61 protein-coding genes (1 of these 61 running past the window's edge) are annotated in these 57,671 nt (G+C 37.3%); 17 read left to right on the forward strand and 44 right to left on the reverse strand.

What is annotated here, in order from left to right; all coding sequences use genetic code 11:
• A protein-coding gene (locus AC2G3J_RS10625) for a hypothetical protein (protein ID WP_336951407.1) crosses the window boundary here: on the reverse strand, window positions 1-440 show its 5' portion. Its footprint begins 61 nt before the window's first position; the window shows 440 of its 501 coding nt (coding positions 1-440); the start codon lies at window positions 438-440; its stop codon lies beyond the left edge, outside the window.
• 48 nt (window positions 441-488) lie between these two features.
• Window positions 489-1,034 carry a hypothetical protein gene (locus AC2G3J_RS10630; protein WP_483771074.1) on the reverse strand — a complete coding sequence of 182 codons (546 nt, stop codon included), beginning with the start codon at window positions 1,032-1,034 and terminating at the stop codon, window positions 489-491.
• Between the two features lie 245 nt (window positions 1,035-1,279).
• On the opposite strand from AC2G3J_RS10630, the gene AC2G3J_RS10635 reads away from it, so the two are divergent.
• Complete coding sequence (locus AC2G3J_RS10635) at window positions 1,280-1,930, forward strand: potassium channel family protein (protein WP_004720766.1); 651 nt, start codon at window positions 1,280-1,282, stop codon at window positions 1,928-1,930.
• An 8-nt stretch (window positions 1,931-1,938) separates the two neighbouring features.
• The gene (locus AC2G3J_RS10640) at window positions 1,939-3,291 is read left to right on the forward strand and encodes a TrkH family potassium uptake protein (RefSeq protein ID WP_336951408.1); all 1,353 of its coding nucleotides are present in this window, start codon (window positions 1,939-1,941) and stop codon (window positions 3,289-3,291) included.
• Between the two features lie 203 nt (window positions 3,292-3,494).
• Here AC2G3J_RS10640 and zapE read toward each other — a convergent pair whose 3' ends face one another.
• Window positions 3,495-4,643 carry a cell division protein ZapE gene (zapE, locus tag AC2G3J_RS10645; protein WP_004720770.1) on the reverse strand — a complete coding sequence of 383 codons (1,149 nt, stop codon included), beginning with the start codon at window positions 4,641-4,643 and terminating at the stop codon, window positions 3,495-3,497.
• Between the two features lie 108 nt (window positions 4,644-4,751).
• Window positions 4,752-5,762, reverse strand: coding sequence for an AraC family transcriptional regulator (locus AC2G3J_RS10650; RefSeq protein ID WP_336951409.1), 1,011 nt, complete (start codon window positions 5,760-5,762; stop codon window positions 4,752-4,754).
• Between the two features lie 154 nt (window positions 5,763-5,916).
• Between AC2G3J_RS10650 and AC2G3J_RS10655 the strand changes: the two genes are divergently transcribed.
• Window positions 5,917-7,440 carry a flavin-containing monooxygenase gene (locus tag AC2G3J_RS10655; protein ID WP_336951410.1) on the forward strand — a complete coding sequence of 508 codons (1,524 nt, stop codon included), beginning with the start codon at window positions 5,917-5,919 and terminating at the stop codon, window positions 7,438-7,440.
• Window positions 7,441-7,527: 87 nt separating this feature from the next.
• On the forward strand, window positions 7,528-8,436 hold the full coding sequence (locus tag AC2G3J_RS10660) for a LysO family transporter (RefSeq protein WP_419327467.1): 909 nt from the start codon (window positions 7,528-7,530) through the stop codon (window positions 8,434-8,436).
• A gap of 203 nt (window positions 8,437-8,639) precedes the next feature.
• On the opposite strand, the gene pyrF is transcribed toward AC2G3J_RS10660, so the two are convergent.
• On the reverse strand, window positions 8,640-9,335 hold the full coding sequence (gene pyrF, locus AC2G3J_RS10665; RefSeq protein ID WP_419327466.1) for an orotidine-5'-phosphate decarboxylase: 696 nt from the start codon (window positions 9,333-9,335) through the stop codon (window positions 8,640-8,642).
• A 103-nt stretch (window positions 9,336-9,438) separates the two neighbouring features.
• The gene (locus AC2G3J_RS10670; RefSeq protein WP_483769955.1) at window positions 9,439-9,987 is read right to left on the reverse strand and encodes a helix-turn-helix domain-containing protein; all 549 of its coding nucleotides are present in this window, start codon (window positions 9,985-9,987) and stop codon (window positions 9,439-9,441) included.
• Window positions 9,988-10,103: 116 nt separating this feature from the next.
• On the opposite strand from AC2G3J_RS10670, the gene AC2G3J_RS10675 reads away from it, so the two are divergent.
• From AC2G3J_RS10675 to AC2G3J_RS10700, 6 genes are all read left to right on the forward strand, one after another.
• Complete coding sequence (locus AC2G3J_RS10675; RefSeq protein ID WP_419820473.1) at window positions 10,104-10,766, forward strand: AzlC family ABC transporter permease; 663 nt, start codon at window positions 10,104-10,106, stop codon at window positions 10,764-10,766.
• A 1-nt stretch (window position 10,767) separates the two neighbouring features.
• Window positions 10,768-11,103 (forward strand): branched-chain amino acid transport AzlD family protein, encoded by a 336-nt coding sequence (locus AC2G3J_RS10680; protein ID WP_336951416.1) that lies wholly within the window; start codon window positions 10,768-10,770, stop codon window positions 11,101-11,103.
• A 1,075-nt stretch (window positions 11,104-12,178) separates the two neighbouring features.
• Window positions 12,179-12,715: a fimbrial protein gene (locus AC2G3J_RS10685; RefSeq protein WP_004821263.1), complete on the forward strand. Its 537-nt coding sequence runs from the start codon at window positions 12,179-12,181 to the stop codon at window positions 12,713-12,715.
• Window positions 12,716-12,802: 87 nt separating this feature from the next.
• The gene (locus tag AC2G3J_RS10690) at window positions 12,803-13,507 is read left to right on the forward strand and encodes a fimbrial biogenesis chaperone (protein ID WP_419327461.1); all 705 of its coding nucleotides are present in this window, start codon (window positions 12,803-12,805) and stop codon (window positions 13,505-13,507) included.
• 24 nt (window positions 13,508-13,531) lie between these two features.
• The gene (locus tag AC2G3J_RS10695) at window positions 13,532-16,036 is read left to right on the forward strand and encodes a fimbria/pilus outer membrane usher protein (protein WP_483769956.1); all 2,505 of its coding nucleotides are present in this window, start codon (window positions 13,532-13,534) and stop codon (window positions 16,034-16,036) included.
• Between the two features lie 15 nt (window positions 16,037-16,051).
• Complete coding sequence (locus tag AC2G3J_RS10700) at window positions 16,052-17,119, forward strand: fimbrial protein (protein ID WP_336951419.1); 1,068 nt, start codon at window positions 16,052-16,054, stop codon at window positions 17,117-17,119.
• A gap of 141 nt (window positions 17,120-17,260) precedes the next feature.
• Here the strand turns inward: AC2G3J_RS10700 and AC2G3J_RS10705 are convergent, their stop codons facing one another.
• The 27 genes from AC2G3J_RS10705 to AC2G3J_RS10835 all read right to left on the reverse strand — a co-directional run bounded on the left by AC2G3J_RS10705 (window position 17,261) and on the right by AC2G3J_RS10835 (window position 38,671).
• Window positions 17,261-17,626, reverse strand: a complete 366-nt coding sequence (locus tag AC2G3J_RS10705) for a lipopolysaccharide assembly protein LapA domain-containing protein (protein ID WP_336951420.1) — start codon at window positions 17,624-17,626, stop codon at window positions 17,261-17,263.
• Between the two features lie 24 nt (window positions 17,627-17,650).
• Window positions 17,651-17,953: an integration host factor subunit beta gene (locus tag AC2G3J_RS10710; RefSeq protein WP_004720793.1), complete on the reverse strand. Its 303-nt coding sequence runs from the start codon at window positions 17,951-17,953 to the stop codon at window positions 17,651-17,653.
• Window positions 17,954-18,112: 159 nt separating this feature from the next.
• Window positions 18,113-19,795: a 30S ribosomal protein S1 gene (rpsA, locus tag AC2G3J_RS10715; protein ID WP_336951421.1), complete on the reverse strand. Its 1,683-nt coding sequence runs from the start codon at window positions 19,793-19,795 to the stop codon at window positions 18,113-18,115.
• A gap of 119 nt (window positions 19,796-19,914) precedes the next feature.
• The gene (gene cmk / locus AC2G3J_RS10720; protein WP_483769957.1) at window positions 19,915-20,604 is read right to left on the reverse strand and encodes a (d)CMP kinase; all 690 of its coding nucleotides are present in this window, start codon (window positions 20,602-20,604) and stop codon (window positions 19,915-19,917) included.
• Window positions 20,605-20,615: 11 nt separating this feature from the next.
• Window positions 20,616-21,050: an SRPBCC family protein gene (locus tag AC2G3J_RS10725; protein WP_483769958.1), complete on the reverse strand. Its 435-nt coding sequence runs from the start codon at window positions 21,048-21,050 to the stop codon at window positions 20,616-20,618.
• Between the two features lie 85 nt (window positions 21,051-21,135).
• The gene (tadA, locus tag AC2G3J_RS10730; RefSeq protein WP_336951424.1) at window positions 21,136-21,660 is read right to left on the reverse strand and encodes a tRNA adenosine(34) deaminase TadA; all 525 of its coding nucleotides are present in this window, start codon (window positions 21,658-21,660) and stop codon (window positions 21,136-21,138) included.
• A 6-nt stretch (window positions 21,661-21,666) separates the two neighbouring features.
• Complete coding sequence (locus AC2G3J_RS10735; protein ID WP_483769959.1) at window positions 21,667-22,788, reverse strand: enoyl-CoA hydratase/isomerase family protein; 1,122 nt, start codon at window positions 22,786-22,788, stop codon at window positions 21,667-21,669.
• Complete coding sequence (ung, locus tag AC2G3J_RS10740; RefSeq protein ID WP_419327453.1) at window positions 22,785-23,498, reverse strand: uracil-DNA glycosylase; 714 nt, start codon at window positions 23,496-23,498, stop codon at window positions 22,785-22,787. Before ung ends, AC2G3J_RS10735 begins: the two co-directional genes overlap by 4 nt.
• 73 nt (window positions 23,499-23,571) lie before the next feature.
• Window positions 23,572-24,168 (reverse strand): 6-pyruvoyl trahydropterin synthase family protein, encoded by a 597-nt coding sequence (locus AC2G3J_RS10745; RefSeq protein ID WP_336951426.1) that lies wholly within the window; start codon window positions 24,166-24,168, stop codon window positions 23,572-23,574.
• 221 nt (window positions 24,169-24,389) lie between these two features.
• The gene (gene gspK / locus AC2G3J_RS10750) at window positions 24,390-25,346 is read right to left on the reverse strand and encodes a type II secretion system minor pseudopilin GspK (RefSeq protein WP_336951427.1); all 957 of its coding nucleotides are present in this window, start codon (window positions 25,344-25,346) and stop codon (window positions 24,390-24,392) included.
• Window positions 25,347-25,394: 48 nt separating this feature from the next.
• Entirely contained in the window at window positions 25,395-26,051 is a 657-nt protein-coding gene (gspJ, locus tag AC2G3J_RS10755) for a type II secretion system minor pseudopilin GspJ (protein WP_336951429.1), read from the reverse strand.
• On the reverse strand, window positions 26,051-26,434 hold the full coding sequence (gspI, locus tag AC2G3J_RS10760) for a type II secretion system minor pseudopilin GspI (protein WP_336951430.1): 384 nt from the start codon (window positions 26,432-26,434) through the stop codon (window positions 26,051-26,053). The genes gspJ and gspI overlap by 1 nt, the downstream gene beginning before the upstream one ends.
• Window positions 26,421-26,987 (reverse strand): prepilin-type N-terminal cleavage/methylation domain-containing protein, encoded by a 567-nt coding sequence (locus AC2G3J_RS10765; RefSeq protein WP_336951431.1) that lies wholly within the window; start codon window positions 26,985-26,987, stop codon window positions 26,421-26,423. The genes gspI and AC2G3J_RS10765 overlap by 14 nt, the downstream gene beginning before the upstream one ends.
• A gap of 5 nt (window positions 26,988-26,992) precedes the next feature.
• Entirely contained in the window at window positions 26,993-27,607 is a 615-nt protein-coding gene (locus AC2G3J_RS10770; protein WP_004821232.1) for a TetR/AcrR family transcriptional regulator, read from the reverse strand.
• Between the two features lie 89 nt (window positions 27,608-27,696).
• On the reverse strand, window positions 27,697-28,470 hold the full coding sequence (locus AC2G3J_RS10775; RefSeq protein WP_336951432.1) for a TatD family hydrolase: 774 nt from the start codon (window positions 28,468-28,470) through the stop codon (window positions 27,697-27,699).
• 27 nt (window positions 28,471-28,497) lie between these two features.
• On the reverse strand, window positions 28,498-28,839 hold the full coding sequence (locus AC2G3J_RS10780; RefSeq protein WP_336951434.1) for a PilZ domain-containing protein: 342 nt from the start codon (window positions 28,837-28,839) through the stop codon (window positions 28,498-28,500).
• Between the two features lie 26 nt (window positions 28,840-28,865).
• Window positions 28,866-29,846 (reverse strand): DNA polymerase III delta subunit-related protein, encoded by a 981-nt coding sequence (locus AC2G3J_RS10785; RefSeq protein WP_336951435.1) that lies wholly within the window; start codon window positions 29,844-29,846, stop codon window positions 28,866-28,868.
• Between the two features lie 52 nt (window positions 29,847-29,898).
• On the reverse strand, window positions 29,899-30,660 hold the full coding sequence (gene kdsB / locus AC2G3J_RS10790; protein WP_336951436.1) for a 3-deoxy-manno-octulosonate cytidylyltransferase: 762 nt from the start codon (window positions 30,658-30,660) through the stop codon (window positions 29,899-29,901).
• A gap of 4 nt (window positions 30,661-30,664) precedes the next feature.
• The gene (lpxK, locus tag AC2G3J_RS10795; RefSeq protein WP_419359222.1) at window positions 30,665-31,681 is read right to left on the reverse strand and encodes a tetraacyldisaccharide 4'-kinase; all 1,017 of its coding nucleotides are present in this window, start codon (window positions 31,679-31,681) and stop codon (window positions 30,665-30,667) included.
• Window positions 31,682-31,687: 6 nt separating this feature from the next.
• Window positions 31,688-33,418 (reverse strand): lipid A export permease/ATP-binding protein MsbA, encoded by a 1,731-nt coding sequence (msbA, locus tag AC2G3J_RS10800; protein ID WP_336951439.1) that lies wholly within the window; start codon window positions 33,416-33,418, stop codon window positions 31,688-31,690.
• A gap of 3 nt (window positions 33,419-33,421) precedes the next feature.
• Entirely contained in the window at window positions 33,422-33,844 is a 423-nt protein-coding gene (locus tag AC2G3J_RS10805) for an ExbD/TolR family protein (protein WP_336951440.1), read from the reverse strand.
• 20 nt (window positions 33,845-33,864) lie between these two features.
• Window positions 33,865-34,497, reverse strand: a complete 633-nt coding sequence (locus AC2G3J_RS10810) for a MotA/TolQ/ExbB proton channel family protein (protein ID WP_483769960.1) — start codon at window positions 34,495-34,497, stop codon at window positions 33,865-33,867.
• A 35-nt stretch (window positions 34,498-34,532) separates the two neighbouring features.
• A complete protein-coding gene (locus AC2G3J_RS10815) occupies window positions 34,533-35,423 on the reverse strand; it encodes a ParB/RepB/Spo0J family partition protein (RefSeq protein WP_004720851.1) in 891 nt (296 codons plus the stop codon).
• Window positions 35,420-36,202, reverse strand: coding sequence for a ParA family protein (locus AC2G3J_RS10820; protein ID WP_004720853.1), 783 nt, complete (start codon window positions 36,200-36,202; stop codon window positions 35,420-35,422). Before AC2G3J_RS10820 ends, AC2G3J_RS10815 begins: the two co-directional genes overlap by 4 nt.
• 24 nt (window positions 36,203-36,226) lie before the next feature.
• Window positions 36,227-36,859: a 16S rRNA (guanine(527)-N(7))-methyltransferase RsmG gene (gene rsmG, locus AC2G3J_RS10825; protein WP_483769961.1), complete on the reverse strand. Its 633-nt coding sequence runs from the start codon at window positions 36,857-36,859 to the stop codon at window positions 36,227-36,229.
• Between the two features lie 106 nt (window positions 36,860-36,965).
• Window positions 36,966-37,655 (reverse strand): N-acetylmuramate alpha-1-phosphate uridylyltransferase MurU, encoded by a 690-nt coding sequence (gene murU, locus AC2G3J_RS10830; RefSeq protein WP_336951443.1) that lies wholly within the window; start codon window positions 37,653-37,655, stop codon window positions 36,966-36,968.
• Window positions 37,652-38,671: an aminoglycoside phosphotransferase family protein gene (locus AC2G3J_RS10835; RefSeq protein WP_483769962.1), complete on the reverse strand. Its 1,020-nt coding sequence runs from the start codon at window positions 38,669-38,671 to the stop codon at window positions 37,652-37,654. The genes murU and AC2G3J_RS10835 overlap by 4 nt, the downstream gene beginning before the upstream one ends.
• Before the next feature lie 119 nt (window positions 38,672-38,790).
• On the opposite strand from AC2G3J_RS10835, the gene AC2G3J_RS10840 reads away from it, so the two are divergent.
• The gene (locus tag AC2G3J_RS10840) at window positions 38,791-41,241 is read left to right on the forward strand and encodes an LPS-assembly protein LptD (RefSeq protein ID WP_096734006.1); all 2,451 of its coding nucleotides are present in this window, start codon (window positions 38,791-38,793) and stop codon (window positions 41,239-41,241) included.
• The gene (locus AC2G3J_RS10845) at window positions 41,241-42,557 is read left to right on the forward strand and encodes a peptidylprolyl isomerase (protein ID WP_419359224.1); all 1,317 of its coding nucleotides are present in this window, start codon (window positions 41,241-41,243) and stop codon (window positions 42,555-42,557) included. Before AC2G3J_RS10840 ends, AC2G3J_RS10845 begins: the two co-directional genes overlap by 1 nt.
• A 485-nt stretch (window positions 42,558-43,042) precedes the next feature.
• Here AC2G3J_RS10845 and hfq read toward each other — a convergent pair whose 3' ends face one another.
• From hfq to tsaE, 4 genes are all read right to left on the reverse strand, one after another.
• Window positions 43,043-43,558: an RNA chaperone Hfq gene (gene hfq, locus AC2G3J_RS10850; protein WP_004720864.1), complete on the reverse strand. Its 516-nt coding sequence runs from the start codon at window positions 43,556-43,558 to the stop codon at window positions 43,043-43,045.
• Between the two features lie 90 nt (window positions 43,559-43,648).
• A complete protein-coding gene (gene miaA, locus AC2G3J_RS10855) occupies window positions 43,649-44,593 on the reverse strand; it encodes a tRNA (adenosine(37)-N6)-dimethylallyltransferase MiaA (RefSeq protein WP_336951446.1) in 945 nt (314 codons plus the stop codon).
• Between the two features lie 6 nt (window positions 44,594-44,599).
• On the reverse strand, window positions 44,600-46,609 hold the full coding sequence (mutL, locus tag AC2G3J_RS10860; protein ID WP_483769963.1) for a DNA mismatch repair endonuclease MutL: 2,010 nt from the start codon (window positions 46,607-46,609) through the stop codon (window positions 44,600-44,602).
• A gap of 65 nt (window positions 46,610-46,674) precedes the next feature.
• Window positions 46,675-47,133, reverse strand: coding sequence for a tRNA (adenosine(37)-N6)-threonylcarbamoyltransferase complex ATPase subunit type 1 TsaE (gene tsaE, locus AC2G3J_RS10865; RefSeq protein WP_336951448.1), 459 nt, complete (start codon window positions 47,131-47,133; stop codon window positions 46,675-46,677).
• A gap of 147 nt (window positions 47,134-47,280) precedes the next feature.
• On the opposite strand from tsaE, the gene AC2G3J_RS10870 reads away from it, so the two are divergent.
• The 3 genes from AC2G3J_RS10870 (at window position 47,281) to AC2G3J_RS10880 (ending at window position 49,155) form a co-directional block, all read left to right on the forward strand.
• The gene (locus AC2G3J_RS10870) at window positions 47,281-48,198 is read left to right on the forward strand and encodes a pseudouridine synthase (protein WP_483769964.1); all 918 of its coding nucleotides are present in this window, start codon (window positions 47,281-47,283) and stop codon (window positions 48,196-48,198) included.
• Between the two features lie 107 nt (window positions 48,199-48,305).
• Window positions 48,306-48,617: a type II toxin-antitoxin system RelB/DinJ family antitoxin gene (locus AC2G3J_RS10875; RefSeq protein WP_004720870.1), complete on the forward strand. Its 312-nt coding sequence runs from the start codon at window positions 48,306-48,308 to the stop codon at window positions 48,615-48,617.
• A gap of 94 nt (window positions 48,618-48,711) precedes the next feature.
• The gene (locus AC2G3J_RS10880; protein WP_004821200.1) at window positions 48,712-49,155 is read left to right on the forward strand and encodes a GNAT family N-acetyltransferase; all 444 of its coding nucleotides are present in this window, start codon (window positions 48,712-48,714) and stop codon (window positions 49,153-49,155) included.
• A 133-nt stretch (window positions 49,156-49,288) separates the two neighbouring features.
• Here AC2G3J_RS10880 and AC2G3J_RS10885 read toward each other — a convergent pair whose 3' ends face one another.
• The 3 genes from AC2G3J_RS10885 to AC2G3J_RS10895 all read right to left on the reverse strand — a co-directional run bounded on the left by AC2G3J_RS10885 (window position 49,289) and on the right by AC2G3J_RS10895 (window position 51,254).
• Complete coding sequence (locus AC2G3J_RS10885; RefSeq protein WP_483769965.1) at window positions 49,289-49,513, reverse strand: peptidyl-tRNA hydrolase; 225 nt, start codon at window positions 49,511-49,513, stop codon at window positions 49,289-49,291.
• 2 nt (window positions 49,514-49,515) lie between these two features.
• The gene (locus AC2G3J_RS10890; RefSeq protein ID WP_419327439.1) at window positions 49,516-50,238 is read right to left on the reverse strand and encodes a pseudouridine synthase; all 723 of its coding nucleotides are present in this window, start codon (window positions 50,236-50,238) and stop codon (window positions 49,516-49,518) included.
• Window positions 50,239-50,345: 107 nt separating this feature from the next.
• Window positions 50,346-51,254, reverse strand: a complete 909-nt coding sequence (locus tag AC2G3J_RS10895) for an NAD(P)/FAD-dependent oxidoreductase (RefSeq protein ID WP_483769966.1) — start codon at window positions 51,252-51,254, stop codon at window positions 50,346-50,348.
• Between the two features lie 102 nt (window positions 51,255-51,356).
• Between AC2G3J_RS10895 and AC2G3J_RS10900 the strand changes: the two genes are divergently transcribed.
• Both AC2G3J_RS10900 and AC2G3J_RS10905 read left to right on the forward strand, forming a co-directional pair.
• On the forward strand, window positions 51,357-51,815 hold the full coding sequence (locus tag AC2G3J_RS10900; protein ID WP_336951455.1) for an RrF2 family transcriptional regulator: 459 nt from the start codon (window positions 51,357-51,359) through the stop codon (window positions 51,813-51,815).
• 108 nt (window positions 51,816-51,923) lie between these two features.
• On the forward strand, window positions 51,924-52,382 hold the full coding sequence (locus AC2G3J_RS10905; protein ID WP_336951457.1) for a DUF441 domain-containing protein: 459 nt from the start codon (window positions 51,924-51,926) through the stop codon (window positions 52,380-52,382).
• A 213-nt stretch (window positions 52,383-52,595) separates the two neighbouring features.
• On the opposite strand, the gene AC2G3J_RS10910 is transcribed toward AC2G3J_RS10905, so the two are convergent.
• From AC2G3J_RS10910 to AC2G3J_RS10925, 4 genes are all read right to left on the reverse strand, one after another.
• A complete protein-coding gene (locus AC2G3J_RS10910; protein ID WP_336951459.1) occupies window positions 52,596-53,609 on the reverse strand; it encodes a diguanylate cyclase domain-containing protein in 1,014 nt (337 codons plus the stop codon).
• 487 nt (window positions 53,610-54,096) lie between these two features.
• Window positions 54,097-55,317: a sodium/glutamate symporter gene (gene gltS, locus AC2G3J_RS10915; protein WP_483769967.1), complete on the reverse strand. Its 1,221-nt coding sequence runs from the start codon at window positions 55,315-55,317 to the stop codon at window positions 54,097-54,099.
• Between the two features lie 308 nt (window positions 55,318-55,625).
• Window positions 55,626-56,078: a hypothetical protein gene (locus AC2G3J_RS10920; RefSeq protein ID WP_419327436.1), complete on the reverse strand. Its 453-nt coding sequence runs from the start codon at window positions 56,076-56,078 to the stop codon at window positions 55,626-55,628.
• A gap of 170 nt (window positions 56,079-56,248) precedes the next feature.
• Window positions 56,249-57,232 carry an ion transporter gene (locus AC2G3J_RS10925; RefSeq protein ID WP_419327435.1) on the reverse strand — a complete coding sequence of 328 codons (984 nt, stop codon included), beginning with the start codon at window positions 57,230-57,232 and terminating at the stop codon, window positions 56,249-56,251.
• Between the last annotated feature and the right edge of the window lie 439 nt (window positions 57,233-57,671).

Here is a 57,671-nt window from a genome sequence, read left to right on the forward strand (position 1 = left end):
ATTTGATTTAACTGTTGCTCATCTTGTGTCGGCACAAGCATCCAATATGGATTCTCTCGATAGACCACCAATAAAGAAAGCTGATGTAGATTGGCAGTCACTTTAATTTTATCAAAAATAATTTCTTCGGTTTGTTCCATCGCATCGATTTGATTATCAAATGAGACGTCATCATCTTCCTCATCGTACTGATCAAATACTTCTGCTATTGCAACTTCGATTTCATTTTGCAATTGCTCAGTATCAATATTGTACTGGTTAAAGTAGAAATCATTTTCAATTCCATTGTCATAATATTCTTTTAATTCAATATAATGCAGGAAATCATGCTGTTGATTTATCCATTCACTAAAACTATAAAATTCAGTATTTTGAGGAATTTTTTGTGCATTTAGCTCGGGAATTAAATGTTGAAGTAATGAATATATTTTCTGTGACATGGATATCTCTCTATTTTATTATCAATAAGTTGAATTAATAGCAAAAAACTAAGTCGATCTTGAACAGTCAAATAATGCATAGTGTTCTATACTGACATCTTCATCATGAAATTGCTTATTAAAACACTTGCAGAACTTTTCAATTTTATATTCATGATTCGGTACAATCAACCAATAATAGTCTTCAGCATAAATCAGCAACAGTTCATGATCATGTTGTCTGGCCTGTTTTAATATTTCTTCAAAAACAACATCATAAACTTGATCTTGAACATTGTAATAGCGTCCAATAACATCTTTGTGTACTTCATAATGATCAAATAAAGGCTTCGCTCTTGCACGAATTTGAGTTTGAATTCCTAAGCTATCTACTGCATATTCATGAAAAACAGCACAACGCTCAATCTCATTTTCATGAAATTGCATACGATCAATTTTCATTAAATATCCACGAAATCGCCCACCAAACTTTTCAGCTTCGATCCAACTGAGAAACTCGACAAAACGTTTACGATATTTCTTTTTGGGAATATCTCTTTGCTCCAATGCTGGGAACCAATGTTGGAGAATTTTAAAAATTTTCTTATCGTCCATTTTTTTATCATCCATTTTTTATTCTTGGATCAAAAGCCCAATCTTGGCTTTGCATTTTTAAATTTCAAAGCAATGATATCGGATCAATTTTAAGTTTTTATGACATAAATCTGGTTTTATTTACATTTATCGCTTTTTATTCTCAGTTTGTAGATTGGCGTTGCAATACTTTAAAGATAAAATATATAAAAATTGAATATGATCATACCAACACAAAATCAGTGTCGGGATAAGGACTTTGTAGAATGGCGCAATTCGCTGTCATCGGTTTAGGCAGTTTTGGTGAAGCAGTTGCACTAGAACTCACCAACTTAAATCACGATGTAATAGGTATTGATACATTAAAGAAAAATGTAGAAAACATTGCCGATAAAATCAGTCATGCAGTTATTGCAGATGCTACCGATGAACATGTGTTAGATGAACTGAATATCAAAAATTGTGATGCCGTGGTGGTTGCCATTGGTGAAGATATTGAAGCCAGTATTCTATGCGTACTGCATTTAAAAAATTTGGGTATCGAAAAAATCTTTGTAAAAGCCAAATCTAAATCACATCATATGATTTTGTCTCATTTAGGCATTACAAAAATCATTCACCCTGAAGAAGATATGGGGATTCGTGTTGCACAATCACTTAGTTATCCAATGGTGAGACGTTATATGGCGTTAAATAATGATCGCTATATCGTCAAAATTGAAATAGGTGCAAATTTACAAGGCGCGCAATTTCAAACGGTCATGGAAAATACCCCCGAACTTACAACCTTGTTATTACAACGCGGTTCACATGTACTGTATGATATTGCACCGGGGACGATTTTACAGGAAAAGGATATTTTAATCCTTGAAGGGCCTGTAGAAATGTTAAGACAATTTTCGATTCGTTTCTTATAGTTATAACTATGCGTTTATCTAAAAAAGAACTAATCAACAAAAAACACAATAGTATTAATCTCAGCCCACCGAGCTTACTTGCTTTAGGTTTTTTAAGCTTCATTATCATCGGAACACTATTCCTTAAACTTCCCTTTGCTAATCAAGGCAATTTGACATGGCTAGAGGCCCTGTTTACTGCAACCTCTGCTGTAACTATCACTGGGCTATCTGTCGTCAATATTGGCGACTCCTTAACCACTTTTGGTCAAGTTGTAGTGATGATACTGATCCAATGCGGCGGCTTAGGTTTTATGACTTTTGCAATCTTAGCTGCTTTGAGTCTTTCCTCAAAAGTTGGTATTCGGCAGCAAGTCATGGCACAGGAAACTATTGGTCAAACCAGTTTGGCCAAAGCGACCTTTACAGTAAAAGGGGTTTTTCTTTACTCATTGTTCTTTGAAGCGATTGGTACAGGGATTCTAACCATGGCTTGGTCACATCACTATGACCTTGAACATGCATTTTTTTATGCGCTTTTTTATAGTATTTCTGCTTTTAATAATGGTGGGTTTTCTTTATTCCCCAATAGCTTAATGAGCTTCTCTGACCAGTATATGGTGACATTTACCATCAGTATGCTGTATATCATCGGTGGAATTGGTTTTGTTGTCTTGATGGATATAAAAAGAGCCAAGCGTTGGAAAAAGCTTTCTACCAATAGTAAGTTAATTCTGTCTACTATTGCTGGCTTAAACCTCTTTGCTTTTATTGTTATTTGGGCAATCGAAGCTTCTAACCCCTTAACACTTGCCCCCATGTCTATTGGTGATCAAGCTTTAAATGCATGGTTCCATGCCACTGTACCTCGTTCATCAGGTTTTAACAGCTTGGAAGTCAGCAGCATGACCAATGCATCAACCTTAATTACCATGGTATTGATGTTTATTGGTGGCGGCTCATTAAGTACTGCGGGTGGAATTAAAGTCGGCACATTCATTATTATGATTTTAAGTGTCATTACCTTTTTAAAGCGTTCAGATGAAATTACTGTTTTTGGACATTCTGTTTCTCATCAAGCCACGTTTAAAGCTCTTGCAGTCATTTCGATTACATCGTTACTGATCTTGATTGGCTTTTTTACCTTACTGATTCTAGAACCTGATAAAAAGTTTTTAGACTTACTATTTGAAGCCGTTTCTGCGGCTTGTACTGTCGGCCTATCTCGAGGGATCACAGAAAATTTGCATGCAGGAAGCCAAATCGCTTTAATTTGTCTAATGTTTGCTGGACGCTTAGGACCACTAACACTTGCGTATTTGATTGCGACACCGAATAAAAGTCGTGTTCGCCATCCAAATACTGAAATTCAGGTGGGTTAATTGTTTTAATCATCAAGTGAATACAACTGAAACTGCTTTGTAGGATCATTTTAATCTTATCACGTATATCTAAAATAGGCTGAGACTCCTTAAATAGATTGCTCAGACAATCCTTGCAAAATGTATACTGATGACAGTATCCCCCATAAAAAAAGCGATCTTATCAATGATAGGATCGCTTTTTTACATCTTTCTAAGGATGATTATTCTACTTCTAACTCACTATTGCCTTTAATCAAACGATGCTCTGACTGCAAATATTCATCTGATTGCATTTCGAGTAAACGAGAACGTGTACGTTCAATTTCAAAAGCCAGCTTCTCTCCATCATAAATTTCAATAATCGAGTCTTGAGAGGTCAGTAATAGCTTTACTCCACGATCATAAAACTCATCTACCAGATAAATAAAACGACGTGTACCTTCTGACAGCAAATCAGTTAAGTGCGGAACATTACTCACCAAAACGGTATTATAAATATTGGCAATTTCAATAAAATCCGATGGGCTACGCGGTTTCATACAGAGTTCTCTAAACTCACACCACAATACATCTTCGGTATGGCCTAAAGTTTCAACAACACGGTTATTAATCGTAATTGGTTCTTCTGACACTGTTTGCGATGTGGTTAATGCATTAAAACGCTTTGCCATCCAGACTTTATTATCATCTGTCAGTGGTGATTTAAACAATTGCGCTTGTTTTAATACCCGTAAACGATAGTCAACACCCGCATCAACATTCAATACCACACAGTGTTTTTTCACCATTTCAATCGTTGGAATAAAACGATCACGATGGATTCCATTTTTATATAAACCATCTGGGGCAATATTTGATGTGGCAATCAAGGTAATGCCACGGGTAAATAATTTTTGAAATAAATCACTGAGAATCATTGCATCCGTTACATTCGACACAAAGAACTCGTCAAAACAAATTACTACAGCTTCTTTATAAATTTGATCTGCAACGATATCTAACGGATTACGCTGCCCAGAAAGCTTGTTTAACTCCTTATGCACAAACTGCATAAAGTGATGAAAATGCATACGGGTTTTACGGCGAAAAGGAATCGAATCGTAAAATTGATCCATGAGCCATGTTTTTCCACGCCCGACACCGCCCCACATATATACACCTCTCGGTGCAGTTTGACGACGGAAACGACGAAAAGCTTTCTTCGATGCTTTATAACGATTGATCAATTCTTGCCATACCCGCTCCAACTCATGTACTGCTTGAGCCTGAGCATCATCTGGTAAAAACTGTCCAGATGACAATGCTTTTGCATAACGCTCAGCGGGTGATACGGGAGTAAATGCTGTTGAAGTTGTATTCTGATCTAACATATCATTTTGTTACTTTTAAAGGCTAAAGGAAGTATATCGAATATTCATTTTTGATAAATAAAACTTTGGGATAATTCTAACTCTATATCTCATATCAGCACTACCTGTTTATTTACCATATTGACGCGGGCTTTGCCCAAACCAACGTTTAAAAGCATGATTAAATGCAGCGGGTTCTGAGTAGCCAAGTAATTCAGCAATCACCTCAATTGAATATTCCTTATATTCAATTAATCGCAATGCTTTGTGCTTAATCAGCTGTTCTCGAATTTGTTTATAGCTGGTATTTAATTGCTGCAACTGATGGCGTAAGGTTCTTTCAGGCACATTCAACGCCTGAGCTACTTCGGCCATCGAGGGAATAATCCCTTGCTGTAATTCCAAATAATCATTTACCCGTTGAATCAATGGCGCAATTTTCTGTTCTTCAGCATTTAATCGCTCAATTTCAGCAATACACTTGGCTTCGTAAACCCGATGTGTGATCGGATCTGCGGAGGGAATCGGCAGTTGCATCACATCTTCATTGATCCAAAAAGCAGCTTTTTCACAATTAAAATGTAAATCCGAACCGTAATAATCATGATATTGCTTTAATACATTTAAATCCTGAGGCTGCTGAAAGGGTAATTCGATTCTCACGCTGGGCGCTGTAAGTCCCATCATTTTATAAATATCATCCAGAAATTTATAAGTGCCAGAGATTTCGCATTGTGCTCTCAACAAACCCATTTCTGTTTCTAAATCTACTGGTTTGTAAGTTAATGCAATTTGATGATCACCTTTCTCAAGTCCTAAGACACCGTATAAATAGGTTAGACCTTGATAATGAACACCATTTTGAATCGCATCACCAACATTACCACAGGTCACCAAGAGCATAAGCAATGGACCATAGCCCGCCAAAGAATAATGCTGACCAATAAACAACCCCGTTTCTGGCTGCACACCCTGCCCAATCACTTTTTGTATATCCCACTCTAAACTGGGGTGAATGATTGAGCTGGGATCGAGTGCATCTGCTTTGATCCCAATGCTAGAAAGTCGTGAATCTACATCGATTCCAGCATTACGCATACCATGAATTAAATACATTAAACCGAGAATCGAGCGTTTCATTAGATCATCATTTGATTTCTACCCAAACTTTGTACTACAAAGATGGTTTTTTGCAAATTGCCGAATATATCAATTTTTGTGTCAGTGCAATCATATTTCAAGCACTGCATTTCCGATATTCTATGCAAAACTGGAAAAGTCAGAGCGAACAAAAATGAGTACAGCCCCTACGACTGAAACAAAAACCCAATCAACGCAAGTTGCAATTATCGGATCGGGATTTGGTGGTTTAGCCATGGCGATCCGCCTATTGCAAGCCAATATTGATGATTTTATTATTTTAGAAAAAGCAGATGATGTGGGCGGTACATGGCGTGAGAACCAGTATCCGGGTGCGGCGTGTGATGTTCAATCACATATGTACTCGCTTTCTTTTGCACCCAAAACGGATTGGTCAAAACGTTATGCCGAAGCACCTGAGATTTTTGACTATATTCAAGATTTAATTCAGCAATTCAATTTAAAGAAATACATCCAATTTAATCAAGAAGTGGTTTCTACACATTATGATGAGCATAATTTCAATTGGCATTTAACACTAAAAAGTGGACAAAAAATTGAGGCTCAATTTGTTATTTTTGCATCAGGGCCATTGCATGTACCACAGATTCCTAAAATTAAAGGGCTTGAAAAATTCAAAGGCGAAGTTTTCCATTCATCACATTGGAAGCATGACTATAATTTAAATCAAAAAAATGTAGCATCCATTGGTACTGGTGGTAGTGCAATTCAATATATTCCTGAAATTGCTGCAAAGGTGCAAAATCTTTATGTATTTCAAAGAACCCCTGCTTGGGTAATTCCTCGTGATGAACGTGCCTATAATGCACTTGATAAAAAACTATTTAGTCGCTTTGAATGGTTTAGGAAATTACACCGTGCACGCTTGTACTGGTCAAATGAATCACGTGTCGTCCCCATTGTAAAACCACAAATCATGAAATATGGTCAGAAACTTGCTGAAGCTTATATAAAATTCCAAGTTAAAGACAAAGAAATCGCCAGAAAACTGACCCCTGACTATATTATGGGCTGTAAGCGTATTCTGATTTCCAACAAATACTTTCCAACATTCAACCGTAAAAATGTTGAATTAATTACCGATGGAATTCAGGAAATTACTGAAAATAGCATCATCACCAAGGATGGCAAAGAACGTCAAATTGATTGTTTAATTTATGGTACTGGTTTTATTACAGACCCACGCATCTATTTAAAATCATTTGATTGCTATGGTGAACACGGCGTTGAATTAAAAACGGCATGGAAAGATGGTGCAGAAAGTTTTTATGGGATCAGCACCAAAGGCTTTCCAAATCTATTTCAATTGCTTGGTCCAAATACCGTACTGGGGCATAACTCTGTAATTTTCATGATTGAATCTCAAGTGAATTATATTTTGCAGTTGATTCAAATGGTTGCAAAAACACAGACTCAAGCAGTGACGGTAAAAGCTGAAGTACAAGATCAATTTAATGAAAATGTACAGAAACAGCTTGAAGGTACGGTATGGCAATCAGGCTGTGTCAGTTGGTACCAACAAGATGGTGGTAAAAACTTTGCATTATGGCCAACCTATACCTGGAAATTTTGGCTCAGCACTCGCAAAGTAAACCCAGCAGATTTCCGCTTATTAGGCCGTGAGCAAAGCGCAAAGCAAAAATCAAAAGCTGCATAAACTTGGTTAATATTCTTCTATAAATTTTCAACCGCTTTTCTGTGCTTCGACTATAATAGATAGGTATCCATTGCCTATCTATTTTTCATGCAATCACTTTGGCTTATTTTCCAACTTTTATTTTGTTTATGCTTAGGGTTTATTTTAGCCCGCAGAATTCCACAATCCATTGAAAAAATAGCTTTTAAAATACTGCCTTATTTTACCTATATTCTTTTAATTGCGATTGCAATGGAGTTTTCTCAAACAATTCATAATATTGCCAGCCCTGAACAGATTCTCACCAGTTCCATCACAATTGCATTCAGCACATCATTGGGTGCATTTTTTTGTTGTTATCTGGTATTTACAGCAATTGGCTACAAACCATCACAAGGTAAAGTTTCTGCTGAATTATTGATGGGTTCATTACTCAACATCAGCTATGCATTTATTGCACTAGCTGTAGGGTATGGCTTAGCAGAGTTGGCCCACCTTTTCCATGTTCCACTACATGTCAGCACATGGAATTTACTTTTAGTTTACATGTTACTGATCGGCTTGGATCTGGCTTACTCGCCACTGGATCGTTCTTGGTTAAACTGGAAAATTATGCTGGTACCGATTGCCTGCGTGATTGGCTCACTATTGGGTGCTGTTGCGGCATTTTTCTTGATTCAAGACATCAGTATGAAAGATTTAATCATGCTATCGCAAGGTTACGGCTTCTATTCTATGACAGGGATTGTGGTGACTGAATTAAAGAATGCCCATCTGGGAAGTATTGCGTTAATGAACGATTTATTTAGGGAGATTTTTGCCATTTTATTTATGTATATGATTGGATGGCGTTATCCACGTTCAGCAATTTCTTCTGCTGGTGCAACCGCAATGGATGTCACCTTACCTATGGTGAAACAAGCTTGCGGCAATGATTATATTCCACATGCAATGGTCAGTGGTTTTGTTCTGTCGGTATTGGCACCAATTGCGGTAAGTGTTTTAGCTGCACTTTAAAATTAAGTGCTGAATGTGGCATCCATCGTACTTTATCTGACGAGATAGCAATACTGATCAATAGAATCACTGGAATAAAAAGTTTTTTAAACTTCTGAAAAAAGACCTAGTAACGCAGATACACTACAGTGTATACACAGCAATTTTTATTATATAAATCAAAAAATCACCCTCTTAATCCAATGACAAAGAGGGGTTTATTTTTATAGAGTCGCTAAAATATCTTGTAAGGTTTTACTTGGATGTTCAGATTGAGTAATTGGACGACCAATCACTAAATGAGTAGAACCATCAAGCATGGCTTGCTTAGGTGTTACAATACGCTTTTGATCATCTGCATTTGCACCAGCTGGACGAATTCCAGGTGTTACTAAAGCAAATTCGGCACCTAAGTCCTGACGTAACATCTTGGCTTCCTGGGCCGAACATACCACGCCATCCAGACCACTTTGTTGAGTCAATTTAGCCAGACGTTTCACTTGTTCAAATGGCTCAATATCTAAACCAATATCACGCAAGTCTTCACGTTCCATTGAAGTAAGAACAGTAACCGCTATCAATTGTGTTTTATAGTTACCTGCTTTTAACCGTTCTACACAAGTTTCCATCATTTTACGCCCACCAGAGGCATGGACATTGACCATCCATACGCCCAAATCAGCCGCAGCACAAACCGCCTGTGCGGTTGTGTTTGGAATATCATGAAATTTTAAATCGAGGAATACTTCAAAGCCCTTATCATGTAGTGCCTTCACAACAAGAGGGCCTTCATGAGTAAATAGTTCTTTACCGACTTTTAAACGACATAGTGATGGGTCAAGCTGATCAGCAATTGCTAGGGCGTCATATTGGCTTTTTGCATCTAAGGCAACAATAATACTCACGAATCTCAGTTCCATCACATAAATTTTCGCTCATTATAAAGCGATTCACGCAATGTACAAAGTCAGAAAATCGACTTCATCACAAATCAATCAACTTTTCTTAAATATTAAGAATGCTTTATCTCTGCTCTGAAATCAAAATTGCACGTGTATCTTGCTCTAGTGCTTCAAAAATATGCGCTTGATCTGCGGGATAAGAAATATAGTCCCCTGCTTGAAGCAACTCAGCACTGTCTAATAAACCGACTTTGGCAGAGCCCTGCATGATAATAATATGTTCAACACTACCAATAGGATGCGGTTTACTGCTACGCGGCTCACCCGGTTGGGTTGTAAGCATATACACGTCTCGTCGTGCATTTGGTGGGCATGTTGCCAACAAAACAGCCTGATAATTTGATATTTCAGAAACAACTGAAGCGCCTTCGCCATAACGAATCACTTGTGTAGCTTGGGCTTGTGCTTCCATAAGTTTGGCAAAAGGAATATTTAAAGCCACACAAAGTGCCCATAAAGTTTCTAGACTCGGATTACCCTGCCCAGATTCAAGTTGCGAAAGCGTGGATTTCGCAATGCCTGCACGTCGAGCAACTTCTCCCAAAGATAATGCAGCACTTTTTCTTTCTTTTTGCAGATTATTTGCAATGATTTCAATTGGTATAGACATTACTCTTCCAAAAAATACGATCGTTCTGTTTGACGAACAACAACAATCAAACTATTATAACAAATGATCGTTCATTTTATCGAACGATCTTATTAACCCAAGCAAGGCTCATACAAATGAAGTATAAAGAAATAAAAAATTTACCCAAGCCCCTGATAAAATCAATCGCGATTCTCTGCATCGCAACCGCACTGATCGGGATTTCATTAGGTACGCTTGCAGTCAATTATCAACTGCCGATCTGGATACCTTTACTACTTTCAATCTGTGTCTTGGCTGGTGCTGCCGAGTTTACTTTCATTGGCATGATTGCTACTGGAAGCAGTCCGATTACAGCTGCGATTGTAGGATTGCTGATTAATTTACGACATCTGCCTTTTGGTTTAGCGATTACCCATTTTATAGAAAAAAATAAATTAAAATATTTTGCTACACATATTATGAATGATGAAAGCGTTTTATTTGGTTTAAGCCAATCTTCAAATGAGCTAAAACTGAGTGCTTATTGGCTGTGCGGAGTCGGAATTTTATTTGCTTGGCCCATAGGCGTTTTAAGCGGTTATGTATTGGGAAGTCATTTAGCTTATGCAAAATTACTGGGTATCGATACGATTTTTCCTGTCGTATTGTTTGCTCTTACCTTTAAAGCACTAAAAAGAAAATCTGCTCGAAAATCGGCAATGACTGGTGCAGTCATCAGCCTCGCTACTTTTCCATTTCTACCCTTAGGGATTCCGATACTTATGTCATTATTTGGCTTGCTTGTAGGAAGAAAATAACATGCATCAACAATTTATTATTTTGATCGGGATCATGCTGCTGGCGATGGGTACTTATCTGATTCGATATGCGGGACTTTCCCTCAGCCAATATTTCACAATCACTCAACATCAAGAGCAACTCTTTAATGATGCCGCAACAACTTTACTGTTTTCTATTGCGATTCTCAGTACTTTTTTTGAAGGTGCGGATTGGGCAGACTTAGGCAAAATCATGGGGGTATTGGTGGGTTTATTTCTGATTTGGAAAAATCACTCCCTTATCACGACGATTGTGATCGCGATGCTGACCACCACAATATTTCGCTTTGCAGAGTTTTTCTGGCTAGCCCAATAAAACTATTAAAGCTTAAAAAAGCGTTTTACAACAATCAAAGCGCTTTTTTAACAGCATAATGCAAATGATTACGCATGCTTAATTATTGATTGAATATACTGTTTTAATCTCTATGCTTATTTTTTATGGATACTTATTCAATCAATCTTAAAGCGCTTAAAATTCGTTTTATATTTGATCATTGTGAAGCACCTCACTTACTCCACCAAATAAAAATTTTCAAAACACTGCCTTTTCTAGATTTTAATCCTTACAACAGATAAATTCTTTTTCATATATTTAAAAACCTATACAAACTTAAAATAATATTAAATTAAAATTATATTTTTCTTATTCATTGCATCCATGTTTACACTAAATTTTTTATTTTTAATTTATCTATCTGCGCTATTTCCAAATATATTCTTTATAACTAAACAAACATTACATCATAACTAAACAATTAATCTCTTTGATAAAAAAAAAGTAATCATATTAAGTGAAGCAAAGTCGCATTAAAAAAACCTTCTGTTTTTAAAAGCAATCTAGGATGAACGCGATTTTATGTTGATTTAAGCATTTAAAAATAGTTTACAGAGAAGCTAAATAAAATACTAAAAAATCATTTAAATTCAAGTTAATAATTTTTTTAATGAAAATGATCTAGTACAATGCAGCGTATTAAAATAAAATCCAAAATTTAATTAATCATGATAATAAGTTATTTTAGAAAATCTTAAAAACTTATTCTCGCTTAATATAAGCAGATCAAAATAATTTGCTATAATATGACGCTATTCACAAAAAGTGACATTTTTTGTCACTTTTTAGTAAACAGAAACAAATTCTTGTTAAAATAAATAAACATATTAATTATAAATATCCTCTTGTATTTAAATAATAAAAAATAAATCCAAAACAAATAACGTTATATTGTATTTGTAACACAAAAATAATGTGATATTTGTCTCTTTTTTTCATTGTTTTTATTTAGGAAAAATTTATAGTAGCCCTTATTGTTTAGCTCCTAAACACTTCCCCTTTATTAGGAAAGTACCAGTAAAGGGCAAATCAACGCAGTATTGAGAGAAATTCTATGAAAAATATTCAATTGGGTTTAGCGATCATTGGCTTAGGTTTAGCATCTTCAACAGTTTTTGCGGCTGCTGATGGTACAGTAACAGTTACAGGAAAAATCGTTGATCAAACCTGTACAGTTGGTGGTACTGCTGGTAACTACACTGTTGTTTTACCGACTGTAGGTAAATCAACTTTAGCGACAGCGGCGACAACAAATGGCGACACTAAATTTACTATTAATTTAACAGCATGCCCTGTAGGTAATGTAGGTGTTTATTATGACAACACCAATGCAAATATTAATACTGCAGGTCGTTTAAACAATACCGTTACCACTGGCGGTGCAACAAACGTAAATATTCAATTATTAAACTCTGCAAAAGCAGTGATTGACCTAACTAAAGATCGTACAGGTCAAAACATTGTGACTTCAAATGTTGCAACTGCAAATGGTTCTGCAAATCTTGATTTTTATGCACGTTACTATGCAACAGGTGCAACAACCGCTGGTGATGTAAGCACAACTGCAACTTACTATGTTGTATATCAATAATTAAACATTTGGGTCTGTAAGTTTTTTAAACAGGTCTGGTTAATTTTTATATCTTAACCAGACTTGCATCTTCCCAAGGGTCTTTCAATGAAAAAACTATTTTTTATTTCTAGCTTGTTAATGCTCAGTACTTTGATTACATCCGCTCATGCTGGTATTGTGATTACAGGTACCCGTGTAATTTACCCAAGTGATAAAGAATTTGTATCTGTGCAATTAACCAATGTAGGTGATCAAATTGCATTAGTACAATCATGGGTGGACAGTAAAGACATTATTGCAGATCCAACCACAACCCAAGCCCCATTTATTGTTACCCCTCCAATAACCACGATTGAAGCTGCTAAAGGTCAATCTTTACGTGTCATTTTCAATCAAAAACAAAAACTTGCTACTGATCGAGAAACATTGTTTTGGCTCAACGTACTTGATATCCCAGCCAAGCCAACAGCTGAAGCAAATTACTTACAATTTGCGATTCGTAACCGCTTAAAACTGTTTTACCGACCAACTGGCATCAAAATGGAACAGCAACAAGCGTTTCAAAAAGTTGAAGTACAGCGTGTAAATAACCAATTACAAATCAATAATCCGACACCTTACTACCTAAATTTTGGTAAATCGAATCTTGTTTTAAAAAATGGTACGCCAGACGAAATTAAAAATCTAAGTTTTATAGAACCATTTTCAAAACAACAAATTGAGGTCGAAAATTTATCAGACGCTAAGTCCGTACAGCTTTATTTAATCAATGACTACGGCAGTTTATCGACAATAGAGAAACAGTTTTAATCTAAATTATTGGGAGAATTGTGCTTGAAACATTTCACACTTAGGTATAGTGTTTTGGCGCTAAGTCTATATCTATGCAATCAAAATGTTATAGCGCAAGCACCACAATTCGATAATAGCTTTTTATACGGCCAAAATTCTAAAACAATTGATCTTGAAAAACTTATTTCAAGCGATAAAGTCGCGCCAAATGATTACATCCTTGATATTTACCTAAATGGTCGTTATATCACTCGCTCTATTGTGCGTATTTCAGATGATCCTGAATCACCTGAAAAGCAACGTTATTGTATTCCACGCAGTACTGTTAAGCAGCTTGATTTCAATCATAAACTTATCGATTTAGATAAAGTGAGCGGAAACTGTATCGATACACGCTTAATGAATCATGTCGTATTCTGGAAACTGAATATAGCAGAACAACGTGTGGATGTTTCAAGCCCTCAATCGATGTTAAATGAGCGACCATTTGGCTATATAGATCCATCACTTTGGGAAACTGGTGGAAATAGTGCTTTTCTCAAATATTACTACAATTACTATAATTCAGATTATGGTCAGGACAACAAACAAGATTCTAGTTTTCTCAATATTAATTCTGGTATCAATATTGATGATTGGCAATTCCGTCATTCTGGTAGCACCAGTATGGGAGATAGCAGTCATTCAGGCCAATATACCAGCTATGAAAATAAACTTATGCGAGTACTGCCTAGTTTAAAAACCCAGCTTACTCTTGGTGATTTCTATACCAATACAAAAACCATCAACAGTAATTCGAGTATTGCCATTCGTGGTGTACAGCTTGCTAGTGATGACAGAATGCTTCCGATTTCATTGCAAAGTTACGCACCCACAATTTCAGGTTATGCAAAAAGTAATGCTTTAATACGCGTTCGCCAAAATCAACAAATTATTATGGAACGCACTGTTCCTGCTGGTGCATTTAATATTGCAGATCTCCAAACACCTGGGACGGGTGGTACATTAAATGTAGATATTATTGAAGCAAATGGTGAAATCCGCAGTTTTGATTTACCTTATAATAATTTTATTCAATCTATCCGCGCACAACAGTATCGTTATCAAATTGCAGCAGGTACTTTTCGTCAAAATAGCAAATCCTATGATGAGAAATTAATCAATGCATCTTTTGATTATGGATTAAATGATTTTATCTCAGTAAGCAGTTCAGCACTGGTCAGTGATCATTATCAATCCTATATTCTAGGAACCGCATTCAATACTAAACTCGGTGGTATTGCTTTAGAAAGTAATTATGTTAAAGCAGATATAAACCAGTCCAACCAAAATTTAGACAGTTCTTTGGTTACGCTACGCTATAATCTTGCACTAAACAGTGCGAAAACAAATATCAGTTTAAACAGTACTATTTATGGAAATGATCAGTATTATTCCTTTGATGAAGCCATGCAGAATCGTTATATTCAAAAAAACAGTGCTGCATTGGTACTTAATGGTCGGCCCAAGTCATCAAACTATATTCAACTGAGCCAGAACCTAGGTCATCAGTTTGGTGCTGTTTCAGCCAGTTTTTCACAGTATGAATTCTGGCATCAAATCAATACACAAAAATTTTATCAAATTAGCTATAGCAATAGTTTTAAAGGCATCAGTTACTATATGGGTATGCAACATACTCAAAATGATCAATACAAATTAGATAAAGACACTCAATACTTTGTGAATGTGAATATACCTCTGTCGTTTAAAAACAAAAATAGTAATTTACGTCTAAGTAGTGAAGTCTATCCAGATAATAATGCACTCAATACCAATCAAGTCGGCATATTTGGAAATTTAGGTGAAAATCAGCAGTTCGGCTATAACTTCAATTATTCAAATAGTAAAGATAAAGATATCTTCAGCAGTTCTTTGAGTTATCGAACTAATCCGGTTTATTTAGCATCAACTTATGCAACCGACTTTGACCAACAACATCAATACTCTTTACAAGCACAAGGCGCTATTGTTACACATCAACACGGCATTACTTTAGCCAATGATTTAAATGATACTTTTGCAATTATTCATGCCAAAGGCTTAGAGGGAACCAGCCTCTCCAATGGAAATAATATTAAAATTGATCGCTGGGGCAATGCGATTATTCCCTATCTAAATCCTTACCAATACAATAGTATCAACTTAAACCCCAATACAATTCCACTCAATACCGATGTTGATGCTACCCAATTACAAGTTGTACCTAAATTAAACGCCAGTATTTTGGTGGATTTTAAAGCATTAAAAAGCACAAAAGCCTTAATTGAACTTAAACACGCAAATGAGGTGCTCATTCCAATGGGTGCTCAAGTGAAAGATGCTTTGGGTAATGCAGTGACTACAGTAGGACAAGGTCAGCAAATTTTTATGCAAAATATAAATCCTGGACGCTATAGCGTTTATTGGAGTAATACTGATTCTTGTCAATTCGATATTTCCAAAGAAATATTTGAGCAAAGTAAAACTCAAATCCCTTTTGCAAGCTTTAACTTAAACTGCAAATAAACACGGAGTAATTTTATGCTGAAATATAAATTGTTATTTATGTTATCTACACTCCCTGCAAGTTTTGCAGTATTTGCAGATTGCAGTGTCGGTAGCAATTTCACCAGCGGTTATAGCATGCCAACGATGAATGCCAGTACCATGAATATCAATAAATATGAAGGAACATCAGTACAGTCCAATGTATATTCCCGCGAAGTTGCTTCAGCAAATTTTGATATTTTCCGTGTCTATACTGGATGTACTGTTGGGGTAAATAGAACCATTTTTGGGAATGTTTTTGCCACCAATGTGACGACCTATGATGCCAATATTTCGCGCTTAAATGCTTACCCAGCTTTAGGGATTAAAGTTGAAATGGGCGATGCACCGACGAGTGGTACATTAAAAACACTAAATACTACTGAATTAGCAATTTATAGTTATAGTGGTGATACGCATGGTGTAAAAATGAGGGTGACATTATATGTTTTACCCAGAACATCAACAATGACCTCATACCCAACCACGATCAATGTTTCGAATCTACGAATAGCAACCATCAGTTTAAAACGCGTTAGTGATAATGTTCTTATTCCTGCAAATACACAAATTCCAGTGTATTTAAATGCAACAGTCAATATCTCTGAATCCACATGCTCACTGAGTCAAAGCAGCTATACCATTGCGCTACCTGATGTTAGTGTACGAAACTTGGGTTTAGTCGGAAATGAAACCGCATTGAGCTCAAGCAATACAGCAACCCTCAGTATAAATTGTGCAAATTTAAATGATGGTGCAGGTCGTGAAATAAAAGCTTATACCACCGATGCATTGAATCAATCCAATGCAACAAATATATTAGAGAATCAAATCGGGGCTGGATATGCTACAGGTGTGGGGATTCGTTTACGTGATAAAAATAATGCGATAATTAGTCTAGACCCAAACCAATCAAGAAGTACCAATAAATGGACCTTTGGTAATTTAAATACATCACAATTGATTCAGCATGTAATTAAAGCCAATTACGTAAGAACAGCAAATACCGTAACACCAGGTTTGGTGAGATCTCAAGCTTATTTAAATATCGTATATGATTAAAAAATAGTGAAATTATATTCTTTTGTTTTATTTGATGATATTAAACAAGGTTTTTGATGTTAAATAATCAACAGACTCAGAAATCAGTAAAAATAAAAAAGCGCTTTCCAGTGGTGGTAAAGCGCTTTTCTAGCATAATGATTAAAGCGGATTGACATTCTTATTTTCTGGTTGAATATCTAATACCGTCTTTTCATGACGAGCACTTGCGGCAGCTTCAGCAGCGGCCAATTGTGCTGTCTGTATTTGTTCTTTTCGAAGATGATCAATATCTTTACGAAGACGCTTAACTTCCCATGCGTTTTGGAATACACGAAATACCTGTACGCCAAGCAACAATCCAAGAACAATCCCGAGCACCAAAGTTAAGAGTAGCAATAACCCTAAACGCATTGCTGGTACTTGAGTAAACAATAAATCTACAGGTAGTTCCGCTGGATTCTGCAAGACTAATGCTAAAGCGTAACCAAAGACTACCAGTAGTAATGCAATTAAGAAATAGCGCATACTCACCTCATTCGAATTTTTTTATTAATTAGCAGATTCGTTTACTGCATCACGGAGTGCTTTACCAGGTTTAAAGTGAGGTACAGCTTTTGCTGCAACTTCCACTGATTTACCTGTTTTTGGATTACGACCCACGCGTGGCTCACGGTGATGTAAAGCAAAACTACCAAACCCACGAATTTCAATACGGTCATCTGAAGATAATGATGCAATCATTTGATCGATCATAATCTTAACTGCTTCTTCGACTAATGGCTCTGCTAAATGCGGATTTTTGAGAGCAATTCTTTCTATTAAGTCAGACTTATTAAGTGCTTCAGTTGTCATTTAAGACCTCATTAATTTTAATGCTAATTGATATACACCAGATAATATCCTTTTTAAATACAAAAAGGTAGCGCAGTAATCATATACTACGCTACCTTTTACACTATTTGAATAAAAAATATTAATTAATTACATTAAATAATACTTCTTAACAATCACTTAGTGGTTCATCTGCGCTTTGATTAAATCACCAATAGTCTTAGGACCATTGTCTTGACCAGTAGGCGCAGTTGTAGTTTTCAAGTTTGCTACAGCTTCTTTTTCTTCAGCTTCGTCTTTAGCTTTAATCGACAAGTTAATAGAACGTGATTTACGATCTACATTGATGATTTTAGCTTCAACTTCTTGACCAACTTCTAAGAATTTAGTTGCATCTTCAACGCGATCGCGGTTGATTTCAGATGCTTTCAAAGAAGCTTCAACTTCGTCAGCTAACTTAATTGTTGCGCCTTTAGCATCAACAGCAGTTACTGTACCTTTAACCAACGCACCGCGTTCGTTAGTCGCTAAGAAGTCATTGAACGGATCGCTGTTCATTTGCTTGATACCAAGACTGATACGGTTGCCTTCAGCATCTACAGACAAGATAACTGCTTCAACTGTATCACCTTTCTTGTAACGACGAATAGCGTCTTCGCCTTGCTCATTCCAAGAAATATCAGACAAGTGAACTAGACCATCGATACCGCCAGGTAAACCGATGAAGATACCGAAGTCAGTAATAGACTTGATCGTACCAGAAACTTTTTCACCTTTGTCGTGTGACTTAGAGAACTCTTCCCATGGGTTCGCACGAGTTTGCTTGATACCCAATGAAATACGACGACGCTCTTCATCAACTTCAAGAACCATAACATCAACTTCATCACCAATCTGAACAACTTTAGATGGGTGGATGTTTTTGTTTGTGTGATCCATTTCTGAAACGTGTACTAAGCCTTCAACGCCTTCAGCGATTTCAGCGAAACAACCGTAGTCAGTTAAGTTTGTAACACGTGCTTTAACGATAGAACCTTTAGGATAACGGTTCATGATCGCTAACCATGGATCTTCGCCTAATTGCTTAAGACCTAAAGATACACGATTACGTTCTTTGTCAAATTTAAGTACTTTAACAGTAACTTCTTGACCCACTTCAACAACTTCTGAAGGGTGTTTGATGCGTTTCCAAGCCATATCTGTGATATGTAGAAGACCATCAATACCGCCAAGGTCAACAAATGCACCATAATCAGTAAGATTTTTGATCGTACCAGTAACTGTTTGACCTTCTTCCAATTGAGAAAGAAGCGCTTCACGGTCAGCTGAAGATTCAGCTTCCATTACAGCACGACGAGATACAACAACGTTGTTACGTTTAGCATCAAGTTTGATTACTTTGAATTCTAACTCTTTGCCTTCAAGGTGAGTTGTATCACGAATAGGGCGAGTATCTACCAATGAACCTGGTAAGAATGCACGAACTGGACCGATGTCAACAGTGAAACCGCCTTTAACCTTACCAGAAATAACACCAGTAACGATTTCGCCGTCTTCAAAGATTTTTTCAAGTTTAGTCCAAGTTTCAGCACGTTTCGCTTTTTCACGTGATAAAACTGTTTGACCCATACCGTTGTCAAGCGCTTCAACAACAACATCAACTTCATCGCCAACTTGAACTTCAAGTTCACGTTGTTCGTTTAAGAATTCTGAACGTGCGACAACACCTTCAGATTTAAGGCCAGTGTCAACAGTAACCCAGTCAGAGTCGATGCTAACAACGATACCTTTAATAACGGCACCTTTGTCGATATTGAGAGTTGATTCGCTTTCTTCAAAGAGGGCTGCAAAAGATTCGGTCATGATATACCTAGTAAAGTCAACGGTCTTGGATCAGACAAGGCCGGTTTAGTTAAGCCATCCACATAGTCCGTATAAAACTGATCAAGCTATGCTTTGGCTAATATTTGATTAAATATTCTTTATTTAGCTAAATGTAACTCAACATAATCAGTCATCAGTTTAAACACTTCATCGATATTCATTTCTGAGCTATCAATGATATAAGCGTCTTCTGCTGGCTTGAGTGGAGCGACTGTGCGTTCCATATCTCTTTTATCTCGAGCTTGTATATTTGCTAAAATGTCGCTTATTTTAACATCCAGCCCCATTCCCTGCAACTGTTTTACACGACGCTCTGCTCGGGACTCTGCTGAGGCAGTGAGATAAATTTTTGCTTGCGCTTGCGGAAAAATAGAAGTGCCCATATCACGCCCATCTGCAACTAAGCCAGGCAACTGAGCAAAAGCATGTTGTCGATCTACCAATGCCGCTCTAAGCACTGGAATTGCTGCGACTTTTGAAGCAAATTCACCAACGCGTTCAGTCCGAATCGTTTGTGAGACATCTTCACCATCCAACAAAATCACGATTCCGTTGTCAGTACTCTTAAATACGATATCTAAATTTGTTGCAATCGTCACACTTTGTTGCAATACAGATTCAGCATCTAATGAGTCCAACAATTCTTTTTGATGCAATGACAATCCAAGCAAACGATATAGCGCACCAGAGTCTAATAAATGGAATTGATAGTAATTCGCAAGTTTTGCTGCAAGTGTTCCTTTACCAGAACCACTTGGCCCATCGATTGTGATAATTTGAATTGTCATTGAATTTCCAATTAAGCTACAGACTTAGCAAGTTTCTTAAATCCAAGTGTAATCGCTAGTTTAAGCTGTGCAAGTATTAATTTACTCACAAATGGTGCACGTGCTTGTAATTCAATCGTATAGTCAACACGGGTTTTGTTCGCATCAAGCGCTGTAAACTCAATAATTCCAATATGATGTTTAATCAATGGATTCTTAATTAACTTATATTCAATACGTTTATTGACATCCAGATGAGTAATTTGCTCTTGAATCGGTTTGATCGGACCAAACCCCATACGACGGATAGACCCCAATCCATCTGGGCGTTCAGGATCAGCAGCATCTTTCACTCGTATAACTTGGATGGGAGCAAAAGCCACATTATAAGTTGAATGTTTTGCTAACAAGTCAAAGACTTGATCGATTGGTGCATCAAACTCTTGTCTTACTTGAATAGAATTCATTGTTATATCCTTTTAAATTTTAACTATATTTTTAAACCTTTAAGTTGACAATTTTAATTGTCACTAAAATCTTGTGTATTCTAGATCATTTTAATATGTCATTTAAGGTCTTTTGTTGTAACTTTAATTGTTTTTTTTGCTCACGACGCTTTTTAAAAAAATCAGACAGTTGGGTTGAACACTGTGATTGTAAACAGCCCCCTTCAAACTGAAATATATGATTGTAATAGCCAATCTCTAACAGTTGACGACTACTGATGAGTGAACCTGCTTTAGGTTCGACCGCGCCAAAAACCACACGTTTGATTCTTGCATGGATTAATGCACCGACACACATAGTACAAGGTTCAAGTGTGACATATAAAGTTGCGTCTTCAGGTAGGCGATAATTTTCAATCTTTTGACACGCATTGCGCAGTGCCTGAATTTCCGCATGGGCTGTTGGATCATGCTGAGCAATCGGTTGATTATAACCTTCACCGATAACTTGCCCCTGACTTACAATCACAGCTCCTACTGGAATTTCACCGATAGATGCAGCAAATGCAGCTTGCTCTAAAGCCAGCTGCATCCATTGTTGATCTATGTATTGTTGAGCTTCTTCAGTCATACGACCTTAAATAATACCATACTGACTTAGAAGCGCATTCCAACTGTCAATCGTTGTGACAGGTGGATTTTTGGCAAGTATTCCACGCAATGTTCGAGACTCAACCTGTTCCCACTCTGGGGATAAATCTTTATCAACCAAACGTGCACGTACACCCTCAACAAAATCAGGATGACGAATTTTCCAATCAGAAATTTGTTTTTCTAATTCAAAAACCTCAGACCAAGGATGAACTTGACGTCCCCACTGCCATAATAACCACGTAATCGCAGCAGTACTTGGTGAGCCCTTTTGTAGATTCTCGCTGGCTTGACGCAACCAATCACTACGCGCATCGCTTAGACCAATAATCGCTTCATAATCATGTTCAAAGTTTACACCACGACAAACACTATGAATCACATCCAAAGAGTTTTGCAACGGGCCTGGTGAAACAGGACGATGTAAACTATTTAAGGTGTCATCTAAAGCACGGAAATCACCAGCAGGATAATGCTCCCAATCGATATCAATCAGTTTCTGTAAAACCACATCACGTTGGGCATCACAAATATGAGTTGCCCAGCCAATCCCATAACCACCCGCTGCAGTCATGATCGAACCTGTTAACCCCGTGAATAAACCTATTGGACCACGATCTGCCAAGAAACGTGTAGCTCCCACATCTGGATATAGACCGATATTCACTTCAGGCATAGCAAGACGCGAATATGGCGTAACCAAACGGAATGGGGCCGCCATAAATAAGCCTAAGCCCCCCCCCATAACATAACCTTCACCCCAAACTACTATAGGCTTAGCATAATTATGCAACAGTAAATCTAAAGCATATTCCGTTTCAAAAAACTTATTGGCTGTTTCAACTTCATTGTTGATCACCAATTGGCGAAGTTTACGAACATCACCACCTGCACAAAAAGCTTTTGGCGTGGTTGAGTCCAACCAAATTGCCTTAACCGAGTCATCATGATGAAAATCCTCAAACAGATTCAATAATGCCGTAACGATGGATTCATCAAGTGCATGAAGCGACTTAGGACGATTTAAGCGAATAATTCGCCATCCCTTTTTTGCTTCTTCGATAATCAGATCTGGGTGATAATTATTTATTTCGGGAGAGTTTGTCATGCGTCCAGCTGCCAGTCGATTGGCTCAATGCCATATTGTTTCAGATAATTATTTGTTTTTGAAAAAACCTTACAACCAAAAAAGCCACCACGATTTGCCGCCAATGGAGATGGGTGTGCAGCTTTTAATACCAGATGCTTCGTTTGGTCTATACGTTGCCCTTTTTTCTGAGCATATGCGCCCCAAAGTATAAATACAATGTGCTCTCTATGCTCATTCAACACATCAATCACATGATCTGTAAAATTTTCCCAACCGCGTTTTTGATGTGATGTTGGTTGCCCCGCTTCCACTGTCAACACGCTATTTAAAAGCAATACACCCTGTTGAGCCCATTTGGTGAGATCACCATGTCGGGATACAGGCACAGCTAAATCTGTATTTAACTCATGAAAGATATTACGTAAAGACGGAGGCAATGCAACGCCTCTCTGTACGGAAAAACTTAACCCATGCGCTTGATCAGGACCGTGATAAGGATCTTGTCCTAAAATGACCACTTTTACATGATTCAATGGCGTTGTGTCTAATGCATTGAAAATAAGTGAGCTGGGTGGGTAAATAGTTTTATTTGCATTTTTTTCAGTAACTAAAAAAGAACGCAAATCATCCATTTGCTGACTCAAAAGGAACTCAGCTAAACCTTCTTTCCAACTTTGATCTAACCGAACTTGATTTAATTTTGTTTGTTCGAGTTCAGATAATTGCATCAACTTTCATCCTAAATTTCATTTTCCTAAAAATTTATTTGTCCTAAGATAGATTTCACTCAAAAATCATCATTTAAATTTTAACCTGTAAATCCACTTCAGGGTTTTGAAACAGAATACCTTGTTTCAATTTTTCATACATGTCTGGGTCAGACCATTCAGATTTAACTTGCTCAGAAAAAATAATTTTATCCAGACTCAACAGCCCCATCTGAGCATTTTCAATATCTTCTTGAAAACTTTGCGCATAACCTGTATCGGTTTCATGCACAATCACAGAATAGACTTCAACATCCCCTTCCCCATTTTGGGTAATGGTTGATTTTAAAATCTGTTGAGCAAGGAAAAAGAATATCCGTGAAAACTGTTCAGCTGATGGAGAAACAGGCAAAGCCACCCAACGTGCACTAAAAGTTTTACAAGCCTGAATATATTCAGGATTATCTTCTTGCCAAAAACAGATCGCATGGTCAAAACTGTCGAAAATTTCTTTGATTACACCTTTAAGCAATCCAAAGTCATATACCATTTGACCATGATCAAGTTTTGAAGCTTTAAGTAGTAATTCAACTTTATAGCTGTGCCCGTGTATAGACCGTTTGCAACGATCTGACGTGCAATTCCGCACAATATGTGCATTTTCAAACTTAAATAACTTACGAATTAACATGAGCCAAATTTTATAAACAAATCGGTAAAGAATCTCGATTATAAAGCAAAACTCGAACCCTGAGCATTAATTTTCACGTTGATTGCAATTAGCAAAAAGGATAATCTCATTTTTTAGGCCTATTTAGCTTATCGAATCATATTTACGCAATCAACCAACCTTTTAACTACCTTTTATAGTTATTTAAAATCATATAGTTAAAAAAATATTTAGCAAAATTTTCAAAATGGCGCAAGGCTACGTGAATAAACATAAACTTGCGATTTATCATTACGCATAAAGCGCGTGGTAAATTGGCGCTTTCGATTGCTTAAAGATACTTCTATCTTAGCTTTAAAATAATTGGATGTTACACCGAAAATCTTGTCTGCTTCGGTTTTGCTTGTAGCCTCCAAGGTGTCAAATGGTGCGACTTTCATCAACTCTCCCACATTGGCAAAGTGCTCCAGTTTTTCTTGTCGCGCTTTTAAAGCTGTTTGTATACTATTTACGTCTAATTTTTCATCTATGGCTGCCAAAACCATTGCAGGTGCTGTATTGACATTAATTCGTGTGGCAATATCAGGCAGTGCCGATATATATGGTGCGATTAAATCATACTTCTTTTCTTCAAAACCACGTACTTGTTTAAGTTCTTCAACACTGGCAAATTTTCGATTTGCAGCCAAATAAGGTTTAGGCAAACCTTGGTAATAACTTGTTTCAGCGCCTAAGGAACCTATCGTTTCATTATCTGGATCTTGCCAATCAATCACTGCTTGAACAGCATCAGCGGGTAAACCGACACGAACCAACAGTTTAGAAAAATATTTCTGTGCAGCATCGTTGGGCTTACCTTCATTGGTTAATAAACTGTTTAAATTGAATTTACCTGACTCATCTTCTAACACACCTGCAACATATCCATCTTCAACCGGAAATGCTGGCATTGGTTTTGCCCAAGTTTCCTGTAAATAATCTGCCTCTTTACTGTTTTCACTGTCTTGCACCAATATTTCAGAGTAAAACGCTTCTGCACTCTTTGCATAAAAAAGGGCTTGGCTTTGACGTTTTAAAAACCCTGTACTTTCATTGGTATAATTTTGACGTTTAGCAATCGTCGCGGCAATGATGGTTGCTAAAGCAACCATTACTAAAATCGTAATTAATGCGATACCCTTTTGCTGCTTCAATTGCATGATTGATTTACCTAAATTTAGTGATCCGCATCTACCACAATACTGATTTTAAATAGCTGGGCTGTTATTGATCAAATAGTCAGAATTGAGCAAACTAAAAATCCATTCATATTCTATATCACGAATCGTGACTTTGATTTTAATCCCACGTGGTAATTGCCCTTCATTTTTAATCATATCGTTTGGCCAGCGATCTAATTCAGTTGGATTTAAAGCATCAATACGATACTGATCCACATCTGCCAATAACACACTCGACAAAGGTTGTTCTGAATTATTTCGATTTAAATTTGAATATTTCAGACGGTAAAGTTTTTTCTCTTGTGGATTGTAAACATATTCAATTCGTTCATAGGGTGACAACCCTTGTTTAAGCGGATCGGTTACACCAGTTTTACTGAAAGATAGTTTTTGGTTATCTAAGCGTAAAGCGGGTTCAATTTCCTCACCATTTCTTGCAGAAATGGGAACAATTTGCAAAGTATCACGTTGAATCTGTTGATACGCGCCTTGTAATTGGCCTAAATTTTCCTCATGCATAACATTGCGATCTTTAACTTTTATCAAATAGTCAAATATTTTCCACCCCAATGCTGACAAAACAGCAAAGATTGCGATGGCCACCAAAAGTTCAATTAAGGTAAAGCCTGTGCTTTTCTGTGAATACACAGTTTGATTTTTTTTATGCTTGATTAGATTCATCATTATTTTTCTTTGATCGGATAATTAAAGAACACCATATTGGTAATCCCTGCTTCTACTTTACCCGTATCAGGATCAAAAAGGCTCACTTGCACATCTATTTTTTGTACATTTGGGCTCAGTGTAGTTTCTGCTTTTTTATCTACCTGCCAAGTTTCACCTTGTGTGGTGATTTGTTTGGATGACGTTCCTGACAGCCATTCACGATTAATCATCATCATCGAAATTTCGTTCTGTGCAACAAACTGAGCCTTGGTTCGTAAAATCGCATTGGCTGTCGACTGTGTATATTGCATAGCTACTTTGGTCAATGCCATTGCTGCGACTGCAAAAATCGCCAAAGCCACGACCACCTCAATTAAAGTAAAGCCTTTATTTTTCTTCATCTACCTTACCCAAATAATCAACTCGAATTACCTCACCCACTGGCTTTTGCTGATAATACATTTGAATTGTGACAGGTTTGACTTCACCATTTCCAAACCAAATCAATTTAGGTGCATTATTGCCCAAAAGTTCTGAGTTATTTGCATTTTGGAATTGATGATCTTCCGTTTCAATAGAAAATGAAACGTATTCTGGTAACGCTCTTTTAGGAAAGTCTGTCACTTCTTTCCATGGTTTATTGTCAACCACACGGGTAGGTTGTTCGGCATCTTCATTTACTTGAATATATTCAATAACGCCATATTGTGCATCCGCAACATCTGTAGCATTGTGTAAATCGAGTGCATAAATACGCGCTTGATCATTGGCTTCACGATTAATCTGCTTTAAATCCAGCAACAACATCTCACGCGCTTGCATAGCTTTACGCTGATCTACACCATCAATATTTAAAATGATCAATGAGGCTATAATACTGATGATGACGATCACCACCATCACCTCAATTAAGGTAAAACCTCGCATTTTTTGAGATGATCGTAGATTTTTCATTGCAGCTAAGCAACCTGTTCTGAGGCTTGTGGATGTTTTGGCACAGCCAATGCCTGATCAATCAATGCGACACGCAAGGTATCTCGACAACCTAAATAACGCTGATAGAAGCTTGAATTCAGTATCGCGGCTCCACCATGAGTAATTGACCAAATTGAAGCCAAATAATCACGTACAGACATCAAACTTTGAATTGACTCTAGATAACTTTCAGTCATTCGAATAATGATACGTAAACGTTGTTTACGCACTTGATAAAGTTCACTAAATAAATGATGGATGCCTTGCCCAGTGGTGGATAATCGCTCTTCGATCTGATGGAATAACACTGCACGTTCAGGATGGTGTAAATGGTGCAACATAAAAAAAGCCAAATGCTCAGGAAATGCTTTTTCAGTATCACGAACCATTTCAAGTAACATACGTTCATTACGAATGATGAGCAATATATACAACTCATCCTTACTCTGAAAATGCTTATAAAGTGTTCCCTTGGCTAGATCTAGTTCTGCAGCAAGGGCATCCAATGTCATCCCCGCTTCACCATTTTCTAAAAGCAGTTGTTCAGCAACCTGAAAAATCAATGCTTCTCTTGCTCTAAACTGAGCCTGTCGATCCATCTTCACCCGATAAACTCTCTTGTTAATTCTATCCGTTAATAAATTGAGGCACTTCTATTGATTGCTTTTTAAAAATCAGTACTTTTCAATCACTTTTGTCGAAGCAGGTTTTCAAAATTTTGTGTCGTAATGAAAGCGATCTCTTCAAGCGTTTTATCATATACATCACTCAGCGCTTTGGCTACATAAGGAACATATTTTGGTTCATTAGGCTTTCCTCGATAAGGCATAGGTGCCAAATAAGGACTATCCGTTTCAATCAACAAGCGATCTAAAGGCACTTGCTTTGCTACATCTCTTAGATCTTGTGCGTTTTTAAATGAAACAATTCCAGAGAAGGAAATATAATAGCCACAATCTAAAACGGCCTTTGCAGTCTCCCAATCCTCTGTAAAACAATGCAAAATACCATGTGTTGATTTTTCAGCTCGAATAATATCTATAGTTTCATGTTTTGCTGAACGGGTATGGACAACTACAGGTTTTTTAACCTGTTGCGATGCGTGAATATGTCGTGCAAAACAGGCTTTTTGTTCAGTAATAAATTCTGTGCTATGAAAATAATCCAAGCCTGTTTCACCCAAGGCCCAAACTTTTTCAGCTTGCGCCAGATCAACCAGTTTTTCAACACTTGCTCGTTGCATCACAGCAGGATCTTCACATGGATGCACACCGACACTATAGCCTACATCTGAATGTCTTGCGGCAATTTCTGCAAGTGCGATATGGTCATCCAAATCTACAGAAATCCCCATAAATTTGGACACACCAGCATCTCTTGCTTGTTGTAATGCGGCATCGAGATCCCCAGCATAAGGTTCAAGATTTAACATGGTTAAATGGCAATGCGTATCAACAAACACAGAAATTCCTAAAAATTGAAAATTGGCTTACATTGTAAAGCTAGGACGGTCTAAAGACATACTGCCTGCGAGTAATTTTTCAGCTTCCATTTTGTAATAGATGCCTTTTTCACCAGTGAGTTGAATCGCAAAACCTTGTGGCTTAATTCCATTTTGCTTTTGCGAAATCCAAATCACTTTCCCTGTTAAAGGAATTTTCTGCGATTGATCCGGCAAACCTGCCAATACAAACACTTCATCTCCCATTTTTACAGGATTCTTTGACGGTACAAATAAACCACCACCTAAAATATAAGGCATATAACTGGCTTGTAAGGTTGCACGATCATTGATGTTAACTTGAATCAAACCGCCCATACGTGGTTGCATGATTATTCCCCCTGAATATTCAAATTTTATGTCACATTCATTAACTGAATCGACAATTGATCAATAATTAGATTTGTTTGTACATTTTGATCAACTTTTAGCTTCGATTGTTGTAAGTCTTGATAAATTGAGAATAAAGTTTGCAATTGATACTGCGCTGCAAGCTCATCTAATTCCAAATCTGAATTCTTTACAACTTGATTCAGCTTGACACAAATTATATCTGACAACAAGTATTCAAACATTTGTAAAAAATCATAAAAGCTCAGTTCTTTATTCCATTTTGAAGCAAACTGTAAAGGCATACTTTTCTGACTGACCAGTTTTTGCCAATCCTGTAAAAACTCCCCACGTCGGTTTAACCAATCTAGCTCAGCAAGCGCCAATGCTTGCAGTGGCATATTATTAGATAAATTCATCAACAAGTTAATTTTAGAATGCATTTCAGTTGGTAAATGCTGTTGCAAATATTGTTCTGAAAGCGTGGGGCTAATACGATCCATAGCAAAATGCTGTAATCGACTACGAATTGTTGCTGGGAGCTTTAGATAATGTTCCGCAAGTAAAATAATCTGTACCCGGTCACCTGGCTCTTCTAGCGTTTTTAATAATGCATTTGCAGAAGCAATATTTAAAGCTTCTGCAGGTTCAATCACAATAACACGCCAACCATCTACTGTTTGCTGCACAAATGGTAGTAGATCACGGATCTTCTCGATCTTAATTTTCGCGTTTTGCTTCTTATTCTCTTCATCGGTCGTGATATTAACATAGTTAGGGTGGGTATCTGATTTGAGCCACTGACAACTTGTACACTCGCCACAAGCACCTTGAGGTGTTTTATTTAAACACAAAACCCATGACAAAAAATGTTGGGTAAATGCATGTTTACCACAACCGTTTTTACCATAGAACAATAAACCATGCCCTAATTTTGGAAAGCGACCTGTTAAGGTTTCCCATGTCTGTTGCTGCCAAGGATAAACCTGAGAATTAGAAGCATCCATGAATCAAAAACCTAAATACAAGTGAGGTAAAAACAAGTGACGCAAATTCAAACTATTCAAAAACCGCTGCATCTAAAATGTTTAAGCGATCTAAATCTTCTTGAGTATCGACACCTGGTGGTAAATTTACTTGTGCGATATCAATCGCAATACGATGTCCATTTTCTAAAACACGTAATTGCTCTAAGCTTTCCAATTGCTCCAAAACACCCATATCCCAACTGACATATTCCTGTAAAAGCTTGACACGATAAGCATATAAGCCCAAATGACGATAAGCATGTTGATGTAGCTTTTGCTCAGCCTGTTTAGCACCCTCTCGATCATAAGGAATTTGCGCACGACTGAAATAAAGCGCTTCTTTAAACTTTGACATCACTACTTTTACAATGCTGTCACGCTGAAACTCATCAAGCTGATGTATAGGCTCACATAAGGTCGACATTGAACAATCAGCTTTCTGCGCCAATAGCTCAGCAACTTGAATCACCAATTGTGCAGGCAACAACGGCTCATCACCCTGAACATTCACAATAATATCCTCAGCATCCCAACCTTTGATTCGAGCAACTTCACTTAAACGGTCTGTGCCCGAAGGATGATTCGGATCTGTCATCACAACATCCACACCTTCTGATCGACAAAGCGCTGCAATACGTGGATCATCTGTCGCTACACAAAGATCATCAAAACCCTGTACTTTTTTTGCTTGGTCGACCACACGTAAAATCATGGCTCGCCCATGAATTTCTAAAAGAGGTTTACCTGGAAGGCGTGAACTCGCAAAACGCGCAGGAATAACAATATGTTTCATCAAATTAACCTTGTATTAGATCAATACCAAGTTGAGTAAGTTGTTGGTTGAGTAATAGATAACATTCATCAGACAAGACCGCTCCAACTGGAACCACCCAAATCTCACGACTAAATGTAGAATGATTTTTCAATAAGGGTAAAAGCTTTACCGCATCTTTTTCAGTGGTGATAATCGGATTATTATCCTCAAACTGTAAATCATCAATTTCATAATCATAATGGTCTGGAAACTCATGACATTGAAATTGAGTTACACCTATACTTTCCAAAGTGTTATAAAAGCGTCGAGGAAAACCAATTCCAACGACTGCATAATAATCGAGTGTAGGATCAAACTGCTCAGATTGGTCAAAACTTGGATTTAATAGATAAGGTTCAGTCACCTCTAAATGCATATTCAGAGATGAATGTGGCTGATGGGCATGCTCAATCACGGTACCGTGTTTTAAACGACTCACAGGCTCGCGTAAATAACCTTCAGGAAGTAGCTTCTGATTTCCCAGCCCACGATTATTATCCAGCACAATCCATTCGATTTGGCGCTCTAAAGCCCAATGCTGTAAACCATCATCACTAATGATTAAATCAAGTTCATAATATTGAAGGAGTAATTCAATATTTTTTTGGCGATTCGCACCCACCACCATGGGAACTTCTGTAGACTGAACAATTAAACAAGGTTCATCGCCTACTTGATCAGGCACAGAATCTAATGTAACCAGTGCTGGAAAAGGTCCTTGACCACCATAACCACGACTAATCACGCCAACACGCACATGGTTATGTTTCAAATGCTTCACCAACTGAATCAACAGTGGTGTCTTGCCACTCCCACCCACAGTAATATTTCCAATAATCATTACTGGGACAGGTGCTTTATAGGTTTTTTTTATACCTGTTTGATACAGCTGCTTATTTACCGTAAAACCGAACTGATATAACCATGATAATGGCCGCAATGCAATCAACCACTTGGACTGTTTATTCCAAGCATCTTGAATGATTTGCGCAATAGACATGTTGGGTTATTCCTCAAAGTTACGTTCATACAATTGATAGTAAGCGCCATGCTTCGCCAATAACTCAGTATGAGTACCTTGCTCTATGATACGCCCTTTATCCATAACCACAATCTTATCCGCTTTCTCAATCGTGGATAGACGGTGAGCGATCACAATCGTAGTTCTGTTTTGATCAAGCATCGCTTCATCAAAAGCTTTTTGAATAAAGTGTTCAGACTCATTGTCCAAAGCACTAGTGGCTTCATCAAGAATCAGAATCGGTGCATTTTTAAGGATTGCACGCGCAATGGCAATACGTTGACGTTGACCACCAGAAAGACTTAAGCCTTGCGCACCTAAAGGCGTGTCATAACCTTTAGGTAATTCCATAATAAAGTCATGTGCATAAGCTGCTTTAGCTGCTGCAATAATGGCTTCTTCAGATGCTTTTTCTAACTGACCATATGCAATATTTTCACGCACCGTTCGATCAAATAAAACGACTTGCTGGTTAACCATCGCAACTTGAGTACGTAAACAACTCAGTTCAATGTCTTTTATAGGCAACTGGTCTAAATAAATTTGCCCTGCACTAATCTCCTGAAAGCGCACCAACATATTCACCAATGAAGACTTACCCGCACCTGAACGCCCAACTAGAGCAATCGTTTGTCCAGCCTGGATCTCTAATGAAAAATCATCAATTGCTTTCACTTTATTTTTATATATCAAAGACACATGATCAAACTTGATATCACCCAATAATTTAGGTGTTAAATTTCCCGTATTCTCTTCTTGTGGTAAGTCTAGAACCTCAAATACAGAATATGCTGCCGCAATACCACGTTGTAATTTTTCATTAATATCAGTGAGGTTTTTAATAGGTTTAGCCAGCAACCCAGCTGCTGTAATATAAGCAACAAACTCTCCTGCAGAAGTATCACCTAGAATTTGTGGACGTAATGCCAGCCAAATAATGATACTCAGAGCAAAGGCCATGACCAATTGTACCAATGGACTATTTAAGTTTTGTACGACGACCATTTTCAAACCACGTTTTAAGTTTTCTTCTGAAGACTTATAAAAACGTTTTTGTTCACTTTCTTCGCCAGCAAAGCTCTTTACAACAGCATTACCGCTTATTGTTTCTTGAACAATATGATTCACATCCCCCATAGTGTTTTGCACTTGAATGGAGAGTTTACGCATACGTTTTGAAGCTTTACGCACCAACAAGCCAATAATTGGCATAAAAATAAAAATACATAAGGTCAAACGCCAATTGGTGTAAAGCAGATAACCCAATAAACCTAAAGCAATTGCACCATCACGAAGTAATATTTTTAATGATTCAGATGACGCTGCGGTTAACTGCTCTACGTTATACATAATTTTTGCAGTGATATGACCTGATGAATTATCCAAATAATACTGTGCTGGTAGTTTTAAAAGTTTGGCATAAACCTCTTGACGAATACTAAATACCAAACTTCTTGAGATGACTGCGGTAAAGTAGCCTCCCATAAACAACCCTAAGCCACGGAAAAAGATCAACAGGATAATCAGTGCAGGAAACCAATCAAGATCACCACGATTGCCACCCTGAATTGCATCAATTATATATTTAAGTAACTTCGCTACGGAGACTTCAGTTGCTGCATTTATGCCAAATCCAACAATAACGAGTAAGGCTGCCCCCCAATACGGCTTTAAATACGCCAAAAGACGGACATAGACCTTAAAATCCTGATTCACTAATTAATAACCTCGAGATGGAACTTTGGTACTGATATTGATGTTAACGAAACCTAGCTGTCCTGCAACATCCATCACTCGAATAACATCTTGATGGGTTGCTTTAGCATCTGCAGCAATCACAAACATCAGATCACGATTATCATTTGCTGCTTGCTTAATTGCAGTACTTAAATCAGCAGACTCTTTACTCGAAAGCGCCTGCCCATTTACTGCATAATGTCCTGCGGAGTCTACCATGACTTCAATTTTATTTTTGTATTCTTTTGGCGGAACACCATGTGCATCAGGCAAAGAAAGATTGATTCGACTTTGCTGATTAAATGTGGTGGTCAGTAACAAAATCACCAATATAAATAATAAGCAATCAATCAGTGGAGTAAGATTGATATGAATATCTTCAACTGTTTTGCGTCTAAATTTCATGAAACACCCCTAAAACGGATTTAACCAGCTTTCTTTTTTTCACTTTCAAGGTACGTCTGAAAAAATAAGGCTGCATGAAATAAAGTCGACTGCTGCTCTAGTTCAGCCACATATTCCTGAACTAAACGCTGATAATAACGATAAGCAAATAGTGCAGGAATGGCGATAACCATACCAGCAGCTGTGGTAATTAATGCTTTAGATATCCCTGGAATCATCATGGTTGGATTGGCATTGGAACCCAAATCAATGACCAGAAAGGACTCGATAATCCCTATCACTGTACCCAACAAACCCAATAAAGGTGCAACAGCGCTCAATGTACCTAAAAAATTTATATTTTTTTCTAGATATCCAATTTCGCGGGAAGCTGTAGCTTCCATTTGAGCACGCGCAAACGCTTCACCTTGAGTATAAGCATCTATTCCATCTTTAAAAATATAGCCTAATGCTGTTTGGCAAACAGTTTGATCTTGTTCCATTTCATCTAAAACATCGTCAACATTGCGACCTTTTTGCATTATAAGCGACTTAGGTAAAACTAAAGATCGTTTCAGCCGTATAAATCTCTCGATTGAAATCGCAACAGTAAAAATTGAACATAAAACCAATGGCAGCATTAACCAACCGCCGGCTTTAACAAGTTCCCACATCTTTAGTTCCCCAAATTAATTAAATCGCTTAAACATTATTGTTCTGGTAAACAGATATTTAAAATTCCATCTAACTCATCAAGCGAGTTATAACTGATGACCAGCTTGCCTTTACCCTGTTTGTTATAGTCTAATTTTACACTTGCACTAAAACGTTCTGACAATTTTTGGGTCAGTTGCTGTACATCAGGCGCAAGTGGATCTTTAGATTTTTCCTGCTTTGGCGTATTCCAATCACGCACCAACTGTTCGGTTTGACGTACAGACAAACTCTTATCAATCACAATTTTTGCAATTTGCAATTGATCTTTAGCTTTTAGGGTCAATATCGCACGAGCGTGCCCCATGTCTAATAAACCTTGTTGCATTAAATCTTTGATTTCATCTTCTAGGCTTAATAAACGCAATAAATTACTCACGGTAGTCCGTGCTTTACCTACAGTATCTGCAATTTCTTGATGACTCAAACCGAATTCTTCATGAAAGCGTTGTAATGCTAGTGCTTGATCAACAGGGTTTAAATCTTGGCGTTGAATATTCTCAATCAATGCCAGGGCAATCGCAACTTGATCGGTCAAATCACGTACAATTGCAGGAATTTCTGTCAAACCCGCCAATTGTGCCGCACGCCAACGACGTTCACCAGCTATAATTTCATATGGAGTTTCGTCATTTTCAATAGGACGAATTACAATCGGCTGCATTACACCATGTTTTTTAATTGATGCTGCAAGTTCTTGCAAATCTTGCTCACCAATAAAACGACGGGGTTGATAAGCGCCACGTTTTAATTGGGTTACATCCATCTGTTTTAATTGGCCATGATCCAATGCTTGAACTTCAAGTTGTAATTTTTCTTTTTGGATTGAACCTAATAACGCATCTAAGCCACGACCCTTTGCCAACCCTCTTTTTTTCACGGTCATGCTTTATTTCCTTTTTTCACTTTACTCTTTTTCAACATTTCAGCTGCTAAATTTAAATATGCAATTGCACCTTTAGAGCTTTTCTCAAAATAAATAATCGGCAATCCATGTGCTGGCGCTTCGGCCAACCTCACATTACGCGGAATCACTGTATCATAAAGTTTCTTACCAAAATACTGTTCTAATTCGGCAGAAACATCACGGGTGAGAGCATTACGCGCATCATACATCGTGCGAAGTACCCCAATAATTTCCAACTCAGGGTTTAAAGCTTGTTGAATTTTATCAATAGTCTGCGTCAAATCTGCCAATCCTTCTAATGCATAGTACTCACATTGCATTGGAATAATCACTGCATCCACTGCTGCTAAAGCATTGACCGTAATTAAACTCAAACTTGGCGCACAATCAACAATAATATAATCAAAGTCTTTTTCAATTTGCTGTAAAGCGTTACGCAAAATAAACTCACGTCCATCTTGCTCTGCAATTGCTAACTCAACACCTGCCAAATCACGATTTGAACCAAGCACTTTATAACCAACTTCGGCTTTACTAATTGCAGTTTCAATCGGTACTTCACCCAGAAGTACATCGGTGACAGAATACAACAAATCATTTTTTTGAATACCCGACCCCATTGTAGCATTACCCTGAGAGTCCATATCCACCAATAAAACACGCTTTTTCAACACTGCCAAAGAGGCAGCCAAATTCACGGCTGTCGTGGTTTTACCTACGCCACCTTTCTGGTTTGCGATAGCAATAATTTGAGCCATGGTAACCCCAACCCTTAGTCTGTTTTAAATATGTTTTAATAAAAGTAAATGACGTTGTTCGTCCAACCGAGGTACATGCAATTCAATAATGTCACAACTCCACTTATCTTTTAAAGCATCAACCTCTTCAATGGGAATCAAACCTTTCATTGACGCAATGATACTGCCTTCATGCATATAAGGTTTTGAAGCTGTCACAAAATCTGTCAATGAAGCAAATGCACGACTGGTGATCACATCAAATTGCCCTAGATCATGGATACTATCTTCGTTTTCTACACGAGTCTGAACTGCGACAACATTTTTTAGTTTTAAATCTGCAATAAATTGTTTCAGAAAACGAATTTTCTTACCATTTGAATCCAACAAAACACATTGGCGTTCAGGTTGACACAGTGCAATGATCATCCCTGGCATGCCCCCGCCAGTACCAATATCGAGTAAACGACCAGCGGGTAAATCATTTAAAATACTTAAGCTATCCAATAAATGCTTAACCAACATTTCTTTTGGATCGCGAATCGCTGTTAAGTTATAAGCTTTGTTCCACAGGACGAGTGCATCTTGATATTGCAACAATAATCCTAATGCTTCATCACTAAGTTTTAAGCCAAGCTTTAGACTGCCTTGCTTTAACTCTTGAAAAAATGGATGCATGATCAAATAACATCTTTAAAAAATTAGCTGAAAGTATACCTATTTCTCGCCCGTGGAACAGTAGTTAACGATGAGTTAATACGCACTTAGGCCTATTTATTCGCACTTAAGTATACTCACCCTGTCTTATTTGCAAATCTAAGGCTGTTAAACGCTCAGGTGTACCAACATCAACCCACGCCGCTTGCATTTTCTCTGCCGAAATTTTACCGTCTAGCATGCCTTGTTTAAGCAAAGGTGCAAGTGGTCTTTTACCATGCTCCAGCCCATCAAACATTTTTGGATTGATCACAGCGATACCACTGTAAGTTAAATTTTCTCCTTGCTGATTTTGATCAAAGGTATAAGCACGACCATTTGCCAAGGTAAAATCACCTTGTGGATGTTGTTCAGGATTATTGACAAAAACCAAATGCGCAAGATCATCAGCAAGATCCATATTCAATAATGATGTAAAATCAAAAGTGGTCCATACATCGCCATTGACCAGAATAAAAGGCTGATCACCGAGAAGTGCTAAGGCATTGATAATCCCACCTGCGGTTTCCAAGCCCTCATCTTCACGTGTCCAGCGTATAGTCACACCAAATTGTGAGCCATCACCTAACGCACCGATCAGAATATCTGCCAACCATGCAGAGTTAATCACGATTTCAGTTACACCCATTTTTTTCAATTTTTCAATATGCCATACAATTAGTGCTTTGCCGCCCACTTCCAATAAAGGCTTTGGCTTATAGAGGGTCAAAGGTCGCATTCTATTGCCTAGACCAGCTGCTAAAATCATCGCTTTCATGCTGCAACCACCTCATATGCGCCATATTTTTCTTCAAATTTTGGCAAAACCCGTGCACGGATAAAACTCATGAACGGTTGTAATTCTGGGTAAGATTTTGACTCTTCCAATAAATACCACATGACACGAGGCAAGTCCTTGAGATAACCAGATTTACCGTCACGCTCAAACAAACGAACAAAAATACCTAAAATTTTGATATGGCGCTGAATTGCCATGAAGTCAGCATCTTGTTTGAATTGATCAAAATCACGATCTTGCTTCGCAGATTCTGGCAATAAGTCATAAAATACTTTAAACCACTCATACACACGCTCAGGACTCCACTGTACGTAGGCATCACGGGTAATCGAAATCAAGTCATAAGTGTCAGCACCAATCACTGCGTCTTGAAAATCAATCACACCTTGATCTTTCTCAGCTTCAAGAATCATCAGATTACGACTATGGAAATCACGATGTACGATTACTTGAGGTTGTGCCAAAGCAGCATTGGCAAGAATAGCAAAAGTTCGTTTAATTAATCCAAGCTCATCATCTGTTACTTGGATTGCTAATGATGGTAACAACCAATCTGTTAACAATTCCATTTCTGAGATCAGCTTTTCATAGGCATATGCGGGCAAGTGTGATGAATCAGCAAAAATAGATTGCAACTGCACCAACTGTTTAAAACTTTGTGCATAATGTGCATCTACCGTTTGATCATTCAATTGTGTAGATAGCAAGATATCGCCAAAATCTTCAAGCAACAATAAACCTTGATCTAAATCCTTGGCAACAATATGAGGTACACGCACCCCATTTCTGTCAAAGAACTCATCAATCGCAACAAAAGGACGACAATCTTCCTTCTCAGGAGGTGCATCCATAAGCATAAATGTTTTATTATTCAAGGTAATTCGTGCATAACGACGGAAACTCGCATCGCCTGCTAAAAAATTGATTTCAAATTGATCTGAACTGAGTACAGATGTTAACCATGTTTGTATCAATTGTTCACGTTGTGTATTCATTTGCAATTTAATCTAATTCAGGCTGAATTTTTGAAGTGCTAAGTGTAGCTACTTATCGACTTTTTCTCTATGATGCGACAATAATTAATTGCGATTAGCATATTTGGTTAATGAGACAAATGAAGCATCAGTTTAAATTTAATCCTTTAGCGACTGCTATTTTGACACTTCTTTGTGGAAGTTCAGTATCCAGCTATGCTGAATCGACAGACACTGTTTCTGAAGTTAATAATAAGCAACTGAATGCAGCCATCAAAGAAAGCTTTGCAGGGCAAAATTTCTTTGAACAATATTATGTGGACAAAAACTCGCCTGAAGCACAGGTACGTGATTTAAAAAATCCAAGCACGCGTTATTGTGAAGGTGTTTGGGTTACTCCTTTTAGCACCCAAGCTAAATCGACAAACCCAGAAGAAGCATCATCTGTGATTACCGCAGACAATGGTTATTACAATCCCAATGGTGACTCTTTCCTGTCTGGTGATGTGGTCATTGACCAATCTGGACGTATGATCCGTGCTGATGAAGTGACCATTGATAAAACACAAACTTTCGCCAAAGCGAAAGGCAATGTACAAATGGCACAAGGCGGTATCATCGCGCAAAGTGATCAAATCGATTACAATCTGAAAGATGAAACTGGTCAGTTAAATAATAGTTTCTATATTGCAGAATTGACCCACGCACATGGTCATGCAGAAAAAATAGAAAGAACTTCACCAACCAATATCGTTCTTGAAAATGCCACCTACACCACCTGCCCACCCGATGAAAAACCCACTTGGAAAATTCAGGCCAATAAAATTGAATTGGATCAAGATACGGGGCGTGGTGTAACGCGTGGCACCAAACTCTATGTTAAGGATGTGCCTGTACTCGCAGTTCCATATTTCAACTTCCCAATCGATGACCGCCGTACTACAGGGATTTTAAATCCTAGTTTCGGTTTTACTAATGATGGTGGCTTTGAACTCGCAGTTCCCGTTTATTTAAATTTGGCGCCCAACTATGATGCCACCATTACACCACGGCTGATAACTGATCGTGGTCTTATGGCTCAAGGTGAGTTTCGTTATTTAACTGAGAACTTTGGTGCTGGTAGCGTTTGGGGAAGTTATTTACCTTCTGACCGTGATTATAATGATGAAGATCGTAAAGACCTACATTTCCTACACAAGTGGGATATCACCAAACAATGGTCAACCAATTTAGAATACAATTATGTTTCTGATAAAGATTTTTTCTCGGATCTAGATAACAATCCAAACACACGAACAGAACTTAACCAACGCCGTGCTTGGGAACTCAATTACAATCACGGTATTCCAGGGTTAAAAGCTCAGCTTAAAGTTGAAGACTTCCAAACACTCGATAAAACCATCAAAGATGTTGATAAGCCATATGCCCGCCTACCGCAGTTTTTGCTCAATTATGTAGCTGGAAATCCACAAGGTTTGGAATACGAGTTTAATAACGACACTGCTTATTTCCAAAAAGACATCAATGATGCCGATTATAATAACCAGCCAAGTGGTACACGTTTATATAACCAATTTGCAACACGTTATAATTTCCGTAATCCATGGTCTTTTGTAATTCCAGAAGTTTCTGTACGTAGTTTAAATACCTTTTATGATCAAACTACTGTAGATCAACTTAACTTAAATAACCAAAGCCAAGATAGCAAAAATAAATCTGTTGTTGTTCCTCAATTTACCTTGGATACAGGTTTAACTTTCGAAAAGGACGGAAAATTCCTCCAGACCATTACACCTCGCGCTTTCTACGCCTATGCACCATATAAAAATCAAACAGGTTATCCAAACTTTGATTCAACAACAGCTTCTATTAGCTATGATCAATTGTTTAGCCCGTACCGTTTCTATGGACACGACCGCTTAGAAGACAATAACTTTTTATCGCTTGGTTTAAGCTATAGCTTGTTTGATACAGTGGGCTTAGAGCGTTTAAGAGCAAGTATCGGTCAAAGTTATTATTTTGATGATCGAAAAGTTACCTTACTCAACAATACAGATGATTTAGACAGAGAAAAACATACTGGTCCTGTGCTGAGCCTTTCTAGCCAACTTTCACAAAACTTCACACTGAGTACCAATTCAGCATGGATGTCAAATGGTGATAGCGCTCAACATGACTTCCAATTGTATTATACAGGGCAACGCGGAAACCTTTATAATGTTGGTTATTTTTATCGTAATAACCTCCCTGACCGTCAACGTGCATATGATCAAGCAGTTGCATCATTTATACAGCCTGTAAAAGACAACTGGCGTATTATGGGACATGTTCAATATGACCTTGACAACCATGTCGCACGCGAATATTTATTGGGTGTGAATTATGAATCTTGTTGTTGGGGAATTTCCGTCTATGGTCGCTCGTATTTTAATGATCTAGATGATGTTTCTCTTCCTGATACAAAGCCAAAACGCGCAGTGATGGCTGAGATCACACTAAAAGGACTTGGTGGTTTGAACAACAAGTTAAGTTCATTACTTGAAAATCGTATTTTAGGTTTTGATAAAGCTAATCAATCTTGGACACATTAATGAAGACGCAAAAATTTAAAAAATTATTTAAAGCATCAACCTTAGCTTTACTCATCTCCACCGCGGTATCAGTTTATGCTGCTCCGCAGGACCAAATCATAGCAATTGTTGGTTCTACAGCAATTTTAAAAAGTGATTTAGACCAAGGTGTTGCTGAAGCGACACATCGACTTCAGGCACAAAAGAAAGAAATCCCACCACAAAACATTCTGCAACAGCAAGTACTGAGTCAGCTCATCACCCATGATGCACAGCTTGAACAAGTGAAGAAGTATGGCTTAAAAGCAGATGAAAAAAGCTTAAATGAAGCCGTATTGAAAGTTGCCCAACAATCTGGTGCAAATTCTTTAGAAGCTTTTCAAAAAAAATTAGATGCTGTTGCGCCTGGTACTTATGAATTACTGCGTAACCGTGTTGCGGAAGATTTACTCATTCAACGATTGAGTCAACAACAAGTAATGTCTCGTATCAAGATCACTGACCTTGATGTTGAAAACTTCTTAAAATCACCTGAAGGTCAAGCTGCTGTTGGTAGTCAAGTTCATGTACTACATATGCGTATTTCAGGAGAAGCGCCAGCAAGCGAGTTAGAAAGTATTGCAAAAGCAGTCCGTACTGACTTAAAAGATAGCAATGACGTAAAAAGCTTAGAAAAGAAATTTACTACAGCACAAATCAAAGTCGATGGCGCTGATATGGGCTTTCGTCCGCTTTCAGACATTCCAACAGATCTTGCTGCACGTGTGACTACCCTTGAACCAGGTCAAACCACTGACTTAATTCCAGCAAAAGATGGGGTTCATGTTTTAAAATTATTAGAAAAAAAATCGAATGAACAAAAAGCATTGGTTTCACAGTTTAATACTCGTCATATTCTGATTAAAACATCAGAAGTTGTTAGCCCTGAAAATGCAAAGCAAACCATTGACAGTATTTATAATCGCTTAAAAGCGGGTGATGATTTTGCTACGCTTGCTTCAACTTATTCAAATGATCCAGGTTCTGCTCGTGATGGCGGAAGTCTTGGCTGGGTAAGCCCTGGCATGATGGTTCCTGAATTTGATAAACTCATGCAGAGCTCGCCAGTCAATGAAATTAGCAAACCATTTCAAACTCAATTTGGCTGGCATATTCTTCAAGTCACAGGTACACGTCAACAAGATATGACTTCAGAATACCAAAAGCGTATGGCACGCCAAATTTTAGGCGAACGTCAATTCGAATCAGAATATGACGGCTGGCTACGAGAGTTACGTGCAAATACTTACATTGAAATCAAAGATCCCAGCTTAGATCCAAAGAAAAGTGAAAGTTAAGCCTGCGCTTAGTCTTTAAATTAAAAAGCCAGTGTTCTACACTGGCTTTTTAATTTAAAAATCTTGGTTTATCTTATTATTTCATAAATGGCTTGCATTGTAGGTTAAAATTGAGCTGATGAAGCATGAAGCATGAAGCATGAAGCATGAAGCATGAAGCATGAAGCATGAAGCATGAAGCAAAGAGAATAGCGAGGCTATCTTCAGGTTTCATAACGTAAACCCAAGAAAATTTTAAACACAACCCCAAGCAAGAACAATGCGTGGCTTTGTTTGCAGCGCAAGGACCAACGTTTTTACCATTACGTCTATACTCAGCGAAATGACGTTTACATCATTCAGAATGACTAAATTTCGTATCATCTAAAAACGGTGTAGGTGCAAACATAGATAAATTTCAACATAGTCTCATATTAAGAGAAGCCAATAAAAAAGAGACGCCAATTTGGCGTCTCTTTTACAATCGTTCTTGTTAAATCAAGAAATTAACGATTGTTTTCATCTTCTTGTGAATCTTCAAATTTTGTTTCGCCGCCAAAGTCAGTACCTTGACCGCCGAAGCCACCTTGACCACCGAAGCCACCTTGACCACCGAAGCCACCTTGACCACCGAAGCCACCTTGGCTACCGAAACCACCTTGACCACCGAAACCGCCTTGTTGACCACCAAAGCCGCCTTGTTGACCACCGAAGCCACCTTGACCACCAAAGCCACCAGCTTGACCGCCGAAGCCACCAGCTTGACCACCAAAGCCACCAGCAGCGCCTTGAGCACCAGCAGGAGCACCAGCAGGACGTGGATTACGTGCAGGTACAACAGTTGAAATAGCATGCTTATAAACCATTTGGCTTACTGTGTTTTTCAACAAAACAACATACTGGTCAAAAGATTCAATATGACCTTGTAATTTAATACCGTTTACAAGAAAAATAGAAACAGGAATACGTTCTTTACGGAGAGAATTTAAGAACGGATCTTGTAAAGTTTGACCTTTAGACATTTTATACTCCAAAAAAAATTAAAATCAGCGCAAAAACTACCTTTATTTTTCAATTAAAATTTATAAAAAAGGTAGTTGTTAAATTTTGCTTTATCCGTATAAGTTTCGCAAGTCTTCTTGTGCTTGGTTTATCGTAAAAAAAGTTTGAAAAGAGTGTGTTTCTTGCAAAGATCGTAACCAAGTGTATTGACGTTTTGCTAATTGTCGTGTTGCAAAAAGTGCTTTATCCTTCATTTGGCGCTCACTTTCTTGACTCAAATCACTGTTTTTTAAAAAATCTATCGCTTGTCTATATCCAACTGAGCGTGAAGAAGGTAAATTTTCTTCAAGATCGTATTTTTTCATAAGATTTTCAACCTCATTTAAAAATCCGATTTCCCACATTTTTTCCAAGCGTAACTCAATTCGCTTGTGCAGCTCAAGACGATCAGGCAATAAAGCATAATTATGAAAATGATAACGGTAAGGTTGATTCTTCGGTTGTTCTGCCTGTAGTTGAGTAATAGGACGACCAGTAATTTTATACACTTCTAAAGCACGAATGATTCGTTGCTTATCACTGACTTTAAATTTTTCACCTGCCAACACATCAACAGATTTTAATTCATCATACACCGATTGCCAGCCTTCCGTTTCACCTTTTAACTCAATCGCAGCACGAATCGCATAATCAGCACTCGGTAAATTTGTAGAGAGCCCCTCAAGCAACGCTTTAAAATATAGCATTGTACCGCCAACTAAAATAGGTGTTTTACCGCTTGCATGGATACCATCAATCAGTCGACAAGCATCCTCGACAAATTCAGCAGCAGAATAAACCTCAAGAGGCGTAATAATATCAATCAAATGATGCGGATAACACTCCTGCTCCGCTTTGGTTGGCTTTGCAGTACCAATATCCATATCTTTATAGACCAAGGCAGAATCTACAGAAATAAGCTCATAATTCCCATGATCATACAGTTCACATGCCAAAGCAGTTTTACCGCTTGCGGTTGGTCCCATTAAATTGATGACGGGCAATTGATTTGACATGTACAACTACTCTCCTCGAGCAAATAATTTATCTAATTGGGGTAATGGAAATGCACGCCAAGTTGGTCGACCATGATTACACTGACTTGCAAATTCTGTATGTTCCATTTGTCGCAGCAAAGCATTCATTTCTGAAAGACTTAGCATTCGATGTGCGCGCACTGCGCCATGGCATGCCATTCCTGCTAAAATTTGATCACGCTTCTGTTGTAGTGCTTGAGCTTCATCATTTGGATCTAAATCATTGAGTAATTCAGGTACCAAGGATTCAAAATCTGCTTTATGTAAAATCGCAGGCACACCACGTACAATCACTTGATCATCACCATATTGATCAATTTCTAGACCTAAGCGTTCCAACTGTGGTTTTAAATCATCAACACGGGTTGCCTGCATACGTGTAATTGAAATAATTTTAGGAATAAGCAACTGCTGTGAGGTCCAAAATTCTGGTTTATCCCATGCAGATTTCATTTGTTGTAACAAAATACGTTCATGCGCTGCATGCATATCGACAATAATCAGTCCTTCCGTATTCTGTGCAAGAATATAAATTCCATGTAATTGCGCTATTGCAATTCCCAACGGATATTCATCAACCTGATGGACCTGTTTATTTTGGATTTCTTGTACAGATCGCTCATAGGACGCTTGATCTGTTAATTCTTGATCAGCATCCCCAGACTCACGTAAAGGGGCTAAATAGCTTTTCAAGGCGTTATTGAGTTGTTGAGTGCCACGATACTGCTGTTGTGGTTCATAGTGGGAATAATTGACTGTTTGGGCATGTCCATCACTAAAATCTGTTAGACCACTATGCTGTATAGACCCATCTGAATTGCTTCGGTTATTTTGATCAACCACATGTTGCTCAGCGGTTGCATTTCGATGTAAATAAAACTGTTCTTGATAACGTGGCTGAGCTGGTAATAATTGATCTGCTATTGATCCATCCTGCTTCATTGCAGAAGATAAATCCGCAGTTGCAGTTTGAAATTGAGATAAGGTGTCTTTAGCAAAATGTCGTACAAACTCATGCACTTCACGTTGATTAAGGAAGCGAATTTCATGCTTGGTTGGATGCACATTCACATCAATATTTTCAGGATCTACTTCTAAAAATAGCAAATAGGCAGCATGTTGATGCCCATGCAAAATACCATCATAAGCCATCCGTAAAGCATGCGAAATGGTTTTATCTTTGACGATACGACCATTCACATAGACATATTGCAAATCGGCTTGTGCACGCGCATCTGAAGGATGTCCTAACCAACCTGATAAACGCATACTAATACTATCTGCATCAATCCAATACGCATTTTCAGTGAATTGACGACCTAATAATTGCTGTACTCGTTGAAATCTCAATTCACCACTGTCAGCAATCGGCAAATTGAGACGAATATTATCATTATGTTCTAAAACAAAGCGGATATCGAAATGCGTAAGTGCCATTCGACGTACAATTTCTTCAATATGACCAAATTCAGTACCTGGTTTCTTTAAGAATTTACGCCGCGCAGGCACATTAAAAAACAAATCCTGAATACGGATATGTGTACCTTGTTGGGTTGCTACTGCTTGAATATCTTGATGATCGAATGCTGTACCATTGACTTCCAGTTGGTAACCGACACCTGAATCATCCTGACTACTGGTTAAGGTTAAACGCGAAACCGCTGCGATAGATGCAAGCGCCTCTCCACGAAAGCCCAAACTCACAATTGCATGTAAATCTTCAGCAGATTGAATTTTACTGGTTGCATGTCGAGTCACTGAAAGTGCTAGATCCTCAGCGTGAATACCTCGACCATTGTCAATAATTTCAATCAGGGTACTGCCGCCATTTGCCACACGAATAATCAGCTCAGTCGCACCTGCATCAATCGAGTTTTCAAGCAACTCTTTCACTACTGATGATGGTCGTTCAATCACCTCACCTGCAGCAATTTGGTTGGCCAGTGCTGGATCTAGATTTTGGATACGTCTTAAACTGATATCTTCGCGTTGCATTCAATTAACCTAAAAATTTAAATAAATTAAAATATATGATGGGCTTAAAATGCTGAAAACATTGATCAAGTCAACGCTTCAATCAATTCAGCAGAAATACTTTCAATTACCACTTCACGAGCAGCTTCATCTTCTGTTTTTAAAATAGTAATCACATGATCTGCTTGTGGGATCTCATCACCGCCCTTAGAAGGCCATTCAAATAAGAATAAAGCATTCTCGACCTCTAAATAATCACGAATACCCATCAATTCAAGCTCATAAGGATCATTTAAACGGTATAAGTCAAAATGAAAGACATCTTTCACATTGATCTTGTAAGGTTCTACCAATGTATATGTGGGACTTTTCACCGCACCTTGATGCCCTAAACTTTGTAACCAATAACGTGTGAGTGTGGTTTTTCCCGCACCTAAGTCACCGATTAAATAAATTACGCCTTTTGCAATATGTTGAGCGAGCTTTTGTGCCAACATTTGGGTGTCTTGTTCATTGCTCAGAGTTAATTTATATGAATATTGCATAACGCTCACGATATGATTCAAACTAGACAATATGATAGCATTGCGTGACTTTAAAACCTATGTTGCATTGTTTAGAAATCATGTTTTGATACTTTCCAACACGCTTAGACAACTCACTTTAAACTTATCTGCATAAAAAATACGCTTATGAAACCCGTCACCCTTGTTTCAGAATATCAACCGCCAATGAGAGATGGTGTAACAGCTTCAAAAGTTTATCTCCCTAAATTAGAAAATTTGCCTACAAATTTATTCAGTTATTTATGTAACCATTTTCCGCATATTTCAACCAATGAATGGCAACAACGTTTTGAAGATCAACTCATCTTGGATATGCATGGTCAAGTATTAACAATAGATCATCCCTATCTAGCGAATACTCATCTTTACTATTATCGATTTCTAACGCATGAGATTTATGTGCCTTTTCAAGAAAGTATACTATTTGAAAATGAGGACTTCATTGCCGTAGATAAACCTCATTTTTTGACCATCAGTCCCTCAGGCCAATATATACAAGAAACATTATTGGTCCGTTTGAAAAAAACCACAAATAATCCTGACTTAACCCCCATCCATCGTTTAGATCGTGAAACTGCTGGCATTGTATTGTTTTCTAAATGCCCACAAACACGTGGTCTATATCAACAAATGTTTGCACAACGGCAAGTCAATAAAACCTATCAAGCAATTGCAAAATTTGATTCTGAGTTAAGCTTTCCACGTTCTGTAGATTTAAGAATGGAAAAGGGCGAACCTTTTTACACCATGAAAGTTGTTGATGGAAAATCAAACTCATATACCGAAATTGATCTCATTGAACATAATCAAATTTGGGCAAAATACTTACTTAAGCCATCAACGGGTAAACAGCATCAATTACGGGTACATTTAAATTGGTTAAATATTCCAATTAAAAATGACCCCTTTTATCCGCGAGTTCAACATAAAGATGCTGCTGATTTTTCACAACCTTTGCAGCTTTTAGCCAAAAAAATTCAGTTTCTTGACCCGATTAGACAAGTAGAATATTGCTTCTGTTCTAACTATGAATTGACACTGTAATTTTGACGTAATGACAAATATATGACTTTTTGGCGATTAAGCATTGAAATTCCGAAAGCTTTGATTAAAATAAGCATTCAAACTCTAATTTTGTTTGGTCACTATTCATGAGAAAAACCGAAGTCTATCAAGTACGTCTTGATTCACAAGAAAAAAAACTAGCATTTGCTGTTTTTAAACAATTGGGGATTACGCCTGCACAAGCAGTTCGACTGTTTTTTAAACAAGTTGTCATCACAAAATCCATCCCTTTCGCTATAGAAAATCAAAATATCAATATGGATCAGTTATTCAAGCTGAGAAAACTTAAGCAAGACCAACAAAACGGGCAACTCAATTCATCTGTTGATTTAAATGATGACGATGAAGATCTATTTGCAGAGTTAAATGCCATCTTGGGTGAAAGTGACAAAAAATAACACTGTCGCATTTTTAAACAAATAATTAAGTTTACTTTTCTATTTTTTGGTTATGCTCTTTTGCAAAGATAAAAATCATTGCAAGGAGTAATAAATGATCGTTAGACGAGCGACCAAAGAAGATTTAAATCAACTTGCTACTTTATTTGATGAATATCGCCAATTTTACGGCGCATCTTCCAATATCCAACAGTCCTTTAATTTTTTAAAACAACGTTTTGAAAATAAAGAAAGTGTAATCTTCATCCATGTCAAAGATGATGTTTTTACAGGCTTTGTGTTGTTATACCAAGGCTTTTCATCTGTTTCTTGTTCAAAGTACTATATTTTAGATGATGTTTATGTAACACCTGTTTTTCGTCGACAAGGTTCTGCCAAGCAACTGATTGATACTGCAATTCTTTTTGCACGTCATGAAGATGCGCAACGAATCAGTTTAGAAACCCAGAAAAACAATTACCATTCACATCAGCTCTATGAGCAAATGGGTTTTGTTAAAGACAATGAATTCCAGACATTTCATTGTTTTCTTAAGTAATTTGTACTATACAATTTTTAATCAATTCAATACAGGTTTCAACATCTTTGCGAATTTAAGTACATTGGGTATCGTGTCCTGTGAAATAGGAAAGACCACAGCACAGGATTTTTTACTATCCAATACTGTACTTTCATGTCCTAAATAACACTTTAATTTGAGCAATTTTATCAAATTCTTTTTGATTCACTTTAACCACAACTTTACGAAAAGAATGTTCTAACCAATTTTTATAACTTTCGGCATCAGCATCTTGAACAAAGTGTAAATGCGCAGCCAAAACTGCATGCGCAACAAGAGTTGGAACCATAAAGTCTGGCATTTTATCTAAAACAGCAATAAAGAGCTTTAAAGCCATGATCAAATCACTATTTGTTCATTTTGACTATTTCTAGCAGCATTCACCTGATCTTCTGTCAAATAAACCCACTCGCCTTCAACCAATTCTTTAAGTGCTAATTGTCCGACTTGTGCACGATGCAAGCTTTCAACCCTATTACCCACTGCAGCTAACATCCGTTTGACTTGATGATAAACCCCTTGGTGTACAGTCATTTGTAATGCATATTCAGCCAAGCGCTGTACATCTGTTGCTGCAAATGTACCTTTTTCATTGCGTAATTCTACACCCTGTTCAAGTTGTTGAATCTGATCATCTGTAATTGGATCTGCTGTTTGTATTTGATAAACTTTAGCCACGTGCTTTTTAGGATGAGTCAATGCTTGCAAAAACTGCCCATCATCCGTGAGTAGCAATAGACCCGTCGTGTCCTGATCTAAACGACCAACAGTTTGTAAACCACGGTTCATAAGTACATCATCGAATAAATCAAAAACACTAAAATGGTGTGTTGATTGATGGGAACATTCGTAATCCTGCGGTTTATTTAAGGCAATATAGACTTTTTCACGGTATTTAAATGTTTCGGTATAGACTGAAAATACTAGATTTTGGGTATCAAGCTTAAATTTAGGGTCTGTAACGACCTCGTTTTGGATTTGAATTGCACCATTTTTGATGAGTTGTTGGCAATGCTTACGTGAACCAAAGCCTTGTGATTGCAACATTTTTTCCAAGAACATAAATCAATACCTTAAAAATTCACGATACATTTTAAAGTATCGTGAATTGAAACCCAAACAACATTCAGGCTTTTTTAGCCTTATTGATTAATCAATATATGCTTTTATCAAGTATTAAAGATAAATGACTTATGTACAGCAACACCCGCCAGTGCTCCATCTGCAACTGAGAAAGCAACTGAACCACCTGAACGGGTGATATCACCACAAGCATATATCCCTTTAAGATTGGTTTCTTTCATGGCTGTGGTTTGAATGGCTTCGCTATATTCATTTACATCAAGCGCTACACCCAGTTTTTTGATCCAAGGGGCATTCATGCGCATAAAAGTGGAAATGAATAATCCATCTAATTGAACCTGCTCACCATCTTCCAAGACTAAATCACAATGATTGTGTATTTTAAGAATTTTGCGGGTATCCAATTTCACATTTCTTTGTTTAAGCTGTTTAAGTATGACGGGATCTAATTCAGCTTGTGAAATTGCATCATTTAAAAATAAAGTGGTATTGCCCCAGTCGGGTAACATCAGTGCCATATGGATCGAATGTAAACCTGAACATAACACTCCAAGTGTCCCCAGATTTAACTCATAGCCATCACAGTATGGACAATGAAAAATACTTTTCCCCCACCGTTCTGCTAAACCATCGATTTTAGGTAAATCATCGTTAACGCCTGTAGCAATAATTATTTTTTTGACTTGAATGGTTGTACCCGTGTCATCGGCTTGGTCTATTTGAATCTCATATTGCTGCCCGACAGCTCTCACATCGGTGACTGATGCGTTAATACATGACAAAGTTTGGTATTTGTCTAACTGTAATTTTGCATCACGAATAATTGCTGCTGGCGTATTGCCATCTTGGGTTAAGAAATTATGCGAATGTTCAGCAAAACGATTACGATGCATGCCTGCATCAATCATTAACACTTTTTTTCTAGCACGAAGCAATGGTAATGCTGCTGATAAACCTGCATAACTCCCACCAATAATTACGACGTCATAGTTCATTTCCCACACCAATAGGTAACTTTTAAAGTTACTATATTCAGTTATTTTTATAATTGCAACTTTTAATGTTACAATTAGAAAAAGAGCGTTGACTTAAAAACTATGCGTAAAGACAGTAAGCTTTCTCGAATGTTGCATGTGCTATTACATATGGCACGTGAAAAAAAACCGTTCACCTCTGAACAAATTTCAATCATGTTAGACACCAATCCTGTCGTAGTGCGTCGTACCATGTCTGGTTTAAAAAAAGCAGGCTTTGTTCATGCAGACAAAGGCCCTGGTGGTGGCTGGACTTTAGTGCAAACCTTAGAACAAATATCATTATTTGATATTTATCAGGCTGTTGGAGAACCTACTATTTTTGCGATTGGCAATGAACAAGAAACACCCAACTGTCTGGTTGAATTGGTGGTAAATAAGGCTTTAAACCAAGCCATGCAAGAGGCACAAAACATTTTAATACAACAGCTTAAATCAACAAATCTGTCTAAACTAGCACAAGACTTTGAGTATGAATGGAATTTATTGGGTGCTGAAACTCAAAAATTTATTGTCCATTAAATCCGCATTCAGCTGAATTTAAATGTAACTCATCGCCTGACAAGACAAATTCACATGCTGCTTTTCAGTATAATGGGGCGATATATTAATTTTTAATGATGAATATTGATGAGTTTTTCTAGTCTAGACCTAAATTTAATTGTGCTTCTTGTTTTATTGGTCTGCGGCATTTTCAGTCACAATACTGCGGTCACCATTGCAGCTGGGATTTTGATCGTCTTTAGAATCACACCGTTAAGTGAATTTTTCCCATTATTACAGACCCACGGTTTAGAAGTAGGCGTTATTATTTTAACTATTGGTGTGCTTACTCCAATTGCCAGTGGCAAAATCCCTGGTGATGTCATTTTAAAATCATTTATGCACTGGAAATCATTAACAGCTATTGCGATTGGTTTATTAGTTGCATGGTTAGGTGGCCGTGGAGTTTCCTTAATGACCAGCCAACCCAATGTCGTTGCAGGTTTATTGATTGGAACTGTCGCTGGAGTTGCTCTGCTCAGAGGTGTACCTGTTGGTCCCTTGATTGCTGCAGGAATTCTATCTTTACTGATTGGAAAAACTTAAAGTATTTTAAAATATACTCTCTTTACCCTGATCTGATAGTTTCGAGATTTGCTTAAAACTATCAGGTTAAGTAGAGCTACATTCAACTCATAAAATTGATAAATGCTTATACATAACGATTGGCAGATACTCTCAATGCATATGATCCACATAAATGATATTGAACAAACCTAAACTATACTAAAATTTATTTCAAATTAAAGATTTTAAAACTCAAGTGTTTAGGTTGATGATTTTTCTAGAACGTTTATGTTCATACATTTTAAGGTCTGCAAATTCAATCAACTTATTGAGTTCAATGCCATCTTCAGGAAATAAAGCCAGACCTACACTTGCACCCATAGTCAATTTGACGTTTTCAAATACAAATGGTAATCCACATGCTTCAACAATACGATTCATGACTTTTTTTGCCAACTGTTGATCGCCAAGACTGCTTAAAATCACTGCAAACTCATCGCCCCCCAAACGTGCAACCAAATCATCGTGTCGCGTAGTATTGACAATACGTTTACCAATTTCCTTTAATGCCTCATCACCTAAACGGTGTCCATATTGATCATTGATTGGTTTCAAGCCATCCATATCAATGATCAAAATCCCAAGTAGTTTTTGTGTACGTTTCGCTTTTTCAACACCTTGTCTTAGACAATCAAGAAACAAAGCACGATTGGCAAGTCCTGTTAACTGATCCTGTGTGGCAAGTTTATAGAGTTCTTGGGCACCAAACTTACTAGCATGATACATTGCAGCAGCAATCAGTTCAGACATGAGAGTAAGTAAATTTATATCACTTTCTTTAAAAGCATTTACGCGTTCTGAATAAATTTTTAATACACCAATCGGTTCATCACAATGAATTAGTGGTACAACAGCCATAGAACGCAGCCCAACCCGTCTACATGCTTCACGATCTACACGCGCATCAGTTTCACTATCTTTACAATACAAAGTCGTATTCTGCGCGATACAGAGCCCTGAAAGGCTAGAGCCCATCTTTAATCGTAGGCCTAGAAATTGATTAGCGCCATTTGAAACGGCACGATAAACCATATCACCTTCTTCAGCGAGCTCTACAATTGCACCTTTTGCATGGGTAATCAATTGAACTTGCTCTGCCACTAAAGTCATGACAGCATTGATATCTAAGCCTAATTTTGCAATTGCTGTCTGCGTCTGAATCACTGACAGTAATTGTTTTGAGGTTGGTTGTTTCGTTTTAGACATACATCATCCTAGACGAGGGTGATCCAATTTAAGTATATAAGGTCAAACTCTACATTGATGAAATAAGTATGAGTGCCTACTAGCGCTAGCTTCATTTCAAAGCCTGAATAAGTAAATTATTATCAAGCACAGAGTTTATGACATACATATTATGATGATTCATATTTAAAGTATATTACTGTGTTCATTAAATTTTTGAGTAAAAATTCAATCCATTACATCTTTTAAGCTTTAATTTAACTCAAACATTCAATCACTCATCTAATCATTTTTGAAAGTTTAAAGTCTTAAATAGAAAATCTTAGTCTAAATCAAGATTTACCACCCCAATATAGATCTTATAAAACTGTTTCATATTCAAATGAGTAATGAGTAATGAGTAATGAGTAATGAGTAATGATAAAACTAATTTAAATACTAAAAACAGCCACTTTTATGGCTGTTTTCAAATCCTTAAGTGATCGCATCACTTTTTGTAAAAGAACATTTAAAAAAACTTTGTGATGGTTTGAATGACTATAGCATTCACAATATCAACAAAAAATGCACCTGTTAGAGGGATAATTAAAAAAGCTTTATGCGATGGCCCATAAGTATTCGTCACTGCTTGAATATTGGCAATGGCAGTTGGTGTTGCGCCTAAATTCACCCCACACTGACCTGCACACAATACTGCCGCATCATAGTTTTTACCCATAACACGGAAAGTAACAAAAAACAGATATAAAGCAAGAAAAATAGTCTGAACAATCAGAATAATCACCAAAGGACCTGCTAAATCAGCAAGTAGCCATAATTGTAAAGACATCAAGGCAATAGCTAAAAATAATGCCAGCGACGCATTACCAAACACATCAATACAACGGCCAAACAGTTCAATTTTAAATACATATTCCAACGTATTACGTAAAAATACTCCACATCCCAATGCCCATACAAAGGTCGGTAGCTCAAACCATTGCCCTTTGGCAAAACCTGTCATAAAGTTAGCAAATACAATACACAGTGCAAACATTCCTATAGTTTTAACTGCATCATCAGCGGTGATTAAACGGGTTTTTTCTGGATATTCAAATGGCGCTGTTTCAGCCGATGGGGGAGCTTGCATACGCGTTGCTGATGGCGCAATTTCTTCAGCCAATTGATAGCGACGAATCAGAAACTTTGCAACTGGACCACCCATCATTCCACCAATGACCAGCCCAAATGTCGCACTCGCCATTCCTAAGACAACCGCACCTTTGATACCATAATTTTCTTCAAAAATACTGCCCCATGCTCCAGCTGTACCATGTCCACCAGTTAAAGTGACGGATCCTGCAATCAAGCCAATCAAAGGATTTAAATCCAATACAGTTGCCAAACTTATACCAACAGCATTTTGCAATAACACATAAATCACCACGCAAACCATAAAAAGAAGCAGCGATTTCCCTCCTTCTTTTAATTTAACCAGACTTGCACTCAGTCCAACAGAAGTAAAAAACATCAACATAAAACTTTGTTGAATATTGGCATTAAAATTTACGGTTAAATTAAATTGCTTAAACAGTACAAATGTTACAGCAGCAGCAATTAACCCACCTACGACAGGTTCAGGAATATTATATTGCTTTAATATACTGATCTTATTAACAAGAAAATAACCAATAAAAAGAACGGCTACAGCAATTGCAATCGTGCCAAAAATATCAACATTAATGTTCATTGTTAACCATTCAAAACTTTTATGGCGTTATTAATACTTAAATTTACTCAATAATTCATTAAAAAATATGTAAAACTATTATTAGTCTATTCATTGGTCAAAATATTTAGAAGAATTTTCATCACTAAGCAGATTGAAATTATCACTTTTATTGTGAAGCTTTTAAAGCAAGGATTGATTCGTCTCAGCCAATGTAAGAATCGATAGAGCTATACAGATGATGACCTAATTAAACATTGATAAAGGTACATTAAAATAAAATAAGGAAGCGATGTGCTTCCTTGTTTCTATTCTCATAAAGTATTCATCTATTTTTTAACTTCTATTTCAGCTGTAGAATTTGAATCATTTTTATACTCTGACATTGTCAATAATTTAGAGCTTTCTAAACGATCATCAGCATCAAAAACCATTTCATAAGAAGTTTTTTTCCCATTAAAAGCTGATTCTGTTGGTGTGCCAATAATTTCCCAAAGTCCTAAAGTGAAGACATCTGCCGCACCGTGCCAAACCGCACGGCTTATTTTATTAGCCTTTGAATATCCCTGCATAAATGTGTAAATTTCATAACGTTTACCATTTTTAAATTCAGATGTAATAGGTGCCCCAATTTCAGCAATAATTAAACTACGATCTACGCCTTTATTAAATATTGATAAATCTTTTTTGGTTGGTTGCTTTGTTGCCATGACAGCAGCGCAGCCTGTATTTAGAGAAATTACAGCAAATAAAACAATTTTTGATAAACTTTTAATTTTCATACTTAATTACAATCCAATGCGTTATGTCGACAATCCATTCTTTTGTTCAGTTGTAATTGCCTGATCTTTTACATTGTATCTGAAGTGTAACTTTAGAAAAAGTTATTTTTAATCGTTACACTTCAATTTTTCATTTATTTTTTATTGTATAAATCCCTTTTTAATCATACTCACTCAGGTAACTTATATCCGCAATTTGGACAGAAACAATACTTGTTTTTTTCTCTTTCCAATTCCTGCTCTTTACGTTCTCGAATCAGTTGTAAAACAATATCTCGCGTCTGCTCAGCAGATAAGCCAACATCTCTACGAATCTCATCAATTTTGTCTTCATCATGAATAATATCAATTTCGCAACTTTCTAACAGATCTCGAAACTTCAACTCCAGTTGTTGTTTTCTTAACTCTAATTCATTGGCTAAACCATTTGCCAAAATACCTGCAGGTAAAGCGGCTAATCCGACGCCAAGTATGGTAATCAATGCACCAAGAAAACGTCCAAGGGGTGTAATCGGTGTTACATCACCATAACCAACAGTGGTTAATGTCACCACGGCCCACCACATAGATGCAGGGATTGAGCTAAAGACATCAGGTTGCGCTCGACCTTCCACGACATAGATACCTGCTGCTGCCATTACGATCATAATGACCAAAATAAAAATTACTGCTTGAAATGAACCTTTTTCACGTTCTATAACACGAAGTAAAATCTGTAGTGAAATGAAATATCGGGTAAGTTTCAATAAACGTAATAAGCGTAAAATCCGCAAAAATCTCAAATCAATATGTACAAAGAAGTTGATATATGCAGGTAAAATCGCCAGTAAATCGATAATCGCAGCACCACTGGTCACATATTTCCAGCGTACTCTCCACTCAGAATCAAACGGTTCTTTTTCTACAACACTCCAAAAACGTAAAATATATTCAGCTGTAAATACAATGATTGAAAAATCTTCAAAAGCATCGAAATAAAGTTGATAGGCTTTATAGACATCATTGATTGATTCTAAAAGCACCGCAACAACATTACCAATAATTAGAAAAATCAAAGAAAAATTGATCGCACGACTAAACCATGTTTCATAATCTTCATTATGCAAATTGTCATATACAAATTTTCGAAGTGTGTACCAAGCTGTGAATCGCATGCATTATTCTTTATTTTAAAAATAAAGCATCTTAATACTTCTCGATTTAATTGCACATCTTCAGCTACTTGAGATTACAATTTTGTTGACTATTTTGAATGTTAAAGCCTCGAACTCAAAGTATAAGTATATCTTATTCATTGCATAATTTTTTGTTATAGAATAAATAAGATTACAATGTCTTATTGAATCATATGCATTTTGTGAAGGCGCGGTTGAATTTTATCGTTTTAAAGCTATTTTTATAAATTTTTTAAAGCGTAGAATAAGGTCGCGGACAGTATCGTTAAAGGCACCCTTTCCTCTAAAGATACTATCCGCTAAATCAAAGCCAGTCTCCCAAATGTCTTTGATTTGATAAGTTTATTCTAACGTTCTACTGAATAGAATGTTTCCCGTATTTAATATAAATCTCCAGTATTTTCGGAATGATTTTTCA

Source organism: Acinetobacter legionensis (assembly GCF_057165765.1).

What these genes read in the sequence shown, in the direction of transcription:
- AC2G3J_RS10655 (WP_336951410.1), top strand. Translation starts at nt 5,917, where the DNA reads ATGAGTACAGCCCCTACGACTGAAACAAAAACCCAATCAACGCAAGTT.
- lpxK (WP_419359222.1), bottom strand. Translation starts at nt 31,681, where the DNA reads ATGTCTATTGCGCAAATCATTCAAGATGCTTGGAATAAACAGTCCAAG.
- kdsB (WP_336951436.1), bottom strand. Translation starts at nt 30,660, where the DNA reads ATGAAACATATTGTTATTCCTGCGCGTTTTGCGAGTTCACGCCTTCCA.
- AC2G3J_RS10630 (WP_483771074.1), bottom strand. Translation starts at nt 1,034, where the DNA reads ATGGACGATAAGAAAATTTTTAAAATTCTCCAACATTGGTTCCCAGCA.
- AC2G3J_RS10700 (WP_336951419.1), top strand. Translation starts at nt 16,052, where the DNA reads ATGCTGAAATATAAATTGTTATTTATGTTATCTACACTCCCTGCAAGT.
- AC2G3J_RS10670 (WP_483769955.1), bottom strand. Translation starts at nt 9,987, where the DNA reads ATGTCTATACCAATTGAAATCATTGCAAATAATCTGCAAAAAGAAAGA.
- AC2G3J_RS10875 (WP_004720870.1), top strand. Translation starts at nt 48,306, where the DNA reads ATGAGAAAAACCGAAGTCTATCAAGTACGTCTTGATTCACAAGAAAAA.
- AC2G3J_RS10900 (WP_336951455.1), top strand. Translation starts at nt 51,357, where the DNA reads ATGCGTAAAGACAGTAAGCTTTCTCGAATGTTGCATGTGCTATTACAT.
- AC2G3J_RS10640 (WP_336951408.1), top strand. Translation starts at nt 1,939, where the DNA reads ATGCGTTTATCTAAAAAAGAACTAATCAACAAAAAACACAATAGTATT.
- AC2G3J_RS10835 (WP_483769962.1), bottom strand. Translation starts at nt 38,671, where the DNA reads ATGAATACACAACGTGAACAATTGATACAAACATGGTTAACATCTGTA.
- AC2G3J_RS10805 (WP_336951440.1), bottom strand. Translation starts at nt 33,844, where the DNA reads ATGAAATTTAGACGCAAAACAGTTGAAGATATTCATATCAATCTTACT.
- rsmG (WP_483769961.1), bottom strand. Translation starts at nt 36,859, where the DNA reads ATGCATCCATTTTTTCAAGAGTTAAAGCAAGGCAGTCTAAAGCTTGGC.
- AC2G3J_RS10705 (WP_336951420.1), bottom strand. Translation starts at nt 17,626, where the DNA reads ATGCGCTATTTCTTAATTGCATTACTACTGGTAGTCTTTGGTTACGCT.
- AC2G3J_RS10745 (WP_336951426.1), bottom strand. Translation starts at nt 24,168, where the DNA reads ATGTTAATTCGTAAGTTATTTAAGTTTGAAAATGCACATATTGTGCGG.
- AC2G3J_RS10635 (WP_004720766.1), top strand. Translation starts at nt 1,280, where the DNA reads ATGGCGCAATTCGCTGTCATCGGTTTAGGCAGTTTTGGTGAAGCAGTT.
- murU (WP_336951443.1), bottom strand. Translation starts at nt 37,655, where the DNA reads ATGAAAGCGATGATTTTAGCAGCTGGTCTAGGCAATAGAATGCGACCT.
- AC2G3J_RS10690 (WP_419327461.1), top strand. Translation starts at nt 12,803, where the DNA reads ATGAAAAAACTATTTTTTATTTCTAGCTTGTTAATGCTCAGTACTTTG.
- AC2G3J_RS10780 (WP_336951434.1), bottom strand. Translation starts at nt 28,839, where the DNA reads ATGCAACCACGTATGGGCGGTTTGATTCAAGTTAACATCAATGATCGT.
- AC2G3J_RS10890 (WP_419327439.1), bottom strand. Translation starts at nt 50,238, where the DNA reads ATGTTCTTGGAAAAAATGTTGCAATCACAAGGCTTTGGTTCACGTAAG.
- AC2G3J_RS10725 (WP_483769958.1), bottom strand. Translation starts at nt 21,050, where the DNA reads ATGAATTCTATTCAAGTAAGACAAGAGTTTGATGCACCAATCGATCAA.
- rpsA (WP_336951421.1), bottom strand. Translation starts at nt 19,795, where the DNA reads ATGACCGAATCTTTTGCAGCCCTCTTTGAAGAAAGCGAATCAACTCTC.
- cmk (WP_483769957.1), bottom strand. Translation starts at nt 20,604, where the DNA reads ATGACAATTCAAATTATCACAATCGATGGGCCAAGTGGTTCTGGTAAA.
- AC2G3J_RS10905 (WP_336951457.1), top strand. Translation starts at nt 51,924, where the DNA reads ATGAGTTTTTCTAGTCTAGACCTAAATTTAATTGTGCTTCTTGTTTTA.
- gspI (WP_336951430.1), bottom strand. Translation starts at nt 26,434, where the DNA reads ATGAAGAAAAATAAAGGCTTTACTTTAATTGAGGTGGTCGTGGCTTTG.
- zapE (WP_004720770.1), bottom strand. Translation starts at nt 4,643, where the DNA reads ATGTTAGATCAGAATACAACTTCAACAGCATTTACTCCCGTATCACCC.
- miaA (WP_336951446.1), bottom strand. Translation starts at nt 44,593, where the DNA reads ATGTCAAATCAATTGCCCGTCATCAATTTAATGGGACCAACCGCAAGC.
- AC2G3J_RS10770 (WP_004821232.1), bottom strand. Translation starts at nt 27,607, where the DNA reads ATGGATCGACAGGCTCAGTTTAGAGCAAGAGAAGCATTGATTTTTCAG.
- AC2G3J_RS10810 (WP_483769960.1), bottom strand. Translation starts at nt 34,497, where the DNA reads ATGTGGGAACTTGTTAAAGCCGGCGGTTGGTTAATGCTGCCATTGGTT.
- AC2G3J_RS10880 (WP_004821200.1), top strand. Translation starts at nt 48,712, where the DNA reads ATGATCGTTAGACGAGCGACCAAAGAAGATTTAAATCAACTTGCTACT.
- AC2G3J_RS10885 (WP_483769965.1), bottom strand. Translation starts at nt 49,513, where the DNA reads ATGGCTTTAAAGCTCTTTATTGCTGTTTTAGATAAAATGCCAGACTTT.
- AC2G3J_RS10815 (WP_004720851.1), bottom strand. Translation starts at nt 35,423, where the DNA reads ATGACCGTGAAAAAAAGAGGGTTGGCAAAGGGTCGTGGCTTAGATGCG.
- gspJ (WP_336951429.1), bottom strand. Translation starts at nt 26,051, where the DNA reads ATGATGAATCTAATCAAGCATAAAAAAAATCAAACTGTGTATTCACAG.
- AC2G3J_RS10925 (WP_419327435.1), bottom strand. Translation starts at nt 57,232, where the DNA reads ATGCGATTCACAGCTTGGTACACACTTCGAAAATTTGTATATGACAAT.
- gspK (WP_336951427.1), bottom strand. Translation starts at nt 25,346, where the DNA reads ATGCAATTGAAGCAGCAAAAGGGTATCGCATTAATTACGATTTTAGTA.
- pyrF (WP_419327466.1), bottom strand. Translation starts at nt 9,335, where the DNA reads ATGGAACTGAGATTCGTGAGTATTATTGTTGCCTTAGATGCAAAAAGC.
- tsaE (WP_336951448.1), bottom strand. Translation starts at nt 47,133, where the DNA reads ATGCAATATTCATATAAATTAACTCTGAGCAATGAACAAGACACCCAA.
- AC2G3J_RS10870 (WP_483769964.1), top strand. Translation starts at nt 47,281, where the DNA reads ATGAAACCCGTCACCCTTGTTTCAGAATATCAACCGCCAATGAGAGAT.
- AC2G3J_RS10685 (WP_004821263.1), top strand. Translation starts at nt 12,179, where the DNA reads ATGAAAAATATTCAATTGGGTTTAGCGATCATTGGCTTAGGTTTAGCA.
- AC2G3J_RS10845 (WP_419359224.1), top strand. Translation starts at nt 41,241, where the DNA reads ATGAAGACGCAAAAATTTAAAAAATTATTTAAAGCATCAACCTTAGCT.
- AC2G3J_RS10785 (WP_336951435.1), bottom strand. Translation starts at nt 29,846, where the DNA reads ATGGATGCTTCTAATTCTCAGGTTTATCCTTGGCAGCAACAGACATGG.
- gltS (WP_483769967.1), bottom strand. Translation starts at nt 55,317, where the DNA reads ATGAACATTAATGTTGATATTTTTGGCACGATTGCAATTGCTGTAGCC.
- mutL (WP_483769963.1), bottom strand. Translation starts at nt 46,609, where the DNA reads ATGCAACGCGAAGATATCAGTTTAAGACGTATCCAAAATCTAGATCCA.
- AC2G3J_RS10710 (WP_004720793.1), bottom strand. Translation starts at nt 17,953, where the DNA reads ATGACAACTGAAGCACTTAATAAGTCTGACTTAATAGAAAGAATTGCT.
- AC2G3J_RS10765 (WP_336951431.1), bottom strand. Translation starts at nt 26,987, where the DNA reads ATGAAAAATCTACGATCATCTCAAAAAATGCGAGGTTTTACCTTAATT.
- AC2G3J_RS10920 (WP_419327436.1), bottom strand. Translation starts at nt 56,078, where the DNA reads ATGAAAATTAAAAGTTTATCAAAAATTGTTTTATTTGCTGTAATTTCT.
- AC2G3J_RS10675 (WP_419820473.1), top strand. Translation starts at nt 10,104, where the DNA reads ATGAAGTATAAAGAAATAAAAAATTTACCCAAGCCCCTGATAAAATCA.
- AC2G3J_RS10650 (WP_336951409.1), bottom strand. Translation starts at nt 5,762, where the DNA reads ATGAAACGCTCGATTCTCGGTTTAATGTATTTAATTCATGGTATGCGT.
- AC2G3J_RS10680 (WP_336951416.1), top strand. Translation starts at nt 10,768, where the DNA reads ATGCATCAACAATTTATTATTTTGATCGGGATCATGCTGCTGGCGATG.
- hfq (WP_004720864.1), bottom strand. Translation starts at nt 43,558, where the DNA reads ATGTCTAAAGGTCAAACTTTACAAGATCCGTTCTTAAATTCTCTCCGT.
- AC2G3J_RS10660 (WP_419327467.1), top strand. Translation starts at nt 7,528, where the DNA reads ATGCAATCACTTTGGCTTATTTTCCAACTTTTATTTTGTTTATGCTTA.
- tadA (WP_336951424.1), bottom strand. Translation starts at nt 21,660, where the DNA reads ATGACTGAAGAAGCTCAACAATACATAGATCAACAATGGATGCAGCTG.
- AC2G3J_RS10820 (WP_004720853.1), bottom strand. Translation starts at nt 36,202, where the DNA reads ATGGCTCAAATTATTGCTATCGCAAACCAGAAAGGTGGCGTAGGTAAA.
- AC2G3J_RS10840 (WP_096734006.1), top strand. Translation starts at nt 38,791, where the DNA reads ATGAAGCATCAGTTTAAATTTAATCCTTTAGCGACTGCTATTTTGACA.
- AC2G3J_RS10735 (WP_483769959.1), bottom strand. Translation starts at nt 22,788, where the DNA reads ATGACAAACTCTCCCGAAATAAATAATTATCACCCAGATCTGATTATC.
- AC2G3J_RS10910 (WP_336951459.1), bottom strand. Translation starts at nt 53,609, where the DNA reads ATGTCTAAAACGAAACAACCAACCTCAAAACAATTACTGTCAGTGATT.
- AC2G3J_RS10895 (WP_483769966.1), bottom strand. Translation starts at nt 51,254, where the DNA reads ATGAACTATGACGTCGTAATTATTGGTGGGAGTTATGCAGGTTTATCA.
- ung (WP_419327453.1), bottom strand. Translation starts at nt 23,498, where the DNA reads ATGCAATTATCTGAACTCGAACAAACAAAATTAAATCAAGTTCGGTTA.